Genomic DNA, 57,671 nt, shown 5'->3' with positions numbered 1-57,671 from the left:
GATTGTCGTTGCGACGGCTGGGCTTACGGGTGCGTCTTTCATCAGCACCTTTAGCCAAGGGTGACTCTTCGATGATGGCTTCATCACGACGCATGATCAAGCTACGAATAATGGCATCGTTATAGCGGAACAGCTCTTCAAGTTCTGCCAAAGTCTCGCCACCACATTCAATATTAAATAACACATAGTGTGCTTTGTGAATTTTGTTGATGGGATATGCCAGTTGACGGCGACCCCAATCTTCTAAACGATGTACAACGCCATCTTGCTCTTGTACCAGATTAACATAGCGTTCTACCATATTGGCACTTTGATCGCTTTGATCTGGGTGTATGATTAGCACCACTTCGTAATGTCTCATGATAGACTCCTTACGGTTTAGACAGCCGATGACCCTATGTCATTGGCAAGGAGATTATGACGGTCAGGCATCAGCCTTAAAATCATAAAGGCGACCATTATACAGATTTAACACTTGCTAAGCAAGATGATTCAAAATATTTGTTGTTAAGCTTTGTTGTTAAGTTGGGCATCATCAGCAATCATGACCACAGTTTTGGCTAATTTGTCATGCAGGCTTTGTTTTTGTTTGTCGATAATCATGATGATGAAGTCTGCCACCAATAACAACATGCCTATTATGGGAACAGAATAAGCGATGTTGGTCAGTACGGTTCTGATTAATAAGATATTGGTTACTGATGGTAAGCTTAAGCTGTTCTTATCTAAAATTCTAAGCCCAACTGCCATTTTGCCAAGTGTCTGTCCTTTTTTAATCAGCATTAGGGTCTGTACCACAAACACCGCCAGAATCATTAAAGCTGATATTGTCATGATATGGTTTGGTACGGATTCAACGATACTTTGTACGTGTGCTGAGGTCATGGGTTTGGATAACACATCCATGCCTGTGTGCATTAACAAGGGAAATATGGCGGCAATCATGATGAGTTGGTCAATCAAGACCGCTAAGATGCGTTTGCTGACAGACGCAAGTTGATTGGTTGGTGTGGTTTTGTTGTGATGATTGGTTTGTTGTTTTTGTTCGGTTAGGTATTCTTTGATGCTTGTGTCGCCAGTTGGCTGTTTTGTGTCGATTGGTTTTCTGCCATAAAGTTGCTCTACCGTTACCCGAGTTGGGTGGTTATCATTATTTGGATTGGCATTTGGGTTGGTTTGATTGGTTGGGTTGACTGGCGTTGTCATGGGCTGCATGACGGATTTTATGTTAGTGCGATAGCTTAGCTGGTTGCCTGTCATTTGTCCAACTGACTGCCATTTGTCCATGCCGTCATGCCACATCAAATCGGTGAGCAGTACTTCATTAGAAGCAAGCATGGCATTGAGTTGCTCTAAGGTGTAAGGACCTGCTTGTTGATTGTTACGGGCTAAATAGATTTGCATGACGCACCTTGCTGTTATTTGGACTTAAAATGGTCATATTGTAACTGCTTAAAGCAATTAAGGCAAAACAAGCCTGCTTTTTTTGCTGTTACAGAAAAAAAGCTGTCGCAACAAAAGAAGCAGGCTTAAAAATCACCAAACGTTTAGAGCATTGGTTTCGAGTGTCGACAATTCGAGTGTCGACAATCTGTTTTTTAGTTGACTTTCTCTCCAGCTAAGAAAAACCAAGTATCTAAGACAGAGTCTGGGTTCAATGACACAGAATTAATCCCCTGCTCCATTAACCAGTATGCCAAGTCTGGATGGTCAGATGGTCCTTGACCGCAGATGCCAACATATTTGTTTTGCTTGCGACAGGCTTGGATTGCCATAGACAATAGTTTTTTAACCGCCGCATCACGTTCATCAAACAGATGCGAGACGATGCCAGAATCACGGTCAAGCCCTAAGGTTAATTGAGTCAGGTCATTAGAGCCGATGGAGAAGCCATCAAAGTACTCAAGGTACTCATCTGCCAATAAGGCGTTGGTGGGTAATTCACACATCATGATGATTTCAAGACCATTGACACCACGTTTTAGCCCATTTTCTGCCAAAAGTTCGATGACTTGCTTGGCTTCTTTTGGTGTACGTACAAAGGGTATCATGATTTTTACATTGGTCAGTCCCATGTCATCACGAATGTATTTTAATGCACGGCATTCAAGCTCAAAACAATCACGAAAGTTTTCTGACACATAACGCCCTGCACCACGGAAGCCAAGCATGGGATTTTCTTCTGATGGTTCATAAAGTTTACCACCCACAAGGTTAGCATATTCGTTGGATTTAAAGTCTGACATACGCACAATCACAGGCTTGTCTTTAAATGCCACGGCAAGGGTGGATATGCCTTCAACCAATTTATCGACATAAAAATCTACAGGTGATGCGTACCCTGCGATGCGTTCATTAATGGCTTGAACAGTTTCACGAGGTAAGCTGTTCATGTTCAGCAATGCCTTTGGGTGTATGCCAATCATTCGATTGATGATGAATTCCAACCGTGCCAAACCCACGCCTTCGTTCGGAATTTGAGCAAAACCAAAGGCACGGTCAGGGTTACCCACGTTCATCATGATTTTAAATTGCAATTTGGGCATCGACTCAATCGAGTTACTTTGGACATTAAAGTCTAACAACCCTTCATAGATATACCCTGTGTCGCCTTCGGCACAAGATATGGTTGCTTCCATACCGTCATTTAACAATTCTGTGGCATTGCCACAACCAACCACCGCAGGCACACCCAATTCTCGGGCAATGATGGCAGCATGGCAAGTGCGTCCACCACGATTTGTTACGATGGCAGAAGCTCGCTTCATCACAGGTTCCCAATCTGGGTCAGTCATGTCAGAGACCAAAATATCACCCTCTTCGACTTTGTCCATTTCATGAATGCTGTTAACTATTCGCACTTTGCCTGAGCCGATACGCTGACCGATGGAACGACCCTCACAGATGACTTTGGCATCTTTTGAATGGATCACGTAACGCTCCATCATGTTGGTATTTTGACGACTTTTGACTGTTTCTGGACGGGCTTGGACAATGAATATTTTGCCACTGTCGCCATCTTTTGCCCATTCAATATCCATGGCATGACCATAGTGTTTCTCAATGATAAGGGCTTGTTTTGCCAATTCAATCAGCTCATCATTGTTTAGAGCAAACTGTTGACGATCTGCTTTATCCACATCAACGATGGTGGTGGATTTGCCTGTTGTGCCATCTTCTCCATAGACCATCTTTTTGTGTTTACTGCCTAAGTTACGACGCACTATCGCAGGTTTTCCCTCGATAAGTAACGGCTTAGAAACATAAAACTCATCAGGATTGACCGCCCCTTGTACCACCATTTCACCCAAGCCATAACTTGCGGTGATGAACACCACTTGGTCAAAGCCACTTTCGGTATCGATGCTAAACATCACACCAGATGCCCCTGTCTCAGAGCGTACCATACGTTGCACACCTGCTGACAATGCCACTCCCATATGCTCATATCCTTGATGCGCACGATAGGCAATTGCACGGTCATTATATAAAGAAGCAAAGACTTCTTTGATGGCAATCAGCACGTTATCAATACCACGAATGTTTAAAAACGTCTCTTGCTGACCTGCAAATGACGCATCTGGCAAATCTTCAGCAGTGGCAGATGAACGCACAGCAACGGCGATGTCTTCTCCTTCACTCATCTGTTCAAATGCTACTCGAATGTCTTCTTCAAGCTTGGCAGGTAGGGTTTGATTAATTATCCAACCACGGATTTTTTTGCCTGTTTCTGCCAATTGATGCACATCATTAACATCCAAGTTTTTAAGTTCAGCATTGATTTTATCGGTCAATCCTGTGTCTTGCAAAAACTGATTAAACGCTTCTGCGGTGGTGGCAAATCCACCCGGCACACTGACACCCAAATCGGATAAATGACTGATCATTTCACCCAAGGAAGCGTTTTTACCTCCGACTTTATCAATGTCATTTTTGCCAAGGTTACTTAAGTTAATGACGGTACTGAGTTGATTTGTTGCATTGCTCATCATAACACTCCATTCATAACAGCTGTATTTATAACAGCTTTATTCATAATCATTGTCATTCATAATAATTGTCATCACAACCATCATACATAACAACTGACATAATAACTTTTTGAAATGCGACCATTTAGAAGGCATTATAGTTGTGAGCATTATACTCCTAATAAATGCCAATTTCGACATCACTTGTAAAAAAAAAATTGAATTTTGAGCCAAAATGGCAAAAAATATGGCGTTGGCTGTTAAATGAATGGCTTTTTTAAGTACTCAACTTTTATAAGTACTCAACCAACTTTCTTTCTTAACTCAAGGCTGATTATGAAATTTTTGCATTATTGCGTATAATAGCCACAACAGCCCAAGCACCTTTAGAAGGTCGTTATCTAGGAATAAGCATGCAAGAATTTCAGCGACAACAAACCAGCCCCACTTACCAAAACCGCCATGCCTTGGAGAATTGTACTGACGGCAAAATTCGGGCGGCTTTTTTTATTTCTGATGGCACTGCCATCACCGCTGAAACTTTGGGGCGTTCGATATTAAGCCAGTTTGCTTCTGTGCCTTTTATCACCAAAGTCATTCCTTATGTGGATACCCCAGAGCGTGCCAATTTTGCTGTTGAGCAAATCAACACCGCTTATCAAGAGCATGGTCTGTTGCCATTGGTGTTTGATACCATTGTTAATGATGGTATCCGTGAAATCATTAACTCTGCCCAAGCGTGCAATTTGGACATGTATGAAGGCATCATCGGACGCATTGCTGAAGAGATCCAAGTTGCCCCAGATGATCAAGGTGGGCATGCTCATTCTAATGTGGATTCAGAGAATTACAAAGCTCGTATTGAAGCGGTGCATTTTTCGTTGGATAATGACGATGGGGCAAGAACTCGGCAATATCCAATGGCAGACATTATCTTGATTGGGGTGTCTCGCTCAGGCAAAACGCCCACTTCATTATATTTGGCGTTGCAATTTGGCATTCGTGCGGCAAACTATCCATTAACCGAAGAAGACCTACACGAGATTCAACTGCCAAACGCCATTAAGCCTTATAAAGATAAGCTGTTTGGTTTGGTGATTGATACCGAACGTTTGGCGGCGATACGCAACGAACGCCGTGCAGGCAGTCGCTATGCCAGCTATGCCCAATGTGAACAAGAGCAAAAAGCCATTCAAGCCATCTATGCCAGTTATGGTATCCCAAGCCTTGATGTGTCTGAAATGTCCATAGAAGAGATTGCCACTCGCATTCTGCAAATCACAGGACTTAAGCGACGCATCGGTTAATTGAATTGATAAACCATTAAAAAATAGTGGAATAATATGAAAAATTTACTGCACTTATCGACGTTACCAGCCATTGGCTTTTGTATGTCCATCACTTTGGCATTATCTGCGTGTCAAAGCAATCCTTTTACTCACCCACCCACTCCTGAGTCCAGATATGTGCCTGATTTGGTACTAGGCACAGCACAGACATTCAGCATCGCCTCTACTCGTCAAGCGTGCCAATCCATCTTGCCCATGCAGTGTTTGCTTGCAACCGATGCCAATGGTCAAACCTTTCAAATCCCTTATGATGGGATAGAAGATTTTATCCCTGTACAAGGTGTGAGCTATCGCATCAATGTACGCCCACTTATTGACCAAAATAATGGGCAAGCCGTTGGTAAATGGCAGTTGGTAGAAATCCTTGCTCAACACTAACATTTAGGTAATTTTATGGCTAAAAAAAATAAAGACGCACAAATGACCCCAACGTTGAGCAATGAAGCAATCAATGCTGAAGCCATCAGCACCAACAAAAATGACAACACAGACAAACAATCAAACAAACAATCATCAGCTCAAACAGGCGATAAAGTGAACGACAAAGCCCAACACCCAGATTTAATCAGCCCTTTAGACAGTCATCGCATTCACATCGAATCAGGTTTTACTCGTGATTCACAACGTCTCAAAAACGGCAAACACCCATTTGACTATGATGCGGTGGTTTTGGGGGCTGGACCTGCTGGAGAAGCCGCTGCCATGAAACTTGCCAAATCTGGCAAAAAAGTTGCTGTCATTGACCCCCGTGAGCAAGTGGGTGGCAACTGCACCCATGTTGGCACAATCCCCAGTAAGGCATTGCGTCAAAGTGTGTTTAACATCATTAATTTTCGCCGTGACCCTTTGTTTAATCAAGGCATGGAATATCAACAAGTTCCGCTCAATCGTGTGCTTGCCAACGCTCGTCAAGTCATTCGCCGTCAGGTCAATACCCATGCCAGATTTTATGAACGCAATCAAATTGACGTCATTCAAGGTTGGGCAAGCTTTATGGATAAGCATACCTTAAAAATTGAACTTAATGACAATATGGGTGAGGATACCATCACTTTTCATCAAGCCATTATTACCGTTGGCTCAAGACCTTATCGCCCAGATATTTTAGACTTTGACCATCCTAGGGTATTTGACTCTGACAAAATTTTGCAAATGGATTATGTCGTCAAAAAAATCATCATCTATGGTGCAGGAGTCATTGGTTGTGAATATGCGTCCATATTCACAGGCTTGGGTTATAAAGTGGATTTGATTAACAATAAAGATCAACTACTGAGCTACTTAGACAGTGAAATCAGTGATGCGTTATCACACGACTTCCGTCAGTTTGGCGTTCTTATTAGACATAATGAAGAAATCGATTACTTAGAAACCCATGATGACTGTGTGATTTTGCACTTAAAAAGTGGCAAAAAAATCAAGTCTGATGCCATTCTTTGGTCAAATGGTCGTTCAGGCAATACAGACGGATTAAATCTAGATGCCATTGGTCTAAAAGCAAATAGCCGTGGACAATTAACCGTTGATGAACATTATCGCACTGATATTGAGAATATCTATGCAGCAGGTGATGTCATTGGCTGGCCATCATTGGCATCTGCGGCTTATGACCAAGGTCGCTGTGCCGCCGCCTTTATGGTTGGTGATAAAGATGCTGAACCTGTTTCATCTGTACCAACGGGAATCTACACCATTCCAGAAATATCCAGTATTGGCAAAACCGAACAAGAACTGACTGATGAAAAAGTGCCTTATGAAGTGGGGCAAGCATTCTTTAAAGACTTAGCCAGAGCTCAGATTATCGGTGAACGCACAGGGGTGTTAAAAATTCTTTTCCATCGTGAGACGTTACAGATTTTGGGCATTCATTGCTATGGTAACCATGCTTCTGAAATCATTCACATTGGGCAGGCGGTGATGAAATGTAACAACACCTTGGAATATTTTGTCAACACCACCTTTAACTACCCCACCATGGCAGAAGCCTATCGAGTGGCGGCACTTAATGGGTTAAATCGAGTGTTTTAAGCCAATAAGCAACCAGCCACAAGATGACACACAAACTGACACACAAATTAAGCGTTTAAATCACTTCGGTGATTTAAACGCTTTTTTATATCAAATCGACAATCATTTAAATTCAGCAAAATATGCCCTAACCGCTGCCGTGCATGCAGGAGCAACCAGCGTTGAGTGATAGCCAGATTGTAATAAAACTGTGCTTTGTTTCGCCAGTTTGCCGTAACTGTCAGCAAACTTAGCTTGTACATCTTGTTGAGCAGTTTTTAAGGTGGTTTGATGTTCATTGCCATTACCAATAAAACTCAGTGTTGGCTGTTGTCGTCTATTGGCATTGGTGGCATCGACATCTAAAATACTGACGTCTAACTTAACATCATTTGCTTTACCCTTGGCAATGGACGTTAAGACTTTGTTCATGCTACCTGTGTTGGTATCAAAAAATACCATGGGGTCTTGATTGCCACCACAAAACAATGTGGGCATCATTGGAATAAAGTTACGTAAGTCATTGGCTTTTAAAGCTTGACGCATGGGTGATTTTGGATCAGCCGCTGGCATGGGCATGTTATCCCCATTTGCCAAACCTAACATAATGCCATCTGGATTTTTTATGGCATCAGCAACGTATTTGGCCCGAAAATCGGTATTGACCAGATAATCATCGGCACTAAAGCCATAAGCAAAGCGGGTATCCTTTGGTGACAAACCTTGCAACACAGGATAACCGACAGGGTTTTTTTCAAATAAAGCGGTCATTGGCAATGCCCCAGATAAAAACAGCTCGTTAAAGCCTTTTTTCCCCGGTATCAACGTCTCGATACTGTTGGCATATTTGCCAGTGATAAGTTCACTTGGCTGGTTATATAAATTGCCATATTGTTTTTGGTAGCTGATGGCAATCATAGGAGCGAATACCGTCGCACCAATATTAATCGCACCCATAAATATCTGGTCACCAAAGGCCGCCATGGCATAAGGACCTGACATGGGAGCAAGGGCAGTGACTGGCTCACCTTTTAGCTGCAAATATTGGGCAGTGGCTAAAGCGGTATGACCACCTTGCGAATAACCTGAGATAAACAACTTACCTGAATCTTTGATTGCTTGACTGGTGGTTTTTAGTTTGATTGCTGCTCTGGCAGAAGCAAGGGCAGTGGCCATTTCATGCGATTGTTGTTTGGCATTCAGATAAGGGGTGTAGGTCAGGGGTGATGTGTCGTAGCCAGCATAATTCGGAGCAACAACGATATAGCCTTGAGCAGCAAAATTGACAGCGATGTTTGTTGCTCTGCCTCCAGCTTCATTATCAACATTACCAACTTGGGTAAAATCATACGCTTTGGTTACTGCTGTACCGTGAGCATAAAGCAAAATAGGACGCTCGCCACCACAGTCTGCAATATTATTCCCAGCAGGCAACATCACCGCAGCGGTGGCGGTAGTTGGCTCCCCCCCTGCCCCAACGGTACGATAGGTGATTTTATCAATTTGCACATCACACTTAGCGGTTGGTGTGAGACTGGCTGCATAAGGGTCAATTTTACCCAGCATCTGTTCAAGCTCGGTTGCTCTTATTTGTTTAATTGGCTGTGGCTTATCGATTAAAGTGGATAGCAAGGCAGTATCAGGTGGTGCTTTGGTGGCTTTGTTAAAGGTGGCTTTACTGTCTTCACCACAAGCGGTGAGTAATATGCTGCCCATGGCAATGACCAGTGGACATAGACAACGCTTATTTCTTACCATTATAACGGTGTTTATCGAGTTCATGATAACTTCCTTGTCAGGGTAATTTAGTCAGAGTAACTTAGTCAAAATAACTTGCAAAATTAAAATCGGTACATTTGTTAACTTTATATTACAATTAATGTCATGTCAATGAATGTCATATCAATGAATGTCATATCAATTAAGTAGCCATTAATGTATCTGCCATCAATGATACAAGTCAAGATGATTTTATAAAGTTAAGATGGTTTATTTCCTAAAGTTTTATCAGTTCATCATTGCGTTATGGCAAATAAGACCGTATAATCAAAACATGTATCTAATATACATGTTTTACTTTTTGACAACCCATGTTTGACAATCCAAAGGATATTTTTATGAGCCAACAAAACAATCAAAACAATCAAGCCACTGAGCAAGATAACCAAACTGCCATTCAAAATGAGCAAAACACTGACAAACAACCACCAAAGGTTGAAGAAGCCAATAGTTGTTGCGGTGGCTGTGGCGGTGGTGGTCATTAATTAGGGTGTATCCCTAATTTGGCACAACAGGGCTTCATGAACTAAATTTTCATGGACTAAACATGATGGTCAAGGTCATGCCTTGACCATTTTTTATGCGATAAGCTTTATGTGTTGGGTTTGATATGTTGAGTTTTATGTCATGAACTTTTATATGATGGTGATTTAGCCATTTACCCAACTATTTGCTACAATATGGCAATTTTTTAAGACAACCGTTTTTATCCTTATATTGAGAGTTAATATCATGGGCTTTAATTGTGGCATTGTTGGACTGCCAAATGTTGGCAAATCTACCCTTTTTAACGCATTAACCAAGGCAGGTATTGCCGCTGAAAACTTCCCTTTTTGCACCAAAGACCCTAATACAGGCATTGTGCCTGTCCCTGACCCACGCCTTGATAAGTTAGCAGTCATCGTCAACCCTGAACGAGTACTGCCAACCACAATGGAGTTTGTTGACATTGCAGGTTTGGTGGCTGGAGCATCAAAAGGCGAAGGCATGGGCAATCAGTTTTTAGCAAACATTCGTGAGACTGATGCCATAGCCCATGTGGTGCGATGCTTTGATAATGACAATGTGGTGCATGTAGATGGGCGAGTCAGTCCCATTGATGACATCGAAACCATTAATACCGAGCTGTCATTGGCAGACCTAGAGGCGGTGAGCCGTGCGATGACCAACTTAGGCAAAAAAGCCAAAGGTGGTGATAAAGATGCCAAAGCAATGTTGGCTGTATTTGAGAAGATTGAGCCGTTTGTGAGTGAAGGCAAGCCTGCACGCATGGCAAACTTAGATGATGATGAAAAAAAGCTCATCAAAAGCTATGGGCTTATCACCCTAAAGCCTGTGATGTACATTGCCAACGTCAATGAAGATGGCTTTGATAACAACCCATATTTAGATGCGGTCAATGATTATGCTAAAAACGAAGATGCCATTGTCATTCCTTTATGCAACCAAATAGAAGCCGAAATCGCTCAATTAGATGATGAAGATAAGGCAGATTTTTTGGAGGGTTTGGGGTTAACAGAGCCTGGGCTAAACCGAGTCATTCGTGGCGGTTATCAGCTCTTGAACATGCAGACGTATTTTACCGCTGGAGTCAAAGAAGTAAGAGCATGGACAGTCAAAGTGGGGGCAACTGCTCCTGAAGCGGCTGGGGTAATTCATACTGATTTTGAAAAAGGCTTTATCCGTGCTGAAGTCATCAGTTATGACGATTTTATCGAATACGGTGGTGAAAAAGGGGCCGCCGCCGCAGGCAAATCTCGCTTAGAAGGCAAAACCTATGTCGTGCAAGATGGCGATGTGATGCACTTTCGTTTTAATGTGTGATGATATTGATATTAATGTGTGATGATAACAACCCATGGTTAATCTATCCGTACACAGCTCTGATTTGGTCAGTCAAGAAGTACTGACACGCCATTACGCCATAGAGCGGATTACCCATGTCGTACAAACAGCATGGGGGCATGTTTTGTCTTCTGTATTGCCTTGTGTGCCATCTGATGCACCATTGACCCCATTGCCAACCGATACCAAGCATTTATCAGCTTTAAAGTTGCCTTATTATCCAACAATTAGGTGGGATAAATTTGTCCGTGATGATGAAAAACTTGGTCATCAAAAACATGGCGATAAACAAATCGCCATTGATTTATACATTACCGATTTTAATGAAGCAAGAGAACTTAACCAAAAAAGTCGGGGTAAAGATTATCCAACCAACATTTTATCCTACCCCAGCGACTTACCCCAAGCCGTGCAAGAACTGATGGAAGAATTGCCACTGGGTGAGTTGGTTGTTTGTCATGATGTCATTGACCGCCAAGCTCAAGAACAAGGCAAAACGGTAGATGACCATTTGACCCATTTGTTGGTACACGGTTTATTGCATTTGTTGGGCTTTGACCATGAGCTTGGACAGTATGAACAAGAGCAAATGGAGAGCTTGGAGATTGAGATTTTGGCACGCCTAAATGTTACCAACCCTTATGAGAGTGATTAAAGGGGAGTGGTTGAAGTTAATCTGTAAAATACATTAACAATTTTTTTCAAATCATTGCTGGCAGTCTTACCCCATTTTGCGATATTGTTTTGATGATGCAAGACATACGCTGTCCAATGTTTTGTTTTTATTTTCACAGTTTTTATTTTTACAAACACCTAAACGGAGTGGTTATGAAATCATCACAACAGCTATCATACAAACTGGCATTCATTGGCTTGCTTGCTGTGGTCATGACAGGATGTGCCAGCAATCCTTATCAAACCTATGACAACACCAAAACTGGTGCGTTGGTTGGTGCAACCATCGGTGCCTTGGCTCAAAGTGGTGGTAATCGTGAAGACATCGCCAAAGGATTGGCGGTGGGTGCTGCTGCTGGGGCTGGAGCAGGCTATGCTGCTGACCGTGCAGGTTATTAAAACAGTTTTTTATTAATATGGTTGCTTATTAATATCTACATATTGATGGTTACTGATTGGTTTTTTACCAATTTGATGGCGGATTGCCAATAAGATACAAAATCTTAAGATACAAGATGTCACGCCACAATCCGCCACAACACCACCATAAATGCCAATAGATAAAATATTGGGGCGAACCAACCAATCTGTAGGGCAATGGCAACACACATCACAAACCCTGCTAAAGCTTGCCAGTCTTTGCGACGGTCATTGAGCATATCGGCACGGATTTTTTGGATTTCTCTTAATTGCAAATCTTGTCGACTGCCATGACTGGCAAGACTTTGTAGGCTTCTATCTAATAGCTTAGGCAAGTCATTAGCAGACAGCAATAGGGCTGGTAACTGCTCTTTGATTTGCTGTAGGTTACGTACTGGGTCTAGTTGCTCTTTAACCCAAGCTGTCAAAATCGGCTTAGCTAATGACCAGATGTCTAGCTCTGGATATAAATCCCTGCCCAAGCCTTCCACATGCACCAATGTCTTTAACAACAGCATTAATTGTGGCGGAATGGTCATATGATGGCGGCGAGCGATGTCTAAGACTTGCATCAACACGCCAGCAAAGTCAATCTCATTAATGGGCTTTTGTACCATGGGGGCAACGGTGCGTCGCATGTCTCGCATTAGAGCGTGTTTATTGGTATTGGGGGGTATCCAACCTGCCCGATAAATGATGTCCACCAAACCAACAAAATTGCTGTTCATCACTGCCAAAAGCATTCTGGCAACCACCATTTGGTCAGTGGCAGACAGCTCACCCATGATGGCACAGTCAAGCCCAATATAGCGAGGGGTCGCCCCTTGAGCGATGTCTTGCTCTGACAATATTTCCACAAACACATTGCCAGGGTGCATGTCAGCATGAAAGAAGTTATCACGGAATACTTGAGTGAAGAATATGGTCAGACCCATTTTGGCTAAAACAGCTCGGTCATAACCCAATTCGTCAAAGACATGCGTTTGTGAGATGGGCACACCGTTAATGCGTTCCATCACCATCACCTGCGGGGTGGCAGCATAAACTTCTGGTACGTACATCATCTCAGAGCCTAAGAAGTTATGTCGCATCTTGCTGGTGTTGGCAGATTCTAAGGTCAAATCCAGTTCATTGAGCATGACTTGCCGATAATCTTCAACGATGTCTATTAAATGCACGGCACGAGCCGCTTCGATGCGAGCCGATGCCCATTGTGCCAAGTCTCTTAGTAACTCAAAATCTTGTATGATGCGGGTCTGAATGTCAGGTCTGGTTATTTTGACCACCACTTCTCTTCCGTCTGCTAGGGCGGCGGTATGGACTTGTGCGATGGAAGCGGCTGCCAAAGGCGTGCAATCAAAACGAGCAAATAACGCATCAATGGGCGCACCCAAACCATTTTTGCTGTCTTCAATCTGAGCGATGGCAATGTCACTGGCAAAGGGTTTAACTTGGTCTTGTAACAACACCAGCTGTTCAATGATGTCTGGGCTGACCAAATCTCGACGGGTAGAGAGCAGTTGACCCAGTTTTAAAAACAGCGTTCCCATGTCTTCTAAGGCGTATTTGACCCCAAGTGGTTGGTGCTTTTTACCCCATGCAGCAGGGTGTTTACGGATAAGTTTGGCAATGGGTTGCAGTTGTGGGGTGTCTTGAACTGGCAAATGGGTATCTAAGCGATATTTGGCAGCAATGCCCCAAATCTCAAATAGGCGTTTGCGGTGAGAAAAAAGCATGGCAAGGGCAGACCTATGATGGCGTTATGATAAACAATAAACAATATGGCTGTTTAACAGGACTTATTTTAACTGAATTTCATTTTTAATTGGGTTTTATCACCTGCTGGTGCTGTTGTGCTTTGATGGCATCGAGTTTGGCTTGTTCACGCTCAACATCGGCACGCAATCTTAATAGCTGTTGCTGTAAGTCATTGACTTCTTCACGCAAATCAGGATCTTCGCTGTTACCTGCCACTTGGTTTGCCCAGTCAGTGGCATCATAAAAGGCTTGTTTGGCAGTGTGCGACCAGTTACCGCTTAGCTGTTTAATCAGCAAGGTCAATTGACTGGCTAACGGCACCCCAATCAATGGTTCTAGCTGGGCGGCAATATCAGGGTTAAATCCTGCCATGAGCTGACGCACCTGCATCAATATCTTGTAATCTCCAGAGATGGGCAGATTGCCTTCAGGATTTTTTAATAAATTCATCAATTCTAATGGGTTGGCAACGCTGATGATGCAGTCAGGTTGGTTCACAACTCTGGTCTTATTTGCTGTACTGCTGTCGGCTTGATACAGAGTTGTTTGGTAACCATCAATGTCATCAGTGGTTAGGTTTTGATGCTTTTTATCGACTTGATTGGCTAAATTGTCAGTATGAGCGTGGTTTTGTCTAAAGCCACTGGCATTGTTAGGGTAATTTGCATTGCTTTCAAACACATCACTTGAGCTGACGGGTTCAAAACGAATGTGGTCGTTATTGAACAACACATCTAATTTTAAGCCAGGGTTGCTCATATCCAAACGCAAACTTTTGCCTGATAATGGCATCAGACCAGCTTGGGTGATTTTATCGCTACTGATGGCAAAGTTAACCAGTTTTTCTACCCCTGCCAATAATAAAGTCATCATCATGGTGCTTATCCTTATATTGGTTATTTTATTCGTTATTTATTCATCATTGCATGTTCATCATCGTGTTCATCATTGTGATTTGCTGTGACTGTTAAACGTAACGTCATGCTTTAAAACCACGATGTACCGCCACGATGCCACCAGTTAAATTATGAAAATCACAATTCACAAAACCTGCTTGGCTCATCATTTGCTTTAAGGTCTGTTGGTCAGGGTGCATGCGAATGGACTCAGCCAAATATTGATAGCTGTCAGCATCACCTGCCACGATTTTGCCCATCAGCGGTAAGGCGGTAAACGAATATAAATCATACGCCTTAGATAATGGCTCAAAGACAGGTTTAGAAAACTCAAGCACCAACAATCGCCCACCAGGCTTGAGTACTCGATACATGCTACGCAAAGCCGCATCTTTGTCAGTCACATTACGCAATCCAAAACTAATGGTCACCAAATCAAAACTGTCATCAGCAAAAGGAGATAAATCTTCAGCATTGGCAAGGACAAAATCCACATTGGCACAACCAGCGTTGATGAGTCGTTCACGTCCCACTTCCAACATGGCAGGGTTAATATCAGAGAGTATGACTTTGCCTGTGCGTCCCACTTCACGGCTAAACACCTTTGCTAAGTCGCCTGTGCCACCTGCAATGTCAAGTACTTGCTGACCTGCTCGCACCCCTGTTAGGCTAATGGCATAGCGTTTCCATAAACGATGAATGCCAAAAGACATCAAATCATTCATCACATCATACTTTTTGGCAACGGACGTAAACACGTCAGCCACACGGGCTTGCTTTTCACTTTTACGCACCGTTTGATAACCAAAGTGAGTCATGTCTTCATCATTCAAATATGGGTTTAAAGATTGGTACGTTGGGAATGAAAAATCATGAATCATTTGCTCATTAAGCATGGCTCTGGACTGTTGTTGCCCTTGCGGTGTGCCTTGGGGCAGGGTTTCTTGATTAAAATGTTGATTAAAATGATTGGCATCGACAGATTGACGTTCTTGGGTGAAACTGGTTGATGTCTGCTGTGATGCTTTTGTGTGTTGTTCGGCTGGCTGCTTATCAGTTGGCTGAATCATGCTGGTATCCTATCTGATGTCCTATGATTATGATGTCAAAAACGTGTCATTAATTATCGTCTTTTAATAATTTGGGTAAACAAATGGGGCAGAATGTGGGTCAATTCGACCATCATTCGTGCTGCCATGCACATGCTCTACGATTTGCCTTTCTCTTTCGGCAAATGGCTCAATAAAATGTGCCACCTTGCCCAACGGTTTCATGGCGACAAAACCTGCATCAATAAAATCATAAAATGGCTGTAACCCATTGGCATATGCTGTCCCTTTGGCCAAGGCAAATGCCTTTTGTAAAATAAACGAATTGATGTATTTGTCCGTACGATAACACACTTGTTTCATGTGAGTGATTTGCTCAAGTCGCTGTGTTTTGGCACCCACACGTTGATAGGCATTAAGCATGTTATCATAAGTAACAGGCAAGTCATTTTGGCTAAGCCACTGTGCTAATTGCAAATCCAGCTCAATCGCTTCAATGGCAGCAGCGATGGCCAATGTCCCAGTTTCCAATGCCCCAGATGGCACCAGTTTTTCAAACTTTTTGGCCTTAGGTAAAATGATGTCAAGTTGCTTTGCCATTAACGTAAACTGCTCACCGCCATAGAGTTGATTGACAAAATAATCTGCCATTTTTTGATTTTGGGGCAACTCAAATATGTCTTTATGACTGTCATAAACTCGCAGACGCTGAAAATTTTGCACATCGCTAAGTTTGGCTGCTAAACTGGCATCACGATGATAAGGCAGTTGCCAATATGTTTGTAAAATATGTTCAAGCTGTGCCAATGAATTAAACTGAGTGTCTGTGTCCATAAATACCATCAAAACATACCATCAAAAAAAATGAAATAAGAAAAATAAACGCCATCTTGGTCAATCAGTTACAACATCATTTGATTATACTATAATTAGAACTAAAAACTATCATTAGGACTAAAACTCACCAAAATAAGCATATCATATAAGGTCATGTCATGAGTAAATCTGCTGACAAATCATCATTAACCGCACAAAACACCCTGTTTTGCCCTAACCCATTAAACCAGTTCCATTTAAGTGAAGATGAATTGAGATTGGCATTGGTTACCACACAATATGCGTTACGTGATGCGTTGCGTAAGACGCACAAAACATCAACAAAGAACAAAAAACCAGCCAAAAAACGACCGACAGGATTGCTGATTTTGGTCAATGGCATGGAAATGTCAGGCAAGGGCGAGTCAGTGTCTCAATTTCGTCAATGGGTTGACCCAAGATTGCTTAAAGTTGAAGCCACAGTTGGTAAAAACCATGATGCTGATGAACCCATTTGGCAACGGCACACAAAAAAACTACCAAGACATGGCGATGTGGGTGTGTATTTTGGTAATTGGTATGCTGATTTAATCACCACAGCCTTGACCAAAATACACAACAAAGAAAACTGGCAAGAATATCTGTCCAATCAACTCAACTCATTGGCAGATTTTGAAGCTGACTTGGTAAACAATGGCACGCACCTGCTTAAGTGTTGGTTTCATGTCGATGCCCAAATACTCAAAAAACGCCTGCACGATGACCTGGCTGACCCCATACAATTGTATCATATGGATTGGGCGGACACACAGGCAGTCGCTGAATTTAATGACATTGCCAATGACATGCTCAGCCAACAAACGGATTGGTTGGTCATTGATGGCACAAATGCCAAAAGCACGCCAACCATGTTTGCCCATCATGCCCTACATGCCATGCAAAACGCCGTGCATAACCGCTTTAATGGCTTTAATCGCAATGACGTTAATCACTTTGATGACCATCAGCGACGCACAAATACCTCCTTTGTTTGGGCAGATGTGCCTGACAGACTCACAACCATTGATGACCCAAACATGGGCAAGTCAGCTTATAAACAACAATTAGTCAGCAAACAGCAACAACTTGCCAAATTGTTGCGTCAACGTGGCAATCGACATGTGGTGTTTGCTTTTGAGGGCATGGATGCTGCGGGCAAAGGTGGATCAATCAAACGCTTAGTTGCCCCCCTTGACCCCCGTGAATATGTCATTCATAACATCAACGCCCCGATGCAATATGAGCTTGACCACCCTTATTTGTGGCGATTTTGGACACGCCTGCCATCATCACAACTTGAACACACCAACCGCATCGTCATTTTTGACCGTACTTGGTATGGTCGAGTACTGGTTGAACGAGTAGAAGGCTTTGCCAGTGAAGAAGAATGGCAACGAGCTTATGCTGAAATTAATCGCTTTGAAGCGGACTTAAGCCAGTCAGGAACAATTATCTTAAAATACTGGCTTGCCATTGACAAAAAAGAACAATTAAAACGATTCAAAGACCGTAAAAATACCCCACATAAACACCATAAAATCACCGAAGAAGACTGGCGTAATCGTGATAAATGGCAAGATTATGTGCAAGCAGCAGCAGACATGTTGGCACGCACCAACAGCAATCATGCACCTTGGCACTTGATTGCAACCAATGACAAACGCACTGCACGGTTAATGGTACTGGACGATGCCATTAACCGCTTATCAAAGGCATTGGATTAAAGATGTTGGAAAATGCCCTGCGGTTCACTCAACCCACAGGGCATTTTTTATTCATTTATCATAACCAATGTCAGCACAACACGATAAACATCTGTGATGATGAAACGTGGTTATTTTTAATGGTTATTTTTGGCATCACCACTTTGAACGTCATTATTTTGAACGTCATCATGTTTAACGTCATCATGTTTAACGTCATTATTTTGAACGTCATCATTTTGAACAGCATCATTTTGAGCATTCACATCTGTAACATCTGTGTGTTGAGACTGATTGCCCTGAGTTTGGCTGTTTTGGGCTTGGCTGTTTTGATTTTGAGCTTCTTGGCTGTTTTGAATGTGCTTAGCCAGTCTATAGCACTCATCAATGTGGTCAAAAGCAATTTTCTTAAAAATCATGTATCCCAAGCCAGCAGACACCAACTGACCACCAAGGGGAACAAATTTAGTGATTTGTTTGGCGGCAATGCGACCACCAAAACCTTGTATGGTTTTTTTTGCCATGCCACGAGTAGCAACCAGCCCTGCAAATGAAAGAGCACGGTCTTTTAAATTTTTAAAAAGTTGGTCTTCACTTTCATCAAGTTGGTTAACATCATCAATTAATTGAAACTTTTGGGTAATCTGTGGCAGTATCTTACTCAACAACCCTGCATCAACAGCGACATCTAAAAATGGCACAGGAACAACCGCAACCCCAGCAGAAACTTTGGCACGAGATTTAACCAATTCTTGGCATTCTTGTTTTACTTTGTCTAAATCCAACTTTGCATCTATTTGTTCAGGTAAAGTAGATGGAATGGCGGTGTTTTTCATAAAATCCATGGTGTCCTCTATGTTCTTTATCTAACTGATGAAAAATACTAACTAATAACACTGATTAATAACACTGATTAATAACACTGATTAATAACACTGATTAATAACACTGATGAAATGACATAAAATAATGCGTTTATCTATTATAACTTATTTGCCAAATTTCTCCATGGTGGCTTTGTAATATTTTTGCTAAAATACGTTTATGTTGAATTTAACCCCCAGATTTGTGGGCAATTTGCCCAACTCGCTTATCAACCTTACCTCGCTTTCCGACACCACAAAGGCATCGGTTACTTTAGCCAGAGTATTTGCTGGTCGTGGTGTGTATGAACCTGAGCAGTTACTGACCCATATCTCAAGACTGTTGCCTGCAGACAGTCTTATGGGTATTGATGATGCTGTGATGCTGATTGATAATGCCATTGATGCCAATGAGCGTATTTTAATCATCGGTGATTTTGATTGTGATGGGGCAACCAGCACTGCCTTGATGGTGCGTTGTCTAAAAGCCATGGGTGCTAAAGTTGCTTATCTGGTTCCTGACCGCTTTAAATACGGATATGGCTTAACGCCAGAAATCGTTAGGCTCGGTATGGATGACCACCAACCCGATATCATCATCACTGTTGATAATGGCATCTCCAGTCATGAAGGGGTTAACACCGCTAAAGCACATGGCATCAAGGTCATCATCACGGACCATCATTTAACCACCAAAGCCACACCCAATGCTGATGCGGTGGTTAATCCCAATCAGTTAGGGTGCTGTTTTGCCAGTAAGTCTTTAGTGGGTGTGGGGGTGGCATTTTATGTGTTGGGTAGGCTTGCCAAAAGACGGCGTGAAGAAGGTAAGTCGACTTATCAAGTCAGTCAGCATCTTGACCTTGTGGCATTAGGAACGGTGGCAGATGTTGGTGTTCTTGACCAAAATAATCGTATCTTGGTATACCATGGGTTAAACATGATAAGACAGGGTACTTGTTGTTTGGGTATTTTGGCATTACTCAAGCAAGCGGGTCGAGATGTTGATAAAGTGACTGCCCATGATTGTGGTTTTGTGTTAGGACCTCGCATCAACGCAGCAGGACGTATGGACAGCATGAGATTGGGCATTGAGTGTCTGCTCAGTGATGATTGGGAGCAAGCGGAGCAACTGGCATCACAACTTGATAAGCTAAACCGTGAGCGTCGCCAAGTTGAAAATAAAATGCGAGAGGAAGCGGACGCTATTTTAGCCAATTTGCCCATGCACAACAATGATAAACGCAGTGTGGTGCTGTATCAAGACGATTGGCATCAAGGGGTGATTGGCATTGTTGCAGGACGATTAAAAGAACAATATTATCTCCCCAGCATCGTTTTTGCGCCTGCCGATAGAAAAAAAACAGGAGATGATGATGCCATTAAAGGTTCTGCCAGAAGCATCATGGGGGTGCATATTCGTGATGCCATTGAGCAGGTGGCTGAGCATCACCCAACTCTCATCAGTCATTTTGGTGGGCATGCGATGGCAGCAGGGTTGACCTTAAAAAAACGTCAGCTACCTGCGTTTATTAAGGCATTTGAAGCGGTGATGGCAAAACAAGATAACCAGCTGTTTTGTGAGCAAAAATTTACCGATGGGCAACTACATGCACAAGATTTCAGCTTGGCATTTGCTGATGCTTTGCGTCATGAGCATATTTGGGGACATGGTTTTGTTGCCCCAAGTTTTGATGGGGTCTTTGGCGTGGAAGATGCTCATATTTTAAAAGACAAGCACCTAAAACTATCCTTAAGTTATCCCAATGTGCAGTATCCGATTGATGCGATTTGGTTTCACTATGATGCGGACAAATGGGACTATCGTGCCTGCCAAGTTCATGTGTTGTTTGGCTTAGATGTGAACGACTGGAACGGGAGACAAAGTTTACAACTGATGGTGCAAGATTTGGCGGTGATGGACATACAAGCAAAGGTGTGAGACATCTCAACCATAAACACAAATGCCCAGCAATACCCAACCAGCAACACTAAAAATACTTAAGGATTTTTATGAAAAAAATACCGACTTTCTTGGTCATCATCGCCGCCGCTTTAGCATTACAAGGCTGTGTGCATAAAGTTGTTACCACCCCTGTCAAAGTTGCTTACAAAACAACCAAAGGTGTGGTCAAAGGCACAGTGGCGGTGGCAAAAATGGCGATACCCGATAACGATAAAAAAGATGATAAAGAGTAAAACTGACAACATGCTTGACACAACATGCTTGATACACATTTATTTACGCAAACTCATTCACGTCAATTTGTTCACGTTAATTCATTCACACAAATCCTTTATTTTGTAAAAACTGGTATAGATTATCAGCAAACTTGGCATAACCTTGGGCATTGGCATGAATTTGATCAGATTTGAGTGATTTATCGGATAAAATTGCTGACCAACCGCCATCACCTTTGGCAAATAGGGGTACATCTTTTTCTTTGGCAATATTGGCATAAATGGGATTATCACTGGCACTGCCAAATAATGCAGATGTGCTCAAATACGGCTCGGCAATCAATACCAATGCAATGTTGGCGGATTTAATTTTATCAACAATGTTGCTGATGTTGGCGTGAGTGGTGGTGGGGGCAACTTTTTGTAGCACATCATTGCCACCAATGCCCAATAAAATCAAAGCAGGATTTTTTTCAATAATGCCATCTAGTCGATTAAGCACACCTTGCGATGTGTCGCCATTGATGCCTTCATTGATGATGTTCCACCCTGTTTTATCAGCCAAAATTGTTGGATAGGCGGTTTCGGGCGTTGCTCCATAGCCAAAGGTCAACGAATCACCGAGGGCAATGACTTTGCTCCCTTTGGCAATTCTGCTGTGGCTGGGTGAATGATTGCCACAGGCGGTTAGGGCGATGACACTGACAAAAATAACAAACTGACGGCGGTTTATCATCATACTCCCATCACTTTTCTATGTTGTGCATGTTAGGGTTGTGCATGTTGGGACCATGTGCGTCTTGTTCATGTTCTGTTGCCATTTGGACAATTGCCATTTGTGTAAGCATTCGTCCACGAGCAGTACGCACCACATAGCCTTGTTGGATAAGATATGGCTCTATCACATCTTCTAGTGTGCCTCTGTCTTCTGCCATGGCAGCTGCAATCGACTCCACACCAGCAGGCCCATCATCAAACCGTTCATGCAACATTTGCAAATATCTTCTGTCCAAATGGTCAAGTCCTCGTCTGTCTACCGCCAACATGTCCAAAGCACTGCCAGCAATATACTGGCTGACTCGTCCATCACCCTTAACTTCAGCATAATCACGCACCCTCCGTAACAGACGATTGGCAATTCTAGGTGTGCCACGAGAACGCCGTGCCACTTCCAACGCCCCTGCTTCATCTATCACAATGTTCATCAGCCGTGCCGAACGACTGACAATGGTGGTTAAGTCTGCAATGTTATAAAACTCCAACCGTTGCACGATGCCAAATCGGTCTCTTAATGGTGATGTCAACAGCCCTGCTCGAGTGGTCGCTGCCACCAAAGTAAAGGCTGGCAAATCCAACTTAATTGAGCGAGCAGCAGGTCCTTCACCAATCATGATATCCAGCTGAAAATCTTCCATCGCAGGGTATAATATCTCTTCAATCACAGGGCTTAAGCGATGAATTTCATCAATAAACAACACATCACCTGCTTCCAGATTGGTAAGCATGGCTGCCAAATCTCCTGCTCGCTCAAGCACAGGACCTGATGTTGAACGCAAATTCCCTCCCATCTCTTTAGCAATGATGTTAGCAAGTGTGGTTTTTCCCAGTCCTGGTGGGCCAAATATCAAGGTATGGTCAAGGGCTTCTTGTCGCCCCCTAGCAGCATTGATAAACACCTGCATCTGTTCTTGCACCACAGGTTGACCAATATAATCGCTCAGTCGTGATGGCCTAATGCTCACTTCAGTGTCTTCTTTTCGTGCTATTGGACTGATTAATCTGTCTGACATCATCATTTTTTAATGCTTATGTTGGGGATTATTTGCCAAACTGCTTTAAAGCAGCTCGCAACAATTCTCGACTGTTTATGGCAATCTTATCACTGTCAAGTTGCTGTTTGGCGATTTTAATGGCAGATTGAGCCTCATTTTCTCGATAACCCAAGCCTTTAAGGGCATCTTCAATCTCAGCAATGACTTTCATTTCATTCACATTGCCATCAACACTGGTAGGGCGATTCACATCACCATTTGTCGATAAAGATGGCAAAATGTCTGTTGTGGGCATGCCATCAATGACGTTTAGCTTATCTTGTAGCTCTATTAACAAACGCTGGGCCGTTTTTTTACCGATGCCAGGCACTTTGGTCAGACGTAAGTCATCTTGTGATTCAATGGTTTGCATCAGCTCTGCCACGGTCATGTTAGACAGCATTGCCAGTGCCATTTTACTGCCCACACCGCTGATTTTGATTAACTGACGAAAAACATCTCGACTTATCTTTTTATCAAAACCGTACAGTAAGTGAGCATCTTCTCGCACATGTAAATGGGTAAACAGGGTAACGGATTGGTGAAGTTTTAATAAATAAAAATCAGGTAATGTTAAGTCGATGTCATATCCGATGCCACTTTCGGTCATGACACAGACAGTTGGTTCAGCCAAACTCACCACCTGTCCTGAAATAATGCTAATCATGAATGTATAACGTCCTTGAGGTATTTATCCTTAGGCGATTAAAAACACGCCCTAGCTTAAGCAGATAAACAGCCATTTTACCGCAAAACACCGTTACTGCAAAATTGTAAAATACGCTGGAATCATAAAAACTGTCAAATCATAAAAAAAGACCTTGATTGATTGTTCAAGGTCTTTTTTAGACATCAATTATTTTTTAGACATCTATTTTTTAGACATCAAGATAGAATAAAAACCAAATGCACATTCTTAATCAATCCTAATTAAGATTGATTAATGGGCAGTGGTGTCCACTTGAATGTCAGTTTCGCTGGTGGCTTCAGCGTGAGCATTGGCTTCAGCTTCTTGAGCACTTTGAGCCATGCTATCAGCACCTTCTGCAACCGCTGTGGCAGCATCAGATGCCACACTAGCAGCACCAGCGGTGACTTCATCTGCCCCGTCAGCGATGGCCTCCCCTGTATTAATGGCAGCACCTGTGGCAACCGAACCTGCTGTTTGGGTAGCGTCCACAACTTCTGTACCAGCTTCTTGAACAGCCATCTGTACATCTTGACCAGCTGATTCGGCGGCGGCTTCTGGCTGACCTGCATCAACATGTTCTTTGGTTTGTTGGCTACAAGCAGTCATCATAAACATACCAGCAACCAAACCTGCGATAACGAATTGACGATTTGACATAATAAACCTCGTGGTTATAAAAAAATCGGTTGATTTTAACCAATTTAAAACCCCAATGCAACTAAAATAAAAATGGCTGATGAGCGACTGGGACGTACTCTCAGTAACCCCTAATCCCTTGGTAACTTTCCAGCAACATAAGTAACAGGGTGGTTTTTTGTATCATTCGGTTAATACGGCAACGGCAGGTAAGGTTTTTCCTTCGACAAATTCTAAAAAAGCACCCCCTCCTGTGGATTGATAACTTACCCCATCAACCACCCCAAAGGCATCAATCGCCGCTAAGGTATCACCACCCCCTGCAATACTATATGCGTTGCTGTCCTTGACCGCTTGAGCGATGATTTGTGTGCCTTGGGCAAAGGCTGGCACTTCAAACACACCAACAGGGCCATTCCATAACACAGTTTTGGCGTGTTTAATGGCATCTGCCATCATCTTGGCACTGTTTGGAGCGATGTCTAAAATCATCTCATCGTTGGCAATGTCAGTCACCACTTTTGTCTGACTGGGGGCTTGTTTTAGCGAGCCAATAAAATCGGCAAAATCTATGGCAGACTTAGGAGACACCACCACATGACTGGGCAACAAAACTTGCGTTTTACTCATGATGTGCTTGGCAGTGTCTAATAAATCTGCCTCATAAAGTGATTCACCCACATCATGCCCTTGTGCTGCCAAAAAAGTATTGGCAATACCACCGCCAACAATCAGCTGATCACAAATTTGTGCCAAGCTGTTAAGTACGTCAAGCTTGGTAGAGACTTTAGAACCACCAACAATTGCCAGCATGGGCTTGGCAGGGTTATCCAATGCTTTTGCCAAGGCATCTAACTCTTGAGCCAATAAAGGCCCTGCTGCGATGACTTTACCTGCTTGTTTGGCAGTCTTAAATACGCCATGTGTTGATGCTTGGGCTCGGTGAGCCGTACCAAAGGCATCCATGATAAACACATCTGCCATGTCCGCATATTTGGCTGATAAATTAGGGTCATTGCTCTTTTCACCCACATTAAACCGAACATTATCCAACAACACCACTTCACCCTGATTAAGCTTAAGCGGTGTGTCAATGTCAGTATGCAACGCCACTTTTTGCCCCAAGGCTTGGGTCAGATAATCAGCAACAGGCCTTAAGGAAAATTTATCTGTTAAAGTGCCTTCTGTGGGTCTGCCTAAATGCGATGCAATGATGACCCCTGCCCCTTTACCCAATGCTTGCTTGATGGTGGGCAGACTTGCTTGTAAACGGGCATCACTGGTGATTATGCCACCTTTGATGGGGACATTTAAGTCTTGGCGGATAAACACCGTTTTGCCTTGCATGTCCAAATCTTGCATTCGGGTAAAAGTGTTCATGGTGTCCTTATGTCTCTTCAGTGTGATGGTTATGTCATGTGTAATATGGTGATGGTCATGTCATATGGCTGATATTTTATGTGATTGTTATTTTATGTGATTGTCGTGCTGTTAATCAACCAATATGATTTTAAGGGGCATACACCACTTCAACGCCATCATCGTCGTCGATATTTTTAACACCTTCACGAACAGCCTTTTGGGCAGCTCGGTAGGCTTGCTTTTGAGCTTCGATGTTGTGTCTGACTTGAGATTCTAAACGCTCAAAACGTTCTTGTTGCTCTTCGGCGAATATGGGGTCTTGGGCTTCTCGCTCTTGCTCTCGCTCAATCTCATTCATCAGATGATGCACCACCGCTTGTACGCCTTCCCCCGTCAAAGTTGATGTGCGAAACACCATGCCTGTCCAACCCAATTCTGCCACGATGTGCGTACACACTTCATTTTGTTCATCTTCAGCAATTTGGTCGATTTTATTTAACACCAATATCTGCGGTAGCTTGGCAAGCTCTGGTGAAAATTTTTCGAGTTCATGAATAATCATTTGAGCGTTTTGTACAGGGTCGCTTTGGTCGATTGGCATGACATCAACAATGTGCAATAACCGTCTGGTACGAGCCACATGCTTTAAAAAACGAATGCCAAGCCCTGCCCCTTCTGATGCCCCTGCAATCAGTCCTGGAATGTCTGCCATCACAAAAGAACGGTGCAATCCCACATCAACCACCCCAAGGTTGGGCGTTAAAGTGGTAAACGGATAATTGGCAACTTTGGGCTTGGCAGCGGAGACTTGACGGATAAAGGTGGATTTGCCTGCATTAGGCAAACCAATCAGACCCACATCAGCCACCACTTTTAACTCAAGTTGTAACACTTTTAGCTCACCTTCTGTGCCGTGAGTGGCTTTGCGTGGGGCTTGGTTGGTTGAGCTTTTAAAATGGGTATTGCCCAAACCACCTTCACCGCCTTTAGCAACCAACAGTGTTTGCCCTTTTTTGGTTAAGTCGCCAATGACTTCATCAATATCCAAATCAATCACTGTCGTACCAACAGGTACAGGCAAATAAATGTCATCTGCCCCTTTGCCAGAGCAGTTTTTACTACTGCCATTCTCGCCACGTTTGGCATCAAAACGGCGAGTATAGCGGTAATCCACCAAGGTATTGGTATTATCGTCAGCAATGACATACACATCACCACCGCCACCACCATCACCACCATCAGGCCCCCCTTTGGGGACGTATTTTTCTCGGCGAAAGCTAACAATGCCATTGCCACCATCGCCTGCTTTGACGGTGATTTTTGCTTCATCAATAAACTTCATGGGTCATTTGCCTTTTAAAATCTGCTATGAGCTTTTGAATTTGTGAGCTTTTGAATTCAACATCACTGCAATTGCCATATCAGTTAGCTTGGTATCAGTTAGGTAACTGAGTATGATTTATTCCCACCATGGCATTTGCCACTCTAAGCACCTGTGTGCCATAGCCCATTTCATTGTCATACCAAACATACACGGTGGCATGGTTGTCTGTCACAATGGTCGCTTGTAAGTCAATGATGCCCACTTTTTGTGTGCCAACAAAGTCTGTGGATACCGCTTCGGGTGAATCACTATAAGCAATCTGTTCTTGCCACAGGTTAGATGTGGCGATTTGTTTTAGGTATTGGTTTAACTCTTCGGTATTGTTGGGGGCATTTTTTAAATTTAGGTTTAAGATGGCAATACTGACATTGGGGGTAGGCACACGAATGGCATTACCAGTCAATTTGCCGTTTAGCTCTGGCAGTGCTTTGCCAACTGCTTTGGCTGCTCCCGTGCTGGTGATGACCATGTTTAACGGCGCAGAACGTCCACGGCGGTCTTTTTTATGGTAATTGTCAATCAAGTTTTGGTCATTGGTAAAGGCATGAATGGTTTCCACATGCCCTGTTTCTACGCCATATCTGTCATTGAGTACTTTTAAGGTTGGGGTAATGGCATTGGTGGTACAGCTGGCAGCACTGACAATATTCGCATCACCAATGTCGTGGGTATTGACGTTATACACGATATTTTTGATATCACCTTTGGCTGGGGCAGTCAGCAATACTTTGCTTGCTCCTTTGGCTTTTAAATGCTCAGACAAACCAGCTCTATCTGTCCATATGCCTGTGTTATCAATGATTAACGCATCATCAATCCCATAAGCGGTATAATCAATCTCACTTGGGTTTTTGGCATAAATGACCTGCACAAAACGACCATTAATGATAATGCCATTATGAACATCGTCCACTTTGACATCACCCACAAAACTGCCATGCACCGAATCACGTTGTAATAACGATGCTCGTTTGGCAAGATCACCTGATGGTGCAGGACGAACCACAATGGCTTTTAACTGTAACCCTGTGGTGGACACCGCTTGACTCATCAGCAGACGAGTCAAAATACGACCAATGCGACCAAAACCATACAACACCACATCAGTGGCTTGGTTTGTGCCTGATTGAGCATTGGCAATGACGGTATGAACATCACCATGAACAATTAATTGCCCAACATCTGCACGAACAGCCGTGAGTTGGGCTTGTTTTAATTGATGAATGACATCTAGAGTGTCAGACAACTCGATGACTTTGGTCTGTGCATGATGGGTTGCCTCTTTGTGTAGGGCAATCAGCTGTTGAACACTCTTGCCTGCCAATGCTTCACCAAACAAGGTCAGTTGCACGTCATGGTCATTTAATTCTTGCAAACCCAGTAGAATTTCTAACGCTTGCGTTTCAGCGGTTTTTTGTTCGGCTAAATGATGATGATAATGTGCTTGTAATGCTTGGGTGTTACTCATGATGATTCCTTATTATCTGTGCATTATTTGATGGTTTGATGTGTGCTTTTGTTTGTGTTAATGTGTATTAAGGTGATGTGTCAAATTTTAATGGAAAACTCAAATTTTAATGGAAAACTATTGTAGATGAAATGGTGATGTTTTGCCAGTTTGTTCATTTATTAACAGGCAGATAAAATCCATCATTCAATCGGCTTAAGTGGCAACACCACATCGTTATTTTGTCCCCGATGTCGCAAATAGTGGTCAAGCAATGTCATTGCCAGCATCGCCTCGGCTATCGGTGTGGCTCGCACCCCCACACAAGGATCATGGCGACCTTTGGTCAACATATCAATTGGGTTGCCATTAATATCAATGCTTTTGCCTGCGGTGGTGATGCTTGATGTGGGCTTTAAAGCAATTTGCACTTTAATGGTTTGACCGCTTGATATGCCACCCAAAATCCCCCCTGCGTGATTGGTATTAAAGCCATCAGGCGTTAATTCATCTCGACCATCATGCCCAAATTGCCCAGCCACTGCCATGCCATCGCCAATTTCCACGCCTTTGACCGCATTGATGCCCATCATCGCATGAGCAATGTCAGCATCTAAACGGTCAAACACTGGTTCACCCAACCCCACAGGCACACCTGTGGCTAAAATGGTGAGTTTCGCCCCACAGCTTGTGCCATTTTTTCGGCATTGGGTAATTAAACGCTCAAATTTTGGCAAGGCATCTTTATCAGCACAAAAAAATGGATTGCCATTCACAAATTGCCAATCAATGTCTTGTTCCGCCATGTCGTTTGCCATGACGTTGCCAATTTGGCTAACAAATCCTCGAATTTCCATGCCCAACCGTTCACGCAAAAATTTTTTAGCAATCGCACCCGCCGCCACTCGCATGGCAGTTTCACGAGCGGAAGAACGCCCACCACCACGATAATCTCGAAATCCATATTTCATGGTATAGGTATAGTCAGCATGACCCGGACGAAAGGTGTCTTTAATATCGCTGTAATCTTTGGATTTTTGATTGGTGTTACGAATAAGTAAACCTATCGGTGTGCCTGTGGTTTTGCCATCAAACACACCAGAGATGATTTCAACAACATCATCTTCCTTACGTTGGGTGGCAAATTGACTTGTTCCGGGCTTTCTGCGGTCAAGGTCGATTTGTAAATCTGCTTCGGTCAGTGGCAGATTGGGCGGCACGCCATCAACGATGGCCATTAAACCTGCCCCGTGTGATTCACCACAAGTAGTTACGCTAAAAAGTTTTCCGATTGTGTTGCCTGACATTGTTTATCCTGTTTGTCGTCTGTAATCATTGGTTCATGCTTTCTAAAAAAAATCTTTTCTCTATTGTTCGATTATGTTGCCACGAGAATTACTCTTAACAATTAAGCATTTAAAAACTCATAAGCATTTAAAAACTTATATTTTTTAAGTAAAGCACTTAATATATTTCACATTCTAAATGATATTCTTTTATGGATTTTGATTGCACAATCACTTCTCTAAAGTTTAAATTTTTAACAGGGTTGTCAATGGTTAAAAATCTCGGAACTTCATTTAGATTTAAAACCAAAGTTAAAATATAGTCATTTTGATATTCTTGGGCTTTTAAATACTCATTTTCTGTTAAACGAATTTTACCTTTATTTTGGCGAATGCCTTTAACTTACTCACCTTTCACATACTCCGCAAAATGCTCCCGATTTTCTATCAACTCATCATAATCCATCGCAAAAATCCCATGCCCACCATGTGCAAAGCTAAGCCAATCAAACTGAATGTTAGGATAAGCTTGACGCAACGCCCACGCACTATCACCCACTTCACACACCAACAACCCATCATTGCTCAGATAATCTGAAGCATGGTACAAAATCTGATGCACCAAATCCAAGCCATCTTGCCCTGCCGCCAACGCATGGTCAGGCTCATGTAAAAACTCAGGGGGCAAATCTGCCATGGTTGCCGCATCGACATAGGGCGGATTGGTCACAATCAAATCGTATTGGTTGTTAGCAGGTAATTTATCAAACAGATTTGATTCAATCAGATTTACCTGATGTTCAATGCCATGATGCTCCACATTCACCGCCGCCACTTCTAGGGCATCTTTATCAATATCAGACGCATCAACAGACGCATCAACAAATCGACTGGCCAAAGCGATGGCAATGCACCCTGACCCTGTGCAAAGGTCTAAAATGCGATCTGGCTGTGGCAAATGTTTTCTTGCCAGCCCATGTTCATGCCAATGAGTGGCTTTATCGGAGGTTTGTGTCCCAACAGTCTTGGCAAATTCATTGGTTTCAAAATAAGGATAAAACTGCTGACGAATCAGCTCTGCAATGGGAGACCTTGGGATAAGCACTCGTTCATCCACATAAAACGGCAAATCACAAAAGTAAGATAAATTAATCAAATAGCTTAAAGGCTTGCGTTCAATGATACGCTGTTCAAGTAAGGTCAAAATGGCGTGCTTTTCCACATCAATCAAACGACAATCTAATATCGACTCATCAGAAAAACAATCCAATGACAACGCATACATCACCAACGTGTTGGCTTCAACAAAGGGGTCTGTTGTTCCTTGTGCCACCACCACATCATGCTCTTTTAACGACGTCACCACAAAACGAATAAAATCACGAATGCTGACCAGTTGCTGAGATGCTTGAGCCAAGCTATTTGCTAAATGACTGCCCATCAAGCCAAAGTCAGCTTGTTCATCACACACATCATTGACATGATTAAAGTTGTTTGGTGAGTTGTTTGATAGATTGTTAAGTGAATGGGTATCTGAATGTGTGTTCATCGTCATATACTGTCCTTTAACGAAAACCTTTAATGAAAATATGATGGCAACTGAAACATGATGTGAGCGAAAAAAGCTTTTTTAACCTTTTTATCTTTTTAACCTTTTTATTAAGTTAAAGAAATGTATTAACTTCATAAATATTGTGTTGGTTAGATTCGATATTATGTCATCTTAGAGGGCAAATTGCTATAATAGAACGTTTGATGACATTCGTGTCCGTTTTCATCGTGTCCGTTTTCATAAGGAAAACTCATGCTTGCTATGAACTCAATCATCGACCAAACCACAATATCCCCATCAAACCAGCAACACAAACAGCAACAAAGATGGGTTAAGCCCATTGTTCGCTCCATGACGCTGGCCAGCATCATCACCAGCGTCATGGCAACCAGCTCACTGGCAATGGCGATAACCGATGAACGCCAATTTCAGCACCGTCCCAACACAATGATGCCCCTACAAAATGAGGCACAAAATGATGAAATCTTAATCATCAATCACGATGACATTAATGACGGCATTGATGACGGCATTGAAACCAACACCAGTCTTGCCAAACAACTGGCAGATGATAATGACATCGACGCAGGAGAAGCCATCGTTAACGACGACAGTCTCGGTAACATCGACACTCAATCGATTGATAGCATCACGCAAAGTACTCAGCCTGCCACACCTTATAACCAGAACATCACTTTAAGTCAATATGCCAAAGAGGTCAATCGTATCCATTGGTATGAAGGCATGAAACAAAACAACGCCATGACCGCCAAACTGCAAGCCCTGCTTGATTGGAACCACGCATCACCAGGTCCAATTGATGGCGGTTGGGGCATGAACAGCATTAAGGCACTCAAGAACTTTCAAGCCATGAAAGGGCTGAAACAAACTGGTAAAATGGACACTGCCACTTGGCAAGCCTTAAACAAAAACATCTCTGCCAGTGAACCTGTGCTAAAAGCTTATACCATCACCAAGGAAGATGTAAAAACCAACTTTGCAACCACACCATCAGGTAGCCAAGCCAAATCAAAAATGAAAGGTTTATATTATCAAGACATTTATGAAATGCTGGCAGAACGTTTTCACATGGACGTACGGTATCTTAAAAAACTCAACACCAACAAAAAATTTGTAGAAGGGGACATCATCACCGTCTATAACCCTGGCAAAACGCTCAACCGAACCATCACTCGTGTGGTCGCCAATAAAGCGGACAAAACCTTATATGCTTATCATGGAGACACCTTAGTCGCCACCTACCCAACCACCGTTGGCAGTACTGCCACACCATCACCACATGGCACATTTAAAATCGTTAATAAAGTAAAAATGCCTTGGTACAAATCCACAGTGGGCGAAGGAGAGGACAAACAAGTATACATGTTGCCCCCCGGCCCCAATAGCCCAGTTGGGGTGGTATGGATGGGGCTAAATAAGCCATCTTACGGCATTCATGGTTCACCCATTCCAGAGGGCATCAGCCGTCAAGCATCACATGGCTGTATCCGTCTTACCAATTGGGACGTGTTAGAAGTGTTTGCCAACATTCAAAATGGGGCAAAAGTTGAGCTAAAATAATTGAACGAAAATGATAAAAGCTTTTTTTATAAAAACTTGTCTTGAATGCTTGAATACCTACTAATCACTTGACCTATTTTACCCAAAAAACCGACAAAGCAAAAAGCCGACAAACATAATCAATGTCGGCTTTTTGCTTTTTTGTCTCAATTCACGGCATCATCATTGGCTGCCTTGTTGTCTTATGATGGCGAAACAGGCTATGACAACTCATTACGGCCAATTTGGTTTACCTTTTTGGTTAAGACATACGCCACTGGTGCAGACACCACCGCTCCAACAATCACCGCTGTCCAAATGTGTGGGATTTCATCATAGCCCACCACCAATGCAATGATCATCAAGACACCGATAATAACGGTTGTTGTCATGGAATATAGCATACTTAACAGTGCCCAGTTCATGCAATTCTCCTTAAATAATGAGATAAGCGGATAACAAATCAGACAATGAATAAATTTGATTGTTTGTATTTAACCTTTATCTTTAACCATAGTTATACACTTTTTATCTCAATATGTATGTTAAAAGTGTGTCTATATCGAACAAACTTTTCCCTATTACTATCAAGGATTTTAGTGTATGATGTTGGTGTCATTATCAATATAAAATCCGTCAATATAAAATCCAAGGTGCCTCAAATCAGATACCTCAAATAATGTACCCCAAATGATGTCTTAAATATGGTTGTCAATATTTTTGTAACCGATGTTATCCTTGCTTTAATCATTACCCCATTATCCAGTATAATCCCAACATGACAATCCCAGCATGCTTTTGTTACTCTAAACTTTTGTTATTCTAATTTTTGTATCGCAATTTTTTATATACCAACTTTTGACATATCAACAAGGACTTACCATGAATGATGATAACACCTTAACCACTGATAACGCCAATATCAACCAAGATGGCGAACCAGTAGCCAAACAACAAGTGTCTAATGAATCTGCTTTAGACATGATGAAAGGCTTGCATGAGCATGAACAGCACGAAGATTTGGACCAAGAAAGCTCATTGCTTGATTAATTTGGTTAGATGACCAAGTTGTTAAATTGCCAAGTTAATGATGCCAAAGTTCGTTATGACTGCCAATACTGCCAATCACAGAAGCGATCGCAATTTTGATGGTGTGGCAAGCCACTTTGCCAATAAGGTTTATGGCAGTCTAAAGGGTGATATTCGCCTGGCAGGGTTACAAGCAGATATTTTTCCTTGGGTAAACCAACAAAGTGAGCGACTTGGGCGACCGTTACGCATCTTAGATGTGGGGGCAGGATTGGCACAGCTCAGTCAACAACTGGCAATGATGGGGCATGATGTGGTTATCAATGATGTGTCTGCTGACATGCTACAACTTGCTCAACAATCTTGGCAACAGCTTAATCAAAGCCAGTTTAATAAAAGCCATCAAACAACGTTAGAGCAAACAAAGACTAACAATTCTCATTGTGTGAATGGTAACATCATTTGGTTACATTGCCCTTATCAAGAATTGACCACTCAACTATGTGTCATGTTTGATTTAGAACAATATGAGGGCTATTTTGATTTGATTTTAAATCATGCAGTGCTTGAGTGGCTGGCAGAGCCTGCTGATTTTATTGCTTTTGCCAAAGTATGGCTACACGATGATGCCATGTTGTCATTGTGTTTTTATAATCCAGCCAGCTTTGTGTATCGTAACTTGGTGATGGGTAATTTTAAACTGCTTAATCGAGATGATTATCAAGCTGATACGGACAAAAGTCTGACTCCCAATCACCCTGTTGAGATAACTCAAGTGCGTCAATGGCTGACGATGGCAGGCTTGATAGAATCATCAGTACGTGGGCTTAGGGTGTTTTATGATTATACCACCCATAAGCGTGGTGGGCTTGCCAATGACCAAGCGGTGATTGAGATGGAGTGCCATTATGGCATGATTGAGCCTTATAAATGGTTGGGAAGATATTTACACATCATGGCAACACCACAACACAAATGACAACCAGTAATTAACAACAAGCATCAAAAAAAAACAAGTATCAACAACATCAATGGATTAATGGATAAAACTGCCTAAAATGCCATTCACCATCGCTTCGGTACGCAAAATTCGCTGACCATGACGCATGGCAACAAAGCCGTATCGGACAAATAACGCAACTTCAAAATCTATCCACCCCCCTTCTGCCCCAATGGCAAGCACATACGGTTTGAGGGCATTGTCATGAGTGTGCAAAGAAACCAACAAATTGACCAATTCGTTATCCGCATAAGGGTGAGCAATCATCGCTGTTGGATAAAAGCGTCGTGTTACCAATGATGACATCTGTGTCGGTAAAGCTTTGCCAAGTTGACTGGACTTAAATAAGCACTGATGACCACTTTGTCCATTGAACTGAGCAATCATGCCACTTAAGTCATCTTCAACAAAAGGACGCAAACGTTTTTTAAAATAGACATTAGGAGCAATGGTATCCACTGCTTGTTGTAAGCCTTCTTGTATGAATTCTGGCACACGCTTAAGCAAGGGCGATTGCCAATAGCTTTTTTGGCTGCGATGGCTGTTAACCAAGATAATATCATTCACCCCTAAAGCCGTCATGTCAATGATAAGCCGTCTTAACACTTTTGGTCTGGGAAGTGCCAATATGACACTCACGCCAAGCTTGGGCGGTGGTGGTTGGGTGAGTGTTACTGTGTCTAGCGTTATGGTGGTGTCGGTCATGTGAGCGATGCGAGCCACGCCCAAGTTTCCCCCCAATTGACCAATTTTAATTGGGTCATTGATGCCACGTTTTAACACATTTTTGATATGAGCAAGTTGGTTGAGCTCAGTGATGCTGGCAGTATGATGCGACTTACCGTCTGCTGATGTATGGACAGTAAAATCTGCCTTAGGTAATAAAATGACATTCATGATTGACTTGACCTCACTTCACCTCACCAATGACAGTTAATAACCAATGGCAGTTAAAATTGGTTGCATCTGCTGTTGTTGTGCGTGTTGATGACTTTGTACCAATGCTTGACCACTCATACCTGCTTGAAGTGCTTGTTTTGGCTCTGTTAGCCAAATATGCAATTGTTGAGTAACTTGCTCAATCGCTTGCTCTTGAGTTTTATCTATTGCTAACTGCCACAATGCACCCACTTGTCTGAGTTCATCGACAATGCTTTGACAAGATTGGGTATATGCACCCATAATGACAGGCACACCAAGCTGTACCGCTTCGATGGGGTTGTGTCCACCAATATTGACAAAAGACCCTCCCACCACCGCCACATCTGCTAAGGCATAAAAACCCATCAATTCACCCATGCTGTCTGCCAAATAAACTTGAATATCCGTGGCAATCACTTGTTTAGGGTTGTTACTGCGTCGCTGCCAAGTAAAACCAGACACATTCAGCAAACTTGCCACATCGTTAAAACGTTCAGGGTGTCTTGGCACAAGGATAAGCAGGGCATCAGCAAAATCGCTTAATAAACGTTGATGAACCGCTAAAAATAATGCTTCTTCGCCCGCATGGCTGCTACCCAACACATAGATGGGACGGCTCACATTCTCGCCTGCCTGTTTTGTCTGCTGAGTTTGTAATAAAAAACCAAAGTCCACATGTTCATCACGGTGATTGTCTTGTATTTGCCATTTTAACGATGGGGCAAGCATGGTCTGTGTTGCTCCTAGTTGCCTAAAACGCTGTGCCGATAAATCATCTTGCACGATGATGCCAGTCAGGTTGTGCATCATACTTTGGCTTAATTTGGCAAAAGTTTGATAACGTTTGGCAGATTTGGCAGACAGTCGAGCATTGACCAAAAAAGTGGGAATGCAACAACGTTTTAACTCATATAACGTATTTGCCCACAATTCAGTTTCAACAAATAAGGTTGCCACAGGTAACACTTGCTTTAAAAATGCCTGTATGACTTTTGGCTCATCAATAGGCACAAACCCATGACGAACACGTCCATCAGCAATCTCTTTGGTAAACAACGACCGTCCACGAGCATGCCCTGTGTGTGTGGTGTTGGTCAGATAAATATCAAACCCTAATGCCAAAAAAGCACGCAGCATGGGGGCAATGGTATTCATCTCACCAAGCGATACCGCATGTATCCAAATGCAACCAAAGTCTGTATTGACACCAGCAAGCTTGTTGCTTGTGTCATTTGCCATTAACTTATCTGATGTTAATTCGTCTGTCATTAACTTATCTGACGTTAACAGTGATGTTGGGGCTTGCTGTTTTGTGTGATAACGCTGACCAAAGCGGTCAGCAATCTCTTGCTCATAGTAAGGATTGGCACAACGCTGATGGCGATACCATAACCACCAGTGATAAAATGGCTGAGCAATGCGTATCAGCAATCGATAATACAAGGGTGGTTTTTTGGCAAACGTCGATTGCTGGGTGATGGTCGTTTTATTTATCATCTTAAGGGTGTCTTTATCATCTTAAGGGCATCAATATTCGAATACGAGACCTAAGGAAGGGCATGATACCTTAGGTTATTAAACAATCATCACAATCAAAATTGCCACCACCGCCACAGCTGCCATCAACTTGATTAACCGATCATCACTTTTTATCTCTTCTTGACGTTCAGCAATCATCATCTGAGCCAAATCCATTTGTTTTATCAGATTTTTGGCTTCTTCATGCCCTTTGTCTGCTGCTAAATTTAGCCAATGCCGCCCCATATTGACATCAACATTCACCCCCAATCCCTGATAATACAGCTTGCTCATCATTCGCATGGCTCTGGGGTCTTGGGCATTAGCGGCGGTTTGTATCAGCATCAAACCTTGTTGTTGGTTGTCATCAAACCATTTACCTTGCATCAGATACACTGCCAAATGCAACATGGCATCACTATTACCTTGCTCTGCCAGTTTTTTTAATGCTGATTTTGCTTGATTTAGGCCATCTTGTTGTTTTTGGGTCAGTTTGCTAAGCACAGCCTGCTTAGCATCATCAAGCGTGGGATACGCTTTATCTAACCGCACAAAAAACTGACTGACCTTTTGATACGCCAAATTGCCAACATTTTGTTGTACAGGCATGGTCATGATGTCTTGCATCAATTCAGCAAAAATACCATGACTGGCAACGATGGATTTAACCGATGCCATACCAACTTTGGCTGTTGGTATGGATTGCGACACCGAATGCTTCACTGAACCTTGGGCTGAACTTTGGGTTAAATTTTGTGATAAAACTTGCACACTGTCTTGAAATGTGGCGGGCGTTTGTGAATTGGTTGGTGGTTGCTGAGCATTTGCCTGATTTGTCATGGTTGATGCTGTCTGCGGTGGGCTTTTTTGTGGTAAGCGTTGTTGTGGTAAGTGTTGTTGTGGTAAGTGTTGTTGTGGTAAGTGTTGTTGTGGTAAGTGTTGTTGTGGTAAGTGTTGTTGTGGTAAGCGTTGTTGTGGTAAGCGTTGTTGTATCGCTTGATACAGCCCACTAGGCACACGCATGTCTGTTTGTATTGAGCGTATCACATTATCAAAACTGCCAAATAAGCGATTGATGATCGGCTCAAGAACAAAAAACATCTCAGGTTGCTTGATGGTTGCTACCGTAATTTTTGCCAGCCGGGCATCTGTGCCATCAGCATATTGCACCGCCAACGCATGTACCCAATCTTGAGCCATCGCTTTTTGAGCATTGTTTAATTGCCCCACTTGGGTCATCAGCTGATGCTGACCGTACCATGTTGGCGGATGTTGCCATTGTTCTGCCAACACTTGACCTGCATAATGACCAATAATCAACAACAGACTGACAAAACGTTCATCTGCCAATAATCTTCGTTGCATGTCAGCGGTGTTCACGCTTTTTTGAGCTTGGGTGAATGTTTTTATCAGCTCTTGGCGAAGATGTGTGAGCATCGCATCAATGCGTTGCAAACTCAGCAAACTGCCATCTAGCTGGCATTGGCGTAACACGCTTTCATACGCCACTGTACCTGACGGCAAGGCATGGTTATGATAATCTGCCCAAAGATGGTTGGCATGTAAGTTTAAATGGTTGTGGTCAATCGCCATGGTCTGTCATCGCTATTTTATCAAAGTTGTTTTATTGAAGTGATGTTAACAAAATTATTTGAGCAAGTTATTTGAGCAAGGTTATTTTAGCAAAGTTAAATGGGTTAAGCTTAATACAATCAGCACCAACCACGCAATCGCCATACCTGCCTTGACAATTCATCATAATAACATCAGTATGATAAAATCAGTCAAACATGGCATACCTTTTTTGATACAGATTGGTTATACTATCTTTTTTATGACCAACAAACCTTTAAACCTTTGTGCTTGGCAAACCTTTGTAACTAAAAAATGTATCATTGGCAAAATTGATGCTTGGAAAAATCAAAAGACATTAAACTCAGCCATGAGCAGCAAAGCCACTGACCAAACTAGGTTTTCAATGCACAGTATCTTATTCACCAATAACCTTTAGGATATTCTGTTGTCCACTTTAGACGCACCCCACACATTTCGTTATTTTCATCAACTGCCACTGAATCCAGCGGTAAAAAAGGCAGTCAAAGCGTTAGGATTTAGCGAACTGACCCCCATTCAAGCCCAAATTTTACCACACACGTTGGCTGGGCAAGATGCCATCGGTCAAGCCCAGACAGGCACAGGAAAAACCGCCACATTTTTGCTGACCATAATTGAAGCCTTACTTAAACGTCCCTTTAGCAACCACGAAACTCGCTATGTGGGTGAGCCAAGGGCAGTTATCTTAGCACCCACCAGAGAGCTGGCACAACAAATCCATGATGACTGTCTTGAATTGACACGCTTTTGTGATTTACATAGCGTGTGCGTCATGGGCGGCAAAGATTATGACGCTCAAATCCAAGCCATTGACCAAGAATATTTAGACATTTTAATCGCCACGCCCGGACGGCTGATTGACCTACTGCATAAGCATCATCTGTTTTTGGACAGGGTGGAAGTGCTGGTGTTAGACGAAGCTGACCGCATGCTAGACATGGGATTTATCCCAGACATCAAACGCTTGGTGCGAAAAATGCCTACCAATACTGAACGGCAAAGTCTGCTGTTTTCTGCCACCTTTAACCAAGACGTGATGAACCTTGCGTATCGCTGGTTATATCAGCCTGTGTTTATTGAGATTGAGCCAGAACACAAAACCAGCGAACTGGTTGAACAAAAATTTTATCTGCTAAGCGATGAGCAAAAACTCACCGCCATTGAACACATATTGCAAGATGATGCCGTTAATAAGGTCATCATCTTTGCCAATCGCAAAACACAAGTCAAATGGCTCTATGATAAACTCAAACCCAACCACCAAGTTGTGATGCTCTCAGGTGATGTGGAACAAGCCAAACGAGAACACCATTTATCTCGCTTTAAAGAGACAAAGACCAAAATCTTAGTCGCTACCGATGTGGCAGGGCGGGGCATTCATGTTGATGATGTCAGCCACGTCATCAACTACAGTCTGCCTGAGCAACCTGATGATTATGTGCATCGCATTGGTCGGACAGGACGTGCTGGACAAACAGGCATCAGCATCAGCCTTATCAGTGAAGATGATGCCTTTAACTTACCTGCCTTAGAAAGCCATCTACAAACCACATTACCATTGGAGCAATGGCGATAGGTTAATGACCATGATGTGAATGGTCTTGATGTGAATGACCATGATGTGAATGGTCTTGATGAGTGGGTGATTGAGTGTCTTGATGCAAATGTATGTGGTGATGAGCATGACCGTGTGAACCATGTCCATGATGACCACCGTGGTGCATTGCCATTGGCACAACAATCACTGCCAGCCCTGATAACACCATCACCGCCCCATTCAGTTGACGCAAACGCAACCTACCAATTTGCTGATGCAACCAGCCTACGGTCTCTTGTGTGGCAACCAACATCGGTACTGTCCCCAGACCAAAAGTGAACATCAATACCGCCCCTGTTGCCACATCATGACCAACCACCGCCATTAACAACGCCCCATAAACCAAACCACACGGCAAATAACCCCACAATAACCCAGCCATCAATGCTCTAGGAAACGTGGTCAGTGGAAATATTTTTTGACGCAGTGGGGCAAGCCATTGCCAAAATTTCATGCCCACCTTTTCTAATTTATTAAGAAGTGGCACACCCAACATGGCAACACCAATCAGCACCAACACCAACCCTAATAAAATGCGTGGCAAATGACTGCCTGTCATTAATGGTTCTAGCACTGTCGTCCCTATCAGCCCTGCAATGATGCCAAGCACAGCATAACTGAGCAAACGACCAAAATGATACAACGCTATCAAGGCTCGTTTTTTGCCTGCACTCACCCCTTGCATGGACAACCCAAAGGCAGTAACAAGCCCCCCACACATGCCCAAGCAATGCGGCGAGCCCAAAAAACCCATCATAAATGCAGCCACAATCAACGCCAATGACATCACCCACCTCTTTATTTAGATTGTGTAAAATTTAGGTTGTGTAAAATAAAAATGGCTTAAAACCAGAGCCAACATCGTTAACAGTGTAGAGCGTTAACAGTATTGATCTTTATCAGTGTTGACCGTGTTTGCCACCTTGACCATCAGTGTTGACCGACTGGTTCGACTGTAACTGCTCACGGCGTGCTTGCCTATCGTCCAAGATGATGCGTTGTGATGCGTTATCCAAATCCTCAAATTGATTAGACTTCACCGCATAGCGTATTGCCCAGATACCAATCACAAACAGCATCAAACTTAAAGGGATAAGCAAAAACATACTGGTCATGGAAATTCTCACGCTAAAATCTGTCAACAGTTTATCACATTATGACAATGAATGATGGGATTGATATTCATCAAACATGAAATAAAACATGCAACCGACGTATGACCGACAATGACAATAAAATGATGCCAACATGATGATAAAATGATGATAAAATTCCTTTTTTCCTTTTTTCCTTTTTTCCTTTTTTCCTTTTTTCCTTTTACTGTTTAAAAATCAGAGCAAATGATGACATCTTCAGCACGACCATTACAAACATTGATTGTCGAACACAATCCTAATAACCAAGCCATGGACAGTGCGGTCATTTGGCTACATGGCTTGGGAGCAAGTTATCATGACTTTGAGCCAATCGTGCCACAGCTTGGCCTCAATCAACATTTGGCAGTGCGATTTATTTTTCCACAAGCCCCCAATCGCCCTGTAACCATCAACGGTGGTATGAGCATGCCAGCGTGGTATGACATCATTGAGATGAGTCTGGACAGAAAAGTAGATGTGGCTCAAATCCAAATATCAGCAGAACAAATTACTCAGCTGATACAAGAGCAAATCACTCAAGGCATTGACAGCAATCGCATCATACTGGCTGGCTTCTCACAAGGCGGTGCTGTGGTCTATCACGCAGGATTAAGTTACCCCAAACCACTGGCAGGATTGCTATGCTTATCAACGTATTTGGCAACCCCCCATCAAATCACTTACCACCCAGCCAATCAAAACACACCCATTAAGATTGACCATGGCACGCATGACCCTGTTGTTCCTGCCATTTTGGCACAACAAGCTTATAAACTGCTTCAAAGTCAAGGTTATGATGTGAAATTCAGCACATTTTCCATGGCACATCAGGTTTGTATGCCTCAAATTCATCAGATTGGTGAGTGGTTCAATGACTTGCTTGGATAACTCTATCTTAATGTCATCAAACAATCCACCCCTCGAATGTCTTGCTGTTGCAATGCCACAGGGTATAATGGCACATGAGCAAAACTTTGTTGTATTTCAGCAAGCAGGTACTGTTGACGCTCAGCCCGCCGTTGCCAAAAAGGGTCGGTTTGCTGGGAGTCAATTAATTGATTAACCACGATGCCACTGATGGGCAATTTAACGGCGGTTAATTGTTCTACCGCTCGCTTGGTTTCAGCAATCGGTAGGTTATCAGCCACCATCACCAGCACAATGCCAGTTTGGCTGGCATCATGCAACAGGTTACCTGCATGAGCAAATAGGCGTTTGCGTTTATCCAATACCATCACCGCCTGCTCCCAGCGGTCGGGGATATGATGAGTAAATGGGTTGGAAAAGCCTTTTTTATTGACTGCTGTGGCACTGGTTGTTGTGGTACTGCTGGTTGTGGCATCACTGGTGGCAAGTTTATTGACGGTTAGATGGTTGGCGACTGATTTGAGTTTGGCTTGTCTGCGTTGTTGCATCAACAGTCCATCTGTCCACGCACTCATCATCTCAGGCAACATCAAAAGTCTAAGCGTATGCCCTGTCGGTGCAGTATCAAAAATAATGTGGCGATAGCCTTGTTCGGTTGCATCTACCAAATGCTGGCACATGGCTTCTAACATGGCGGCTTCTTGAGCTCCAGGGGCGGTTTTGGACGCATGCAAATGCTCTTTGATTTTTGGTAACATCTCGGGGCTGGCATAGCCTTTGATGGTGTTTAATACGTGAGCAAAATGCTTATCAACCATCACTTCTGGGTCAAGTTCAATCGCATCAAGATAAGGCGTGATGGCGGTTGTGTCATTAGATAACTTGATTTGTAAGACATCACCCAAGCTATGAGCAGGGTCGGTGGAGATGATGAGCGTTTTGTGTTGCCTATTGGCAAATTGGCTTGCAAGGGCTGCTGCCATGGTGGTCTTACCCACACCACCTTTACCACCGACAAAGATAATCGGACGTTCGCTTAAACCATCTACCAACTGATGAAATGGTCGGTTTAACATCAGCAACACCCCATCATCAGCAACACCCCATATGGTTAAAGGGGCATTTTTCCATACCCATACGCTGATGCCATTCATGAAAGTTTTCTAAAAATAACGGTTGCAATTCCATGGCATAAAATACCGCAGGATTGGCAATACCCAAACTTTCACTAAACAGCAAAAGCATAAAAAAATCCTCTTCATCTTTAGCTGCCCGTGCCATCGTTTGCCGATAGGGAGCATGATAAAATTCATTTAACCCCATTAAAAAACGCCCCCACCAACTTTGTGTGGACGCTGTTATTTGGTTTATTTTACCCTCAGTTGTGAAGTCATTATTTGTCATCATGATATGAGCTGATGCCTATTTTAAAATGCTTAATTTAAAATGCTTAGTTTAAAACATTTGGTTTAAGATGCTTTGGTTCGATGAATGTGCCATTCTTTTCTTAAAACAGAGAAGCTTTCAAACGCCACCATGATGGTCGCAATCAAAATCACAATGTCTAAGAAAATCAATAGCCAGTTACCATCGGTATAAAAGGTTTTTAGCTGTAATAACAACGCAAACACGGACATCACCAACAAAAAGCTCAATGGTGCAAGGGTATACCACACGGTTTTGCCATGACGCAATAAAATCACGGTAACAATCATCAAGGTCAATGCCGCCATCAACTGATTGGTTGTGCCAAATAATGGCCAGATAATCATGCCACCAGAGCCGTCAATACCACCTGCCCCAAACGCCAACAGCAGACACGTTCCAACCGCCAGCAAGGTGGCGACTGACCCTTTTTGTAGGGCTGGCAGATGATAAATTTCACCAAATTCTTGAAAAATATAGCGTTGCAAACGCACGCCTGTGTCCATTGTTGTGCCTGCAAACAATGCCGCCATCACTGTCAGCATGGTTTGTGATAACACAATCTCAATGCCAACACCTTGGTTTAAAATGGTCGCACCACCATCAATAAACGCCCCAATAGAGCCATCGCCAAACTTTTGATATACCGCTTGCCAATCAGCAAAAGACGCAAAGCCTGCCGTGGCAGCCAAAATTGCCCCCAACGCCAAAAGTCCTTCACCCAATGCACCAAAATAACCGACAAAACGGGCATCTTCTTCTTGGTCAATTTGCTTAGATGTTGTTCCTGTTGCCACCAAACCATGAAATCCTGAAATCGCCCCACAGGCAATGGTCACAAACAACAGTGGCATGATGGGCGGTGTTCCTGCTGGCAAGTTGGTATTAAAGGCAGGGGCAACCACATCAGGCGACGCAATAAAAATGGACGCATATAATAAAATTAACCCCACGAACAGCTGTAAGCCATTGATATAATCACGGGGTTGTAACAACACCCACACAGGCAATAATGATGCAACAGCAGCATAGGTAAACAAAATCAAAATCCACACCGCATTATCAGGCAAACCCATCACCATCTCTGGCAACACAATGGGAAACATCGGACCAAAATATATCAACGCATAAAGGGCAATCACCCCAATCAATGAGACAATCGGCAAATTCATCTTAAACCGATAAATGCACTGACCGATGATGAACGCCACCACCAATGCTCCCCAAACAGGCAGCACAGATGATGGTGTTTTTATCATCATGTTGGCAATCGCCACACCAAACACCGCATTCACCATCAATAACAACAAGAAAATCACCACCATCATCAAGGTGCGTACACGCCCACCCATGACACTGCCAGCAATCGTACCAATGGACTGCCCCTTATTACGTATGCTTGCCCACACAGCAGACATGTCATGCACGCCTGCCATGAACACTGTGCCAAACACCACCCAAATAAAGGCAGGTACCCAACCCCAAATCACCGCAATCGCAGGACCAATAATCGGTGCCGCTCCTGCCACTGAAGTAAAGTGATGCCCCCATAACACAAACTTATTGGTTGGCACATAATCCACCCCATCTTGTAGGGTATGGCTGGGTGTGGTTCGAGAATTGTCCAGCCCTAAAATGCGACTGGCAACAAACTTAGAATAAAAAAAGTAACCTAAGAGCATGCCCATCACGCCCAAAACCAAAATAATGACACTGTTCATAAAGCATCTTCCTTGCCAAAACCATCAGCAAAATAAAGAATGAATAATAAAAAAGCTAAAAAGTAACATCACAACTGCAACAGTGTAGCAAAAGTTATGCCATGACACATCATTTTTTATCCATCATTTTTTATCCATCATTTTTCACATGTCATTTTTTTATCCATCATTTTTTACCTCATAAGCCATCGCAAAGTCCATTAACCGCCACACTTCATACAAACATATCGCCACACTATTGGACAAATTTAAACTGCGAGAAGTCGGTAACATGGGTAGCCTTAGCCAATTGTTTTGCCCAATGTCTTCTCGAATGTCATCAGGCAAGCCATTTGTTTCAGAACCAAACACCAACGCCAAATCAATCAAGTTGCCTGTTTGACTCATCACTTGTTTCTTATCAGCGACATAATCCGCCACGACATCATAAAATGGTCGGCTTTGTTTGGTTGTTAATGCCAATAATGTATGACAATTATCATTGCTTAGGCTATTTTTTAGATGTTGCCAATCATCATGCACCTGCATATGGGCATATTCATGATAATCTATCCCTGCTCGTCGCAACTTCTTATCATCTAAATCAAACCCCAAAGGCTTCACCAAATGTAAAACTGCCCCTGTATTGGCACATAATCGAATGATGTTGCCTGTGTTGCTGGGTATTTTTGGAGCGACTAAGACGATATGAATTTTAAAGGAATTTGTTTTTGTCATGCTTAACCTACTTACCAATATTTATTTGCCAAAATTTATTTGCCAAATATTATTTGGTTACCAATAGAATGGGGCTGATTATCAGTGATGATATTGGCATGATTGTGTCAGCCCTAATTGTGTCAATCCTATTTTTTATAAAAATTCTGCAATCACTTGGTTCAAATAGCGCCTGCCCAACTCAGTGGCACAAACGGTATGACCATCGTCAATCGCTCCATTTTGAATCTGTAACAACCCCTGCTGTTGCAATCGCTGTATGGTCAAATCAACGCTTGCCCATGCCAGCCCTGTACGTTCACCAAACAACCGTGAGGTAAAGCCTTGCGACAGACGTAAAGCATCCATCATAAATTCCCCAACCAGCTGATTATTGTTAATGACATCTAAAGAAACCATCTTAGGGGCAGTTTGATAAGTCAAATAATCCTTTGGCAACCGAGATTTGCTAAAACGACACACAACAAATGCCCCATCATCATGATGATTGATGACATCACTTGTACCACCCATCATTGCCAATGTGTCTTTTAATGTGTCAGTATCCGTGGTGATTTTGCCATGTGCCCCTGCCCCTATTGCCAGATAATCACCAAATTGCCAGTAATTCACGTTATGGCGACAAGGCATGTCTTGCTTACTGACCCATGCTGAGATTTCATAATTGTTAAAGTTGGCTTGCAACAGTGCTGTCCGCCCCATATGTTCAATATCTGCCAACCCATCTTCATCGGGCAAGATGGGAGGACGACGATAAAATATCGTGTTTGGTTCAATGGTCAGCTGATACCAAGATAAATGTGTCGCTCCTGCGTCTAACGCTTGGGTCAAGTCGCTCAAAGCAGAGCTGGGCGTTTGCTTAGGTAAACCGTGCATTAAGTCCACGTTAAGCCGATGAAACCCTGCCTGCCTTGCTTGTTCTATGGCCGTTTTTGCCTGTGTGCCATCATGAATACGCCCCAATCGTGCCAAATGATTGGCATCAAAACTTTGTACCCCAATGGATAAACGGTTAATGCCAAGTTTAAGATATTTAGCAAAAGGGGCATGTTCCACCGTACCAGGATTGACTTCCAAAGTAATCTCAATATCATCAGTAAAGCGATATTGCCGTTGCAAGCCCACAAACAACCGCTCAAACTCAGCCACTGGTAATAATGAAGGCGTGCCACCACCGATAAAAATAGAGCCAATAGGGCGTTGTTGTGCCAATGCCACTTGAGCGTTGGCATCTGCCAACAGAGCATCAACATACGCCGTAAATTGGTCAGCATCGGTCAATGGGTGTGAATTAAAATCACAATAGGGGCATTTTTTAATGCACCATGGCACATGAATGTACAATGCCAATGGCACACACTTTGGGTCTAATAAAGATTTCGACATGTGGATTGCTTTTTTGGGTGAACAATGAATCAACAAACGCTGGTTTTGCCAACGATTGTCTGTTAAGGTAGCGAGTTTATGCTGGCATCTATCTAAATGTTACTGAGCTTTTGCTAAAAAAAAGAGGGAGTATTTTCCCTTTTTTGACCATCGATTTTTGTATTTAAACACACATTTTGTATTTAAACGCAAATTGTAGCAACCCATCTTTTTAATTACCAGTTGAATTGTTCAATTCACGATTTTGTTTTTTTTACTTTTGTTTTTGTTTTTTTACCTTTTTTGTTTTTTTTACCTTAGGGTTTTATGACATACAGGTACTTATGGCTTTATTCACTCGGCTTACCATCACTCAATTTACTCAACATAGTCGCCGTCTGTGGTTGTTGGTGATTCCCATTTTGATTACTCAGCTGTGCCAAGCTGCCCTTGGGGTAACTGATGCGATTATGGCAGGGCGAGTTTCAGCATTGGATTTGGCAGCGGTATCGATTGGTTCAGGCATTTGGCTGCCAATATTTTTATTGGCAACAGGCATTTTGATTGCCACCACCCCATTGATTGGTGAGATGGTCGGGCGTGATGAGCATCACCATGTGCCATTTATTACCCAACAATCTTTATGGGCAGCCATGCTGATTGGCGTGATGGGCATGGGGCTGGTCAATGTTGCTCCCTTATTATTGCCATTGATGGGTGTGCCTGACAACATTCAACCATTGGCAACCACCTATTTGCATGGGGTATCATTTGGCTTCCCTGCTTTGGCAGCTTATGCCGTATTGCGTAGCTATTGCGAAGCCTTGGGTCGCCCTGAGCCTGTAACCATCATCAGCATCATCGGCTTGATGGCAAATGTTCCACTCAATTATTGGTTTATTCATGGGGGGCTTGGCATACCTGCCTTAGGTGGTGCAGGTTGTGGGGTAGCAAGTGCCTTGGTGCTGTGGATTGATGTCATGGCATTGGCAACTTATTTGTTTTTTTCATCGCATCATGTGTTTAAACAAACTCGGTTTTTTTATGGCTTTACTCGCCCCAATCGCAACCAAATCCGTAAGTTATTAAAACTTGGCATTCCCATTGGCATTTCTATTTTTTTTGAAGCCAGCCTATTTAGCTTGGCATCATTGGTCATCAGCCCATTGGGTGAGCTTGCGGTAGCCGCCCATCAAGTGGCTTTATCTGTGTCATCACAGTTATTCATGATACCCATGTCCATTGCCATGGCATTGACCATTATGGTGTCTAATCGCTATGGGGAAGGCAATGTCATGACCATGCGTGAAGTCATCATGACAGGTTTGTGCTGGGCGACTGCCATCGCATTTGTGTGTATGCTTGGGGTATTGATGTTTCGGCTGTCATTGGCAAAGATATTTACCGATGATATGGCTGTGCAACAAACCGCCATAACGCTGTTATTATTTGCCGCTGCGTATCAAATCATTGATGCTTGGCAAGTCAATATTGCTGGTATTTTGCGTGGCATGCAAGACACGGCGATTCCCATGTGGCTGACCATGTTTTGTTATTGGTTGGTGGCGTTGCCACTTGGGATATATTTGGTGCGTTTTACTGACATGGGGGCAAAAGGATTTTGGTTGGCACTGGTGATGGGGTTAAGTTTGGCGGCTGTGCTGTTGTCCATGCGATTAAATCAACAATTACAACGTGGTCTAAGCCAGTCAGTTTCTTAAAATAAGAACCACAATAAAAAATAACGGCAACACCTTTGCCGTTATTTCAGTGTATTGAGTCCAACTGACATCAACCTTACACATCAAAACACACATCAATCAATATGCAACCATGATGATGTGTCAGATGTATAAAAAGATGCCTAAAAAAACAAGTCAACCATTAGTCAACTTTAGTTACTTCTTCGGCTTGAAGACCTTTTTGACCTTCAACCACCTTGAACTCAACTTTTTGACCGTCTTTTAAAGAGCGGTAGCCGTCACCTTGAATGGCACGAAAATGGACAAAAATATCTTCACCGCTTTCACGTTGAATGAAACCAAAGCCTTTAGAGTCGTTAAACCACTTAACGACACCTTGTTCACGTTCTGACATAATAAAATTTCCTAAACAAGTGCGACAATCTACCGCAATGAATGCTCAACAAACACGATGTTCACTCAGTTAAATTCACTTAGTTAAATTAACTCAGTTAAAATCAAACAAACTTTGGGTATCTTGCTTACATCACCGAACTAAAAGTTAAAAACAAACAGATAATAGCCATTACCAACATGACTTAAGTCATATTATTGAGTAACATCTTAAATAATATCATTAAGTAACATCTCAGCAATAAATATCATCTAAAATAAATCATAGCATGTAATGTCAAGCTGGCAAAGGTTTTTAACATAAATTTCATCATTTAATGCTGATGATGCTGACAGCCACCAACAACCATGTAACAATAAAGCCATGTCAAAACCATATTAAAGCCATGCCATTCATTGAAAACACCATCATGACACCCATCATACACCTGACATCATCGCCTAAATCATACCTAAGGCATCATTAAGGCTTTTTATATTGAGACTTTTTATGCAATCTACTGTTAATCTGTCAACCCTAAATCACAAAATCCTATTGGTCAATGGGGCAAATCTACAACTACTTGGGCAACGTGAACCACACATCTATGGTAACACCACTTTGGCAGACATCGAAAATCGCCTACGCCAAAAAGCATCTGAGCATGGCGTTGATATCATCAGCATTCAATCTAATCACGAAGGCGAGCTGTTAGACACCATTACCAAACACACAATCAAACATACCCAACAAGCCAACGCCATTCCAGACAACGCCACTGATTTGGTCGATGCCATCATCATCAACCCTGCTGGTTTTACACACACGTCAGTGGTTCTAAGAGATTGCCTACTGGCAACTGCCTTACCCTTTATTGAAGTGCATTTATCCAACATTCATGCCCGTGAGCCGTTTCGCTCACATTCTTACTTTAGTGATGTGGCGGTGGGGGTGATTTGTGGGCTTGGGCATCAAGGCTATGACATGGCACTTAATTACTTTTTAAACACTCTTTATGCTTCTTAAGACCTTTAAGACACGATTAGTTAAGACACGGTTTTTATCATCTGATGATGTCAATAAAATAAGCGACAATACCAAGCGACAACTGACAGTCAACCAAAATACACAGTCAATAAATTTATGCCAACAAAACGACAATAAACACCTGATGAGAGATACTTTATGAGCCAAAGCTCCAAAAAACGCTTTTTAAAACTGGCAGGCATGACCGCAGGCATTGCAGGACGGGCTGCCAAAAATTCTTTTAAACATTTTTCATCTGATGAAGAAGCACGCCTAAAGGCCCGTTCTGAACTCTTGCAAGATGTGGGCATTCAAATCGCCGATACCTTAGGTGAGATGAAAGGAGCGGTGATGAAAGTGGGACAAATCGCATCACAATATAAAGACATTTTCCCCCCTGAAGTGGCAAAAGCACTCGAAAAATTACAAAATAACGCACCGCCCATGCCCTTTAACATCATCAAACAGCAAGTACAAAAGGAGCTTGGCAAGCCCATTGATGAGCTGTATCAACAATTTGATGAATCACCATTTGCCGCCGCTTCCATTGGACAAGTGCATAAAGCCATACTGCCTGATGGCACACCTGTGGTGGTCAAGGTGCAATATCCTGATGTGGAAGACAACTGCGAAAGCGACTTAAAACAAATCCGCATGGCTCTACGACTGACAGGTGTGCTCAATATGAGTAAGTACTTGCAAGAGCAAATTTTTGCTGAAATCCGCCAGAGCCTAAAAGAAGAGTTGGATTATGTCAAAGAAGCCCAAAACTTAAAAGTCTTTGCTAACTTTCACGCTCAGCATGATGGTTTGGTTATCCCAAAAGTCATCGGCAGTCACTGTGCCAAACGAGTACTGACTTTAAGTCAAGAATTGGGTGAGCCATTATCGGTGGCAACAACGTGGGATAATCAGATTAAGCAACGCATCGCCAGCAACTTGTTTCATTTTAGTGCCAGTCAGCTGTTTGAACTATATCGCCTACACTGCGACCCCCACCCTGGCAACTTTGCCTTTCGCCCTGATGGCAGTGTGGTGGCGTATGATTTTGGTGGCATTCGCACCTACAGTCAAGCACAAGTGGATTTGTTTAAGCGGGTGGTGCGTCATGCCATCAAAGCTGATGTAACCGCTCTTGAACAAGATTTGGTGGCGTTGGGGATTCGCCGTCAAGATGATGACATCGTGCCAGCACAATTTTATCACGACTGGCTAGCCATCATGCTAAAACCATTATCCATTACCCCTTATCAACAGGGTTCATTTGATTTTGCTGGCAGTCAAGTGCATCATGACGCCATTGCCAAGGCAAAAGAATCGCTGAAGTATTTTAACCAATTTCAACCATCTGCCACCACCATGATGGTGGATAGAACGGTGTCTGGACAATATTGGAACTTAGTCAATCTTGGTGTTAATATTGACTTATCGCCTTTGGTTAAGCAGTACATTAATCAATATTAAACAATAATTGAACAATCATTAAAAAATCATTAAACAATCATTGACCCATTGAATTTAGCACAAACACGCCAAAACCCAAAACTTAGCCTAGTCAAACATTAAACATGCAAATCATGCCCACAACGGTCACAAAAGTTTGCCCCTGACGCATGACCAAACTTGCCACAGTTAGGGCAAATGATTGGGTGTAGTTGGGGACGCATATTTTTGGCAAGCTCTGATGTAAAAATGCCTGTTGGCACGGCAATGATGGAATAACCCGTAATCATCACCATGCTTGCAATGGCTTGTCCGACGTGAGTTTTTGGGGAAATGTCGCCATAACCAACTGTGGTTAAGGTTACCACCGCCCAATAGATGGATAAAGGAATGCTGGTAAAGCCGTTTTCTGGACCTTCAACCACATACAACACCGAACCAAAAATGGTTACCAGCAACAACACCGCCAAAAAAAACACAAAAATCTTATGACGGCTGGTTTTTAGTGCCGCCACCAAAAAACCTGCCTGTTGCATATAAGTGGCAAGATTAAGTACTCGAAATATTCTAAGCAGCCGAAGTATCCGCACCACCAAAATATAATGCACACCTGCAAAGAACAAACTTAAATAGCTGGGCAACAGCGACAACAAATCAACAATACCAAAAAAACTAAAGGCATAACGCAAACGATTGGGAGCGGAGAACAAACGTAACCCATACTCAATGGTAAATAAAATGGTAAAAAACCATTCAGCATAAAAAAACACCACCCCATATTTTAATCGCATATAAAACACGCTGTCTAACATCACCACAGCAACACTGGCAACAATGACAATCAACAATAAAATGTCAAACAGCCTACCCATGCGTGTGTCTGTGCCTTCGATGATGATGTGAATGTGATTGCGTAAGTTGCTGATGCGATTACTGGAACTGGAGGTTTGTTTCATGTGGTGGCTTGTTTATGTTGATGAGGGTCTTATATGTGAAGTCTTAACAATGTGGGGTCTTAACAGTGGCGATGTGGCATGGAATTGACTATAATAATGCAACATTGACAATGTCATACTTACACTAAAAACAACACGCATGTGATGCACACACCATCTATTATACCAACATTGCATTTAATTGTATTTCATTGATTTAAATTGAATTTAGGAGACATCATGGCTGGACATTCCAAATGGGCAAACATCAAACATCGCAAAGCCAAAGAAGATGCCAAACGTGGCAAAATTTTTACCAAAATTATCCGTGAAATCATATCTGCCACCAAACAAGGCGACCCAGACCCCAACAGTAACCCACGCCTGCGTGCAGCAGTTGAAAAAGCCCTATCCGCCAACATGACCAAAGACACCATTAACCGTGCCATTGAGCGGGGGGCTGGCAATGGTGAAGGTGGTGAGATGAGTGAAATTACCTATGAAGGCTATGGCGTTGGTGGGGTGGCAGTCTTGGTTGAAACCATGACTGATAACGTCAATCGTACCGTGGGTGAAGTGCGTCATGCGTTTAGCAAATATGATGGCAACCTTGGCACATCTGGCTCAGTGGCGTATTTATTTAGCAAACGTGGTGAAATTGTCTTTGATGATGTGTCATTAGAAGATGAAGTAATGATGGTGGCGTTGGACGCTGGGGCCATCGACATTGAAAACGATGGCGAACAGTTATTGGTCATCACCGAGCCTGATGGTTTTGGTCAAGTTAAAGATGCGTTAGACACAGCAGGCTTGGTCTCAGACAATGCTGAAGTGACCATGTCGCCATCTACCACCGCTGAGATTGATAATCTTGAAGACGCTCAAAAAATCATCAAAATGATTGACATGTTAGAAGACTTAGATGACGTACAAGAAGTCTACACCAATGTCTTCATTCATGAAGAGATATTGGCACAACTTTAGTGGCTAGTGGCTCAATGGCTTCAGTAGCTTAGTGGCAAATCTGGTAACACATCTTCTGGTGGCTAAATGACACCCTCATTTATCGGTTTCAAACAATGCTGACACAAACTCTTTTGGTTTAAATGCCTGTAAATCATCGATAGACTCACCCACACCAATAAAGCGAATGGGAATGTCTGCGGTATTTGCAATGTTAAACACCACGCCACCTTTGGCAGTACCGTCAAGTTTGGTGATGGTAATGCCTGTTAGTGGCACAGCATCATTAAAGATTTGTACTTGGTTGATGGCATTTTGTCCTGTGCCTGCATCTAGAACAATCATGGTTTCATGGGGTGCGGTGTCATCTGCTTTTTTCATCACCCTGACCACTTTTTCTAATTCTGCCATCAGATTGGTTTTATTTTGTAGACGACCTGCAGTATCTGCAATCAGCACATCAATATTTTTGGCTTTGGCTGATTGCATGGCATCAAATATCACCGATGCACTGTCTGAGCCATGACCTTGGGCGACCACAGGAATGCCATTACGCTCGCCCCAAATTTGCAACTGCTCAGTGGCAGCCGCTCGAAACGTATCACCCGCCGCCAACATCACTGATTTGCCTTGGTGTTGTAAGCGTTTTGCCAGTTTACCGATGGTGGTGGTTTTGCCCACGCCATTCACCCCAACCACCAAAATCACAAACGGACGTTTAGCATAATCAATCTGTAAAGGGGCAACTTTTGGGCTTAAAATACCCACCAGTTCCTGTTGCAAGGCTTTATATAAGGCATTGGAATAAATCAAATCTCCCCTTGCCGTCTGTTCAGTCAGATTGGTGATGATGCGATTGGTCGCTTCTACCCCAATATCTGCCACCAACAGCTGGTCTTCAACTTCTTCAAGCAGTTCATCATCAATCTCTTTACCACCAATTAAAATATTAACCATGCCTTCAGCCAAATTTTTGCGTGATTTGCTCAAACCTGATTTCATACGGCTAAACCAACCACCTGCCGATTTGTTTTCTGCTTTGTCTTGGCTTACGTTTGGGTCTGATACATTTGGCAAATTCATATTTGGTAAAGTCACGTCGTCATCATCTAAACTGCCCAACGTGTTGTCCAGTTCAATGACAATACGATTTGGATATTCTTTGGTGTTGTTTGCGTCTTGTGAAAAAGCAATTGTGCTTGATGTTGTACTTGATAAAGGGTCAATCTTGTGATTAGACATGTCGTTAGAAGAAGCCATACAGCACCTATTGATAAAGTTGTTGAATTTGAATATAAGTTGAATTTGAATATAAAATGCAGTTAGTTTAGCACATTTATCAAAGACCGCATGTTTGCTTGCCCAGTAAGTGGCCGTTTTTTGTTGAAAATTTCCATTTCGGTCAGGCTTTTTTCTTTGTTATACTGGCAATCAGTCATGCTGGCGATTATCCATATTAATATTAATCACTTTTCATCATGCCATTAATCGCTAACAGCAATATCCAACATGCCATCAAGGAATACCACCCATGTCCATGAAACCCACCCATAGGCCACTTCATCAATCCAAGCTTTATCAATCCAAGCATCACATGCTTGCATCATCTTTATGCGTTGCCTTGACAATCGCCATCATGCCAACCGCTCAAGCCGTCGATACCGACATTGAAATTGAGTTTGTTGCTCCCAAACAAAACAGCCAAGTGGCGTTTGTGCCGTTTGCCAATGATGGGGTGATTTCGCCGATTGTTATCAAAGAATTAAACAGCAGTGAGCTTAACGTTACCAGTCAAAACCTACCACAGATGCCACACAGCAGTACCGATTTATCCGCCACTTTATCACAGTGGCAACAGCTTGGTATTCCTTATCTTGTTGTTGGCAGCACCCACAGTCAAGCAGGCAAACTGGTAATTGAATATGAAGTCATCGATGTGATGAGCGGGCGAGTGCTGGAAGGCAAGCAACGCACCCAAGTCAGCAACAATACCAGCAGTCGAAATTTGGCAGGTTTGGTGGTTGCCGATAAGATTTATTCACTCATCACAGGTAAAGAAAGTGACTTTACTGGTCGTATTGCCTACATTGAAGAGCAAGGCAGTGGCGAAAATAAACTCTCTAAGCTAAAAATCATAGATGCGACTGGTGAAAATGCCCACACACTCACACAAGTCAAGGGGTCAATTTTTTCACCCACATGGTCATCTGATGGCCGCACCCTTGCTTATGCCGTACAACGTCCTAAAGGATTGCCAGTCATTTATGTGCAAAACGCCGATGGTGGTGGTGCAAGGTTGGTTACTCCCTATAAAGGCAATAATTTAAGCCCATCATTTAGCCCAGATGGCAGTCAACTGTTGTTCTCCAGCAGTTTTCAGGGCAATGCTGATATTTATCTGTTGCAATTAGGCACAGGCAGTGTGCAACGCTTGGTAAGTCTACCAAGTAATGAAATCCAGCCAAGCTTTGCCCCTGACGGTCGCTCGTTTGTGTTTGTCTCTGACCAGCTTGGGGTCAACCGCCCACAGATATATCGCTATACATTTGGCAGTGGGCAAATCAGCCGTGTGTCAAAAGTGGGCAACTATGCCACCACACCATCTATCAGCCCAGATGGCAATCATATTGCCTTTTTAAATGGTCGCAGTGTCGCCATCATGAATAGTGGCTCAGGTGCGATGATTGCCAATTTAGGCAACACAGGCATTGACGAAGCCGCCAGCTTCTCACCCAGTGGCAATCGGGTGGTGTTCGCCAGTAAGCAGGGCAATCATGGGGTGATAAACATACGCTCATTGACAGGTGGACAAAGTTTTAGTAAGACTGCCAATGGGGTGATTCGCTCACCTGTCTGGTCAAAATCCGCCAAATAAAATCACCAATCAAACCTTGACTTCCTCCCCGCCCTAAAGTGCGGGGATTCCTGCTCCCAGACGGTCAAGCCCGACCGCAAGCCTAAGATAGTGGCAACCGCCCGTACGACACACCGTACATCTTAGGTTCTTATTTTAAGCTAATCCTACCGTTAGGATTGTCATAGACACGAATTAGCTTAAGTGTGTGTTTGGAAACGTCTTACCAGTTAAGTTACTGCGTACTCGCAATTTAGTCTTAACTTAACTGTGGAATGTAAGACATTGAATATAGTGAGATGAGTATGGCAAAACTTATCGCATTTAACAATTGCCTTATATCCACCGCCTGAAGGCTGTGGTTTTACGGCAACGGAGGATAAA

52 protein-coding genes and 1 pseudogene (1 of these 53 running past the window's edge) are annotated in these 57,671 nt (G+C 42.9%); 20 read left to right on the top strand and 33 right to left on the bottom strand.

Features of this window, described 5'->3' with window-relative positions; genetic code table 11:
* The 3 genes from rpsF to ppsA form a co-directional block, all read right to left on the bottom strand.
* Window positions 1-361 carry the 5' portion of a 30S ribosomal protein S6 gene (gene rpsF / locus B0682_RS02455; RefSeq protein ID WP_078306522.1) on the bottom strand. 59 nt of this gene lie to the left of the window's left edge, so the window shows 361 of its 420 coding nt (coding positions 1-361); its start codon is at window positions 359-361; its stop codon lies beyond the left edge, outside the window.
* Window positions 362-507: 146 nt separating this feature from the next.
* Window positions 508-1,404, bottom strand: a complete 897-nt coding sequence (locus tag B0682_RS02450; protein WP_078306521.1) for an RDD family protein — start codon at window positions 1,402-1,404, stop codon at window positions 508-510.
* A gap of 194 nt (window positions 1,405-1,598) precedes the next feature.
* A complete protein-coding gene (gene ppsA, locus B0682_RS02445) occupies window positions 1,599-3,989 on the bottom strand; it encodes a phosphoenolpyruvate synthase (protein WP_078306520.1) in 2,391 nt (796 codons plus the stop codon).
* Between the two features lie 395 nt (window positions 3,990-4,384).
* On the opposite strand from ppsA, the gene ppsR reads away from it, so the two are divergent.
* Genes ppsR through sthA form a run of 3 tightly spaced genes read left to right on the top strand, consistent with a single transcriptional unit; the run spans window position 4,385 to window position 7,348 of the window.
* Window positions 4,385-5,278, top strand: a complete 894-nt coding sequence (ppsR, locus tag B0682_RS02440; RefSeq protein ID WP_078306519.1) for a posphoenolpyruvate synthetase regulatory kinase/phosphorylase PpsR — start codon at window positions 4,385-4,387, stop codon at window positions 5,276-5,278.
* Between the two features lie 36 nt (window positions 5,279-5,314).
* Window positions 5,315-5,698: a DUF4377 domain-containing protein gene (locus tag B0682_RS02435; protein ID WP_078306518.1), complete on the top strand. Its 384-nt coding sequence runs from the start codon at window positions 5,315-5,317 to the stop codon at window positions 5,696-5,698.
* Between the two features lie 15 nt (window positions 5,699-5,713).
* Window positions 5,714-7,348 (top strand): Si-specific NAD(P)(+) transhydrogenase, encoded by a 1,635-nt coding sequence (gene sthA / locus B0682_RS02430; RefSeq protein WP_420845499.1) that lies wholly within the window; start codon window positions 5,714-5,716, stop codon window positions 7,346-7,348.
* Window positions 7,349-7,450: 102 nt separating this feature from the next.
* Here the strand turns inward: sthA and B0682_RS02425 are convergent, their stop codons facing one another.
* On the bottom strand, window positions 7,451-9,109 hold the full coding sequence (locus tag B0682_RS02425) for an alpha/beta hydrolase family protein (protein WP_143823245.1): 1,659 nt from the start codon (window positions 9,107-9,109) through the stop codon (window positions 7,451-7,453).
* A gap of 335 nt (window positions 9,110-9,444) precedes the next feature.
* Here B0682_RS02425 and B0682_RS09470 point away from each other — a divergent pair, with 335 nt between their 5' ends.
* The 4 genes from B0682_RS09470 (at window position 9,445) to B0682_RS02410 (ending at window position 12,025) form a co-directional block, all read left to right on the top strand.
* Window positions 9,445-9,591 carry a hypothetical protein gene (locus B0682_RS09470; RefSeq protein WP_158077842.1) on the top strand — a complete coding sequence of 49 codons (147 nt, stop codon included), beginning with the start codon at window positions 9,445-9,447 and terminating at the stop codon, window positions 9,589-9,591.
* Window positions 9,592-9,838: 247 nt separating this feature from the next.
* Window positions 9,839-10,930, top strand: coding sequence for a redox-regulated ATPase YchF (gene ychF / locus B0682_RS02420; protein WP_078306516.1), 1,092 nt, complete (start codon window positions 9,839-9,841; stop codon window positions 10,928-10,930).
* A gap of 34 nt (window positions 10,931-10,964) precedes the next feature.
* The gene (gene ybeY / locus B0682_RS02415) at window positions 10,965-11,606 is read left to right on the top strand and encodes an rRNA maturation RNase YbeY (RefSeq protein ID WP_078306515.1); all 642 of its coding nucleotides are present in this window, start codon (window positions 10,965-10,967) and stop codon (window positions 11,604-11,606) included.
* A 173-nt stretch (window positions 11,607-11,779) separates the two neighbouring features.
* Window positions 11,780-12,025 (top strand): hypothetical protein, encoded by a 246-nt coding sequence (locus B0682_RS02410; protein ID WP_143823244.1) that lies wholly within the window; start codon window positions 11,780-11,782, stop codon window positions 12,023-12,025.
* Between the two features lie 119 nt (window positions 12,026-12,144).
* Here the strand turns inward: B0682_RS02410 and B0682_RS02405 are convergent, their stop codons facing one another.
* The 4 genes from B0682_RS02405 to B0682_RS02390 all read right to left on the bottom strand — a co-directional run bounded on the left by B0682_RS02405 (window position 12,145) and on the right by B0682_RS02390 (window position 16,583).
* Window positions 12,145-13,782 carry an ABC1 kinase family protein gene (locus B0682_RS02405; protein ID WP_078306513.1) on the bottom strand — a complete coding sequence of 546 codons (1,638 nt, stop codon included), beginning with the start codon at window positions 13,780-13,782 and terminating at the stop codon, window positions 12,145-12,147.
* Between the two features lie 85 nt (window positions 13,783-13,867).
* Window positions 13,868-14,680 (bottom strand): ubiquinone biosynthesis accessory factor UbiJ, encoded by an 813-nt coding sequence (locus B0682_RS02400; protein WP_078306512.1) that lies wholly within the window; start codon window positions 14,678-14,680, stop codon window positions 13,868-13,870.
* Between the two features lie 103 nt (window positions 14,681-14,783).
* Window positions 14,784-15,581, bottom strand: coding sequence for a bifunctional demethylmenaquinone methyltransferase/2-methoxy-6-polyprenyl-1,4-benzoquinol methylase UbiE (gene ubiE, locus B0682_RS02395; protein WP_240494857.1), 798 nt, complete (start codon window positions 15,579-15,581; stop codon window positions 14,784-14,786).
* 252 nt (window positions 15,582-15,833) lie between these two features.
* On the bottom strand, window positions 15,834-16,583 hold the full coding sequence (locus tag B0682_RS02390) for a DUF8198 family protein (RefSeq protein ID WP_078306510.1): 750 nt from the start codon (window positions 16,581-16,583) through the stop codon (window positions 15,834-15,836).
* A gap of 161 nt (window positions 16,584-16,744) precedes the next feature.
* Between B0682_RS02390 and B0682_RS02385 the strand changes: the two genes are divergently transcribed.
* Window positions 16,745-18,328, top strand: a complete 1,584-nt coding sequence (locus tag B0682_RS02385) for an ATPase (RefSeq protein ID WP_078306509.1) — start codon at window positions 16,745-16,747, stop codon at window positions 18,326-18,328.
* Window positions 18,329-18,633: 305 nt separating this feature from the next.
* On the opposite strand, the pseudogene B0682_RS02380 reads toward B0682_RS02385, so the two are convergent.
* Window positions 18,634-19,143, bottom strand: a pseudogene (locus tag B0682_RS02380) (hypothetical protein); the annotation flags it as partial.
* 208 nt (window positions 19,144-19,351) lie between these two features.
* Here B0682_RS02380 and recJ point away from each other — a divergent pair.
* Complete coding sequence (gene recJ, locus B0682_RS02375) at window positions 19,352-21,112, top strand: single-stranded-DNA-specific exonuclease RecJ (RefSeq protein WP_078306508.1); 1,761 nt, start codon at window positions 19,352-19,354, stop codon at window positions 21,110-21,112.
* A 71-nt stretch (window positions 21,113-21,183) separates the two neighbouring features.
* The gene (locus B0682_RS02370; RefSeq protein WP_078306507.1) at window positions 21,184-21,369 is read left to right on the top strand and encodes an NF038104 family lipoprotein; all 186 of its coding nucleotides are present in this window, start codon (window positions 21,184-21,186) and stop codon (window positions 21,367-21,369) included.
* Between the two features lie 85 nt (window positions 21,370-21,454).
* Here B0682_RS02370 and B0682_RS02365 read toward each other — a convergent pair whose 3' ends face one another.
* The 10 genes from B0682_RS02365 to prmB form a co-directional block, all read right to left on the bottom strand.
* Window positions 21,455-22,090, bottom strand: coding sequence for a GDSL-type esterase/lipase family protein (locus B0682_RS02365; protein WP_078306506.1), 636 nt, complete (start codon window positions 22,088-22,090; stop codon window positions 21,455-21,457).
* A 7-nt stretch (window positions 22,091-22,097) separates the two neighbouring features.
* Window positions 22,098-23,141, bottom strand: coding sequence for a Holliday junction branch migration DNA helicase RuvB (gene ruvB / locus B0682_RS02360; RefSeq protein WP_078306965.1), 1,044 nt, complete (start codon window positions 23,139-23,141; stop codon window positions 22,098-22,100).
* Between the two features lie 28 nt (window positions 23,142-23,169).
* On the bottom strand, window positions 23,170-23,829 hold the full coding sequence (ruvA, locus tag B0682_RS02355; protein ID WP_078306505.1) for a Holliday junction branch migration protein RuvA: 660 nt from the start codon (window positions 23,827-23,829) through the stop codon (window positions 23,170-23,172).
* A 273-nt stretch (window positions 23,830-24,102) separates the two neighbouring features.
* The gene (locus B0682_RS02350) at window positions 24,103-24,510 is read right to left on the bottom strand and encodes a hypothetical protein (protein ID WP_078306504.1); all 408 of its coding nucleotides are present in this window, start codon (window positions 24,508-24,510) and stop codon (window positions 24,103-24,105) included.
* 162 nt (window positions 24,511-24,672) lie between these two features.
* Window positions 24,673-25,869: a phosphoglycerate kinase gene (locus tag B0682_RS02345; RefSeq protein ID WP_078306503.1), complete on the bottom strand. Its 1,197-nt coding sequence runs from the start codon at window positions 25,867-25,869 to the stop codon at window positions 24,673-24,675.
* Window positions 25,870-25,999: 130 nt separating this feature from the next.
* Window positions 26,000-27,193, bottom strand: a complete 1,194-nt coding sequence (gene obgE, locus B0682_RS02340; protein WP_078306502.1) for a GTPase ObgE — start codon at window positions 27,191-27,193, stop codon at window positions 26,000-26,002.
* Window positions 27,194-27,287: 94 nt separating this feature from the next.
* Window positions 27,288-28,703, bottom strand: a complete 1,416-nt coding sequence (locus B0682_RS02335) for a glyceraldehyde-3-phosphate dehydrogenase (protein ID WP_078306501.1) — start codon at window positions 28,701-28,703, stop codon at window positions 27,288-27,290.
* A 182-nt stretch (window positions 28,704-28,885) separates the two neighbouring features.
* Window positions 28,886-29,989, bottom strand: coding sequence for a chorismate synthase (gene aroC / locus B0682_RS02330; RefSeq protein WP_078306500.1), 1,104 nt, complete (start codon window positions 29,987-29,989; stop codon window positions 28,886-28,888).
* Window positions 29,990-30,146: 157 nt separating this feature from the next.
* Window positions 30,147-30,362 (bottom strand): protein NO VEIN domain-containing protein, encoded by a 216-nt coding sequence (locus tag B0682_RS02325; protein WP_276206622.1) that lies wholly within the window; start codon window positions 30,360-30,362, stop codon window positions 30,147-30,149.
* Between the two features lie 9 nt (window positions 30,363-30,371).
* Entirely contained in the window at window positions 30,372-31,409 is a 1,038-nt protein-coding gene (gene prmB / locus B0682_RS02320; protein WP_240494855.1) for a 50S ribosomal protein L3 N(5)-glutamine methyltransferase, read from the bottom strand.
* A gap of 363 nt (window positions 31,410-31,772) precedes the next feature.
* On the opposite strand from prmB, the gene B0682_RS02315 reads away from it, so the two are divergent.
* Window positions 31,773-33,101: a L,D-transpeptidase family protein gene (locus tag B0682_RS02315; protein ID WP_240494826.1), complete on the top strand. Its 1,329-nt coding sequence runs from the start codon at window positions 31,773-31,775 to the stop codon at window positions 33,099-33,101.
* A gap of 200 nt (window positions 33,102-33,301) precedes the next feature.
* Here the strand turns inward: B0682_RS02315 and B0682_RS02310 are convergent, their stop codons facing one another.
* Window positions 33,302-33,505: a hypothetical protein gene (locus tag B0682_RS02310; protein WP_078306499.1), complete on the bottom strand. Its 204-nt coding sequence runs from the start codon at window positions 33,503-33,505 to the stop codon at window positions 33,302-33,304.
* A gap of 457 nt (window positions 33,506-33,962) precedes the next feature.
* On the opposite strand from B0682_RS02310, the gene B0682_RS09540 reads away from it, so the two are divergent.
* Both B0682_RS09540 and B0682_RS02305 read left to right on the top strand, forming a co-directional pair.
* Window positions 33,963-34,130, top strand: a complete 168-nt coding sequence (locus B0682_RS09540) for a hypothetical protein (RefSeq protein ID WP_169832899.1) — start codon at window positions 33,963-33,965, stop codon at window positions 34,128-34,130.
* 55 nt (window positions 34,131-34,185) lie between these two features.
* Window positions 34,186-35,088, top strand: coding sequence for a methyltransferase domain-containing protein (locus B0682_RS02305; protein ID WP_078306498.1), 903 nt, complete (start codon window positions 34,186-34,188; stop codon window positions 35,086-35,088).
* A gap of 57 nt (window positions 35,089-35,145) precedes the next feature.
* On the opposite strand, the gene B0682_RS02300 is transcribed toward B0682_RS02305, so the two are convergent.
* The 3 genes from B0682_RS02300 to B0682_RS02290 form a co-directional block, all read right to left on the bottom strand.
* On the bottom strand, window positions 35,146-36,006 hold the full coding sequence (locus B0682_RS02300) for a 16S rRNA (uracil(1498)-N(3))-methyltransferase (RefSeq protein ID WP_078306497.1): 861 nt from the start codon (window positions 36,004-36,006) through the stop codon (window positions 35,146-35,148).
* A gap of 36 nt (window positions 36,007-36,042) precedes the next feature.
* Window positions 36,043-37,527 (bottom strand): 3-deoxy-D-manno-octulosonic acid transferase, encoded by a 1,485-nt coding sequence (locus tag B0682_RS02295; RefSeq protein ID WP_078306496.1) that lies wholly within the window; start codon window positions 37,525-37,527, stop codon window positions 36,043-36,045.
* A 78-nt stretch (window positions 37,528-37,605) separates the two neighbouring features.
* Window positions 37,606-39,141, bottom strand: coding sequence for a tetratricopeptide repeat protein (locus tag B0682_RS02290; protein ID WP_078306495.1), 1,536 nt, complete (start codon window positions 39,139-39,141; stop codon window positions 37,606-37,608).
* A 427-nt stretch (window positions 39,142-39,568) separates the two neighbouring features.
* Between B0682_RS02290 and B0682_RS02280 the strand changes: the two genes are divergently transcribed.
* Entirely contained in the window at window positions 39,569-40,738 is a 1,170-nt protein-coding gene (locus B0682_RS02280) for a DEAD/DEAH box helicase (RefSeq protein ID WP_078306493.1), read from the top strand.
* Between the two features lies 1 nt (window position 40,739).
* Here the strand turns inward: B0682_RS02280 and B0682_RS02275 are convergent, their stop codons facing one another.
* Together B0682_RS02275 and ccoS are read right to left on the bottom strand one after the other, a co-directional pair.
* A complete protein-coding gene (locus B0682_RS02275; protein WP_078306492.1) occupies window positions 40,740-41,546 on the bottom strand; it encodes a sulfite exporter TauE/SafE family protein in 807 nt (268 codons plus the stop codon).
* Window positions 41,547-41,658: 112 nt separating this feature from the next.
* A complete protein-coding gene (gene ccoS, locus B0682_RS02270; protein ID WP_078306491.1) occupies window positions 41,659-41,874 on the bottom strand; it encodes a cbb3-type cytochrome oxidase assembly protein CcoS in 216 nt (71 codons plus the stop codon).
* Between the two features lie 225 nt (window positions 41,875-42,099).
* Here ccoS and B0682_RS02265 point away from each other — a divergent pair, with 225 nt between their 5' ends.
* Window positions 42,100-42,783, top strand: coding sequence for an alpha/beta hydrolase (locus tag B0682_RS02265; protein WP_420845498.1), 684 nt, complete (start codon window positions 42,100-42,102; stop codon window positions 42,781-42,783).
* A gap of 2 nt (window positions 42,784-42,785) precedes the next feature.
* Here the strand turns inward: B0682_RS02265 and B0682_RS02260 are convergent, their stop codons facing one another.
* The 5 genes from B0682_RS02260 to hemW form a co-directional block, all read right to left on the bottom strand.
* Complete coding sequence (locus tag B0682_RS02260) at window positions 42,786-43,838, bottom strand: ArsA family ATPase (protein ID WP_078306953.1); 1,053 nt, start codon at window positions 43,836-43,838, stop codon at window positions 42,786-42,788.
* Window positions 43,839-43,854: 16 nt separating this feature from the next.
* A complete protein-coding gene (locus B0682_RS02255) occupies window positions 43,855-44,169 on the bottom strand; it encodes a cory-CC-star protein (RefSeq protein WP_411350455.1) in 315 nt (104 codons plus the stop codon).
* Window positions 44,170-44,231: 62 nt separating this feature from the next.
* Window positions 44,232-45,908, bottom strand: a complete 1,677-nt coding sequence (locus B0682_RS02250) for a carbon starvation CstA family protein (protein ID WP_078306490.1) — start codon at window positions 45,906-45,908, stop codon at window positions 44,232-44,234.
* A 159-nt stretch (window positions 45,909-46,067) separates the two neighbouring features.
* The gene (locus B0682_RS02245) at window positions 46,068-46,625 is read right to left on the bottom strand and encodes a tRNA (cytidine(34)-2'-O)-methyltransferase (protein ID WP_078306489.1); all 558 of its coding nucleotides are present in this window, start codon (window positions 46,623-46,625) and stop codon (window positions 46,068-46,070) included.
* Between the two features lie 135 nt (window positions 46,626-46,760).
* Window positions 46,761-48,011 carry a radical SAM family heme chaperone HemW gene (hemW, locus tag B0682_RS02240; RefSeq protein WP_078306488.1) on the bottom strand — a complete coding sequence of 417 codons (1,251 nt, stop codon included), beginning with the start codon at window positions 48,009-48,011 and terminating at the stop codon, window positions 46,761-46,763.
* A 323-nt stretch (window positions 48,012-48,334) separates the two neighbouring features.
* Between hemW and B0682_RS02235 the strand changes: the two genes are divergently transcribed.
* Complete coding sequence (locus tag B0682_RS02235; RefSeq protein WP_078306487.1) at window positions 48,335-49,711, top strand: MATE family efflux transporter; 1,377 nt, start codon at window positions 48,335-48,337, stop codon at window positions 49,709-49,711.
* A 163-nt stretch (window positions 49,712-49,874) separates the two neighbouring features.
* On the opposite strand, the gene B0682_RS02230 is transcribed toward B0682_RS02235, so the two are convergent.
* Window positions 49,875-50,087, bottom strand: coding sequence for a cold-shock protein (locus B0682_RS02230; protein WP_078306486.1), 213 nt, complete (start codon window positions 50,085-50,087; stop codon window positions 49,875-49,877).
* 489 nt (window positions 50,088-50,576) lie between these two features.
* Between B0682_RS02230 and aroQ the strand changes: the two genes are divergently transcribed.
* Window positions 50,577-51,092 (top strand): type II 3-dehydroquinate dehydratase, encoded by a 516-nt coding sequence (gene aroQ / locus B0682_RS02225; RefSeq protein WP_143823242.1) that lies wholly within the window; start codon window positions 50,577-50,579, stop codon window positions 51,090-51,092.
* 159 nt (window positions 51,093-51,251) lie between these two features.
* Window positions 51,252-52,556: an ABC1 kinase family protein gene (locus B0682_RS02220; RefSeq protein WP_078306485.1), complete on the top strand. Its 1,305-nt coding sequence runs from the start codon at window positions 51,252-51,254 to the stop codon at window positions 52,554-52,556.
* 98 nt (window positions 52,557-52,654) lie between these two features.
* On the opposite strand, the gene B0682_RS02215 is transcribed toward B0682_RS02220, so the two are convergent.
* Complete coding sequence (locus B0682_RS02215) at window positions 52,655-53,491, bottom strand: ion transporter (protein ID WP_078306484.1); 837 nt, start codon at window positions 53,489-53,491, stop codon at window positions 52,655-52,657.
* 219 nt (window positions 53,492-53,710) lie between these two features.
* On the opposite strand from B0682_RS02215, the gene B0682_RS02210 reads away from it, so the two are divergent.
* Window positions 53,711-54,454 (top strand): YebC/PmpR family DNA-binding transcriptional regulator, encoded by a 744-nt coding sequence (locus B0682_RS02210; RefSeq protein ID WP_078306483.1) that lies wholly within the window; start codon window positions 53,711-53,713, stop codon window positions 54,452-54,454.
* 75 nt (window positions 54,455-54,529) lie between these two features.
* On the opposite strand, the gene ftsY is transcribed toward B0682_RS02210, so the two are convergent.
* Entirely contained in the window at window positions 54,530-55,516 is a 987-nt protein-coding gene (gene ftsY, locus B0682_RS02205; RefSeq protein ID WP_240494854.1) for a signal recognition particle-docking protein FtsY, read from the bottom strand.
* 448 nt (window positions 55,517-55,964) lie between these two features.
* Here ftsY and B0682_RS02200 point away from each other — a divergent pair, with 448 nt between their 5' ends.
* On the top strand, window positions 55,965-57,308 hold the full coding sequence (locus B0682_RS02200; protein ID WP_240494825.1) for a translocation protein TolB: 1,344 nt from the start codon (window positions 55,965-55,967) through the stop codon (window positions 57,306-57,308).
* The last annotated feature ends 363 nt before the right edge of the window (window positions 57,309-57,671 follow it).

It is taken from the genome of Lwoffella lincolnii, from assembly GCF_002014765.1.
Classification (GTDB): domain Bacteria; phylum Pseudomonadota; class Gammaproteobacteria; order Pseudomonadales; family Moraxellaceae; genus Psychrobacter; species Psychrobacter lincolnii.
This window is presented reverse-complemented; position numbering and strand designations above follow the sequence as displayed.

Coding starts and splice junctions, on each gene's coding strand:
- B0682_RS02290 (WP_078306495.1), bottom strand. CDS start 39,141: ATGGCGATTGACCACAACCATTTAAACTTACATGCCAACCATCTTTGG.
- B0682_RS02235 (WP_078306487.1), top strand. CDS start 48,335: ATGGCTTTATTCACTCGGCTTACCATCACTCAATTTACTCAACATAGT.
- ruvA (WP_078306505.1), bottom strand. CDS start 23,829: ATGATTAGCATTATTTCAGGACAGGTGGTGAGTTTGGCTGAACCAACT.
- ybeY (WP_078306515.1), top strand. CDS start 10,965: ATGGTTAATCTATCCGTACACAGCTCTGATTTGGTCAGTCAAGAAGTA.
- B0682_RS02220 (WP_078306485.1), top strand. CDS start 51,252: ATGAGCCAAAGCTCCAAAAAACGCTTTTTAAAACTGGCAGGCATGACC.
- obgE (WP_078306502.1), bottom strand. CDS start 27,193: ATGAAGTTTATTGATGAAGCAAAAATCACCGTCAAAGCAGGCGATGGT.
- B0682_RS02265 (WP_420845498.1), top strand. CDS start 42,100: ATGATGACATCTTCAGCACGACCATTACAAACATTGATTGTCGAACAC.
- B0682_RS02335 (WP_078306501.1), bottom strand. CDS start 28,703: ATGAGTAACACCCAAGCATTACAAGCACATTATCATCATCATTTAGCC.
- B0682_RS02365 (WP_078306506.1), bottom strand. CDS start 22,090: ATGATGATAAACCGCCGTCAGTTTGTTATTTTTGTCAGTGTCATCGCC.
- B0682_RS02295 (WP_078306496.1), bottom strand. CDS start 37,527: ATGATAAATAAAACGACCATCACCCAGCAATCGACGTTTGCCAAAAAA.
- ruvB (WP_078306965.1), bottom strand. CDS start 23,141: ATGTCAGACAGATTAATCAGTCCAATAGCACGAAAAGAAGACACTGAA.
- B0682_RS02210 (WP_078306483.1), top strand. CDS start 53,711: ATGGCTGGACATTCCAAATGGGCAAACATCAAACATCGCAAAGCCAAA.
- B0682_RS02315 (WP_240494826.1), top strand. CDS start 31,773: ATGCTTGCTATGAACTCAATCATCGACCAAACCACAATATCCCCATCA.
- aroC (WP_078306500.1), bottom strand. CDS start 29,989: ATGTCAGGCAACACAATCGGAAAACTTTTTAGCGTAACTACTTGTGGT.
- B0682_RS02275 (WP_078306492.1), bottom strand. CDS start 41,546: ATGTCATTGGCGTTGATTGTGGCTGCATTTATGATGGGTTTTTTGGGC.
- B0682_RS02425 (WP_143823245.1), bottom strand. CDS start 9,109: ATGAACTCGATAAACACCGTTATAATGGTAAGAAATAAGCGTTGTCTA.
- ychF (WP_078306516.1), top strand. CDS start 9,839: ATGGGCTTTAATTGTGGCATTGTTGGACTGCCAAATGTTGGCAAATCT.
- B0682_RS02230 (WP_078306486.1), bottom strand. CDS start 50,087: ATGTCAGAACGTGAACAAGGTGTCGTTAAGTGGTTTAACGACTCTAAA.
- B0682_RS09470 (WP_158077842.1), top strand. CDS start 9,445: ATGAGCCAACAAAACAATCAAAACAATCAAGCCACTGAGCAAGATAAC.
- B0682_RS02350 (WP_078306504.1), bottom strand. CDS start 24,510: ATGTCAAATCGTCAATTCGTTATCGCAGGTTTGGTTGCTGGTATGTTT.
- B0682_RS02310 (WP_078306499.1), bottom strand. CDS start 33,505: ATGAACTGGGCACTGTTAAGTATGCTATATTCCATGACAACAACCGTT.
- B0682_RS09540 (WP_169832899.1), top strand. CDS start 33,963: ATGAATGATGATAACACCTTAACCACTGATAACGCCAATATCAACCAA.
- B0682_RS02410 (WP_143823244.1), top strand. CDS start 11,780: ATGAAATCATCACAACAGCTATCATACAAACTGGCATTCATTGGCTTG.
- B0682_RS02200 (WP_240494825.1), top strand. CDS start 55,965: ATGTCCATGAAACCCACCCATAGGCCACTTCATCAATCCAAGCTTTAT.
- hemW (WP_078306488.1), bottom strand. CDS start 48,011: ATGTCGAAATCTTTATTAGACCCAAAGTGTGTGCCATTGGCATTGTAC.
- B0682_RS02435 (WP_078306518.1), top strand. CDS start 5,315: ATGAAAAATTTACTGCACTTATCGACGTTACCAGCCATTGGCTTTTGT.
- B0682_RS02405 (WP_078306513.1), bottom strand. CDS start 13,782: ATGCTTTTTTCTCACCGCAAACGCCTATTTGAGATTTGGGGCATTGCT.
- B0682_RS02245 (WP_078306489.1), bottom strand. CDS start 46,625: ATGACAAAAACAAATTCCTTTAAAATTCATATCGTCTTAGTCGCTCCA.
- ccoS (WP_078306491.1), bottom strand. CDS start 41,874: ATGACCAGTATGTTTTTGCTTATCCCTTTAAGTTTGATGCTGTTTGTG.
- B0682_RS02255 (WP_411350455.1), bottom strand. CDS start 44,169: ATGATGACAAATAATGACTTCACAACTGAGGGTAAAATAAACCAAATA.
- ubiE (WP_240494857.1), bottom strand. CDS start 15,581: ATGATTCATGATTTTTCATTCCCAACGTACCAATCTTTAAACCCATAT.
- B0682_RS02260 (WP_078306953.1), bottom strand. CDS start 43,838: ATGTTAAACCGACCATTTCATCAGTTGGTAGATGGTTTAAGCGAACGT.
- B0682_RS02370 (WP_078306507.1), top strand. CDS start 21,184: ATGAAAAAAATACCGACTTTCTTGGTCATCATCGCCGCCGCTTTAGCA.
- ftsY (WP_240494854.1), bottom strand. CDS start 55,516: ATGAATTTGCCAAATGTATCAGACCCAAACGTAAGCCAAGACAAAGCA.
- B0682_RS02305 (WP_078306498.1), top strand. CDS start 34,186: ATGACTGCCAATACTGCCAATCACAGAAGCGATCGCAATTTTGATGGT.
- prmB (WP_240494855.1), bottom strand. CDS start 31,409: ATGGGCAGTCATTTAGCAAATAGCTTGGCTCAAGCATCTCAGCAACTG.
- B0682_RS02345 (WP_078306503.1), bottom strand. CDS start 25,869: ATGAACACTTTTACCCGAATGCAAGATTTGGACATGCAAGGCAAAACG.
- B0682_RS02300 (WP_078306497.1), bottom strand. CDS start 36,006: ATGAATGTCATTTTATTACCTAAGGCAGATTTTACTGTCCATACATCA.
- B0682_RS02250 (WP_078306490.1), bottom strand. CDS start 45,908: ATGAACAGTGTCATTATTTTGGTTTTGGGCGTGATGGGCATGCTCTTA.
- B0682_RS02385 (WP_078306509.1), top strand. CDS start 16,745: ATGAGTAAATCTGCTGACAAATCATCATTAACCGCACAAAACACCCTG.
- B0682_RS02215 (WP_078306484.1), bottom strand. CDS start 53,491: ATGAAACAAACCTCCAGTTCCAGTAATCGCATCAGCAACTTACGCAAT.
- ppsR (WP_078306519.1), top strand. CDS start 4,385: ATGCAAGAATTTCAGCGACAACAAACCAGCCCCACTTACCAAAACCGC.
- recJ (WP_078306508.1), top strand. CDS start 19,352: ATGTTGAATTTAACCCCCAGATTTGTGGGCAATTTGCCCAACTCGCTT.
- ppsA (WP_078306520.1), bottom strand. CDS start 3,989: ATGAGCAATGCAACAAATCAACTCAGTACCGTCATTAACTTAAGTAAC.
- B0682_RS02400 (WP_078306512.1), bottom strand. CDS start 14,680: ATGATGATGACTTTATTATTGGCAGGGGTAGAAAAACTGGTTAACTTT.
- B0682_RS02450 (WP_078306521.1), bottom strand. CDS start 1,404: ATGCAAATCTATTTAGCCCGTAACAATCAACAAGCAGGTCCTTACACC.
- B0682_RS02390 (WP_078306510.1), bottom strand. CDS start 16,583: ATGGACACAGACACTCAGTTTAATTCATTGGCACAGCTTGAACATATT.
- aroQ (WP_143823242.1), top strand. CDS start 50,577: ATGCAATCTACTGTTAATCTGTCAACCCTAAATCACAAAATCCTATTG.
- sthA (WP_420845499.1), top strand. CDS start 5,714: ATGGCTAAAAAAAATAAAGACGCACAAATGACCCCAACGTTGAGCAAT.